The sequence below is a fragment of the Streptomyces sp. NPDC020742 genome (genome assembly GCF_040641675.1).
In the GTDB taxonomy this organism is placed as follows: Bacteria; Actinomycetota; Actinomycetes; order Streptomycetales; family Streptomycetaceae; genus Streptomyces.
The window spans coordinates 1-57671 of sequence record NZ_JBFAEA010000018.1; the positions used below are offsets into that span (position 1 = coordinate 1).

The following is a 57671-nucleotide window of genomic DNA, read 5'->3' on the forward strand; positions in this document are numbered from 1 at the left end:
GTAATCCGCCCCAACGGAGCCAACACCCGCCCCGCCATCGCATACCCGAACGCAAACGCCACCACCGTCAACCCCAACAACGCCAACAACGAACGGTTCAGTAGCGTGCCGAGTGCCGCCGCGCGCTCGTGCTGGACGCATTTGCCGATCGCCGAATTGAGCGCGTCGACCGTGCCGACCAGCGGCAGGTCGGGGCAGTTGATGTTGCTCACCCGGGCGTTGGTGCCGAAGAACCGGAACTCCGGGGTGCTCTCCTTGAGGGCGTTCGCCGCCAGGATGTAGATGATCGCGAGCAGTACCACTCCGGCCATCATGAACATGCCGCCGTACAACAGCGTCAGCCGTATCCGGATGGTCGGCCGCAGCCAGGGCGCCGGACGGGGCCACGTCCCAGAAGACGTGCCGGGCTTCGGAGGGGCGGGGACCGGCGCGGCCGCCCGGGGAACGGTGGTCATGGTGCTCAGCCCTGCTCACCCGGGGAAGCGGGCGCCGCGGCCGATACCGGGACGATGACTGGGCGCACTTCTGGTCCTCCCTCAGATGCCGCAAGATGTACGGCAGTTGTCAAGCCGCATCCATCCTGCACAAACGGGCCGTAAACAGGCAGTAAGCAAACGATCTCGCCCCGGCCTCGCCCCAGGCCCGACCCGAGCCCGCCCCGAGCGCGCGCCGGGCCTGCGCCTGCCCCGCGCCGGTCGGTCCGAACCGTCCCGGTCGACGGGAGGCACCCGCTTCCTTCCGGGGCGGCGGATCCCCCAACGACCGCTCGGCGAGGCGGACTTCGCGTCGTGTGCCGCGCATCCTCCGCGCACCGTGCGCGGTGGAAATGTCCAGCCTTGCTGGGTCGATGCCCGAGGCGGGGTTGATCGGTTTTCGGCCACACAGGGGTGAGGGGTTCCCGGGCGCTGAGTAGGGTCCTGGAGGCCAAAAGTGCCGCATGAGTCACATGGGTCACATCACGAGGGAAACGGACGGCCGACTACCGTGACGGAACAGCCCAATACCCACGCCGGGGAGCCCACCGAGTTGGGGCCGACGCCGGGTGACCGGATCTTTCTGTGCGCGATTCTCCTAGTGGCGGGGGCCGGCCTCGGCTGGCTGGTGGATCTCCTGGCGGACTGGCTGGTCACGTTGCCCTGGGCTCCCCTGCAGGGCCCGGCGAAGCTGATCACCTCGGTCCCGCAGCCGGGCCGCACCATCGGCCTGATCGTGCTGGGCGGGCTGATCGGGGTGGTGGGCGCGCTGCTGATCCAGCACGGCGAGCTGAAGGTGCGCCTCGAGGGCGAGATGATCGAGCTCAAGCGCGGCGACCAGGCGCAGCGGGTCTCCCGCGCACAGGTGGCCTCGGCCTTCCTGGACGAGAAGCACCTGGTCCTCCTCGGCCACCAGGGCGGTGAACTGGCCCGGGAGAAGTGCGACCTGGGCGCCGAGAAATTGGCCCCCGCCTTCACCGGGCACGGCTACCGCTGGGTCGACCAGGACCCGCACCGCACCGCGTTCCGCCCGTGGGTACCAGAGACCCCGGACCTTCCCGCTGGGGCCAACGCGCTGCTCAAAGCGCGCGAAAAGGCCGTGAAGAAGAGTGACACCGGGGAAGAGCAGCGGGAGCTCCGCGCAGAATTGGCCAGACTCGGTGTCGTCGTGCGGGACAGCAAGGGGCGTCAGTACTGGCGCCCCGACAACGCCGCCCCGTAGCCCGGCCGGCACCGTCGCCCCGTAACCCGGCCGGCGCCGTTGGAGAGCCGCCCGCGCCCGGCCCGGACGGGCCCGAGCCGCTCGGCCCACCCGCTACCGCGTCCCGCCGGCCCGACCACTGACGTGGCCGCGGCCTGACGGGGCGCTCGGCACGGGTGCGTCCGGGCGGCCCTAAGGACGAGGCCCGGGGCGTGCGGCTCAGCCCTTGCAGGTGTCCAGCATGGAGCCGAGGGCGCTCTTCTCCTTGTCGGTGGTGGTCAGCTTCCAGACGGACTTGATGTGGGTGTAGTCCTTGGCGTAGGTGCACCAGAAGGAGTGGTTGGTGGGCTTCCAGTCGGCCGGTCCGCTGTCGCTCTTGGAGCTGTTGGAGGACTCGGAGGCCACCAGGAGCTGGGGGTCCTTCAGGTCGTTGCCGAAGGCCTTGCGCTGGTCGGCGCTCCAGGAGGCGGCTCCGGAACGCCAGGCCTCGGCGAGCGGGACCATATGGTCGATGGTGGCCTGGGCCACGTCGGTGACCGTGGTGTCGTCGTAGACGGAGTACCACTTTCCGCTGCTCGGCTGGCACTTGCTGGAGCCGTCGCTGACGTCCTTGCCGTCCCGGGCGAGCACGTCCTGACGGGTGGTGCAGCCGTCCGGCTGCTTGGCCCAGATCTCGAACTTGTCGCGGGAGTAGCCGTCCATGGAACCGGGCGTGGCGACGGTCAGCGCGGCCAGTTCGGAACGCGCCGTGGAGGTGGAGGGCGGCGCGGGCGGCTCGGCGAGGGCGGGGGACGCGGTGAGTGCGACGGCGGCCAGGGAGGCGGCGGACAGGCCGAGGATGGTACGGCGCATAGGGGTCTCCAAGGTGTGGGGGGAGAGACACTTCAGGAAACCGCACCGCACTCCGCAGGCGCTACGCGCGTTGACTGAACATGACAACACCATTCCCTGCCCATTACCTACACTTTGGCCGCCGAGGTTGCGTAACGCCTCGTCAACTGCCATGCGGAGCAGGGAAGATGGTACGAACAACGCAACTGGAAATCAGCCGCACAACTGGGTGTGTATCGCATAAATGGGTACGTACCGTACGGCCGGGGTGCGTACCGCGCAGCCGGCCCCGCACCGTGCAGTCGACGAGATAGGGCCGTACGTGCCGCCCGGAGCGTCCGGCTATCCTGCGCGCATGCTGAGCACCAAGTCCGAGCCCGACGCGCAACCGGCGGTGACAGTGGCCCCGGGCGGGTCTGGACCGACGGTGCGGGCGGTACCCCACCTGCCGAAGTGCCGAACATGCCGCACACGCTGACCGCTGACGCCCTCGCCCGCGTCTCCGCCATCGGCGGCTACTTCGCGGTGTCCTGCGGACCGCGGACCGACGCCGAGGGCTTCCGGCCGCTCACCGACCTGTACGGGGACCCGGCGGCGCTTGCGGAGTACGTCACCTCCATGGGTCGGCGCCTCGGCACCGACCAGCGCCGGGTGGCGGCCTCGACGCTGCACATCGGCACGGCGGCCCGCCTGTGGTCGATCGCGCTGGGCACCGCCGCACTGACCGGTCGGGTCCCCGACCTCGCGCCCGAGCGCCTGTGGTGGCGCGCCCCCGCGTCCGGACCGATCGACCTGTGGATGCCCCGAACGGTCCGGGCGGCGAACGGTGATGAGGTGCCGGACGCGCTGCAGGAGACCGTCGCCGCGCACAACCTGGTGCCGCTGGACGGCGCACTGCAGCGACACTTCGGCCTGTCGCCCCAGGTGATGCGCGGCAATGCCACCTCCGCCCTCATGGGCGCCCTGCGCGTCCTGTTGGCCCAGGCTCCCAATGCTCCGCACCCGCCGCTCCCGTTCGTCACCACCTTGTTGCGCAGGGAGCCCCTGGCGAGTGCGGGAGCGCTCACCCTCAGCCCCCTCGCCTACCGCCGCCGCAGCTGCTGCCTCTACTACCGGGTGCCCGGCGGCGGATACTGCGGCGACTGCGTCCTCACCCGTACGGACATCCGCACGGACATCCGCACGGACCCCGGCACGGCCCCCCGTACGGACCCCCACGCATGACCGCCATCGACGCCACCGACCGCCGCAGACGCCACCAACCGCCACCGACGCCACCAACCGCCACCGACCGCCGCAGACGCCACCAACCGCCACCGCCCTCCTCCAGGGCCGGCGACGACCACGGCCGCCCCAACTGACGCCACTGGGCGCCGTGTTGCTGGCTCACCTGGGCGAGCCCTCAACTCCTCCGGACAACACACACCTAGGCGGCGTCGGTCCGCTTCTCCAGGCGACTGCCGCGCGGCAGGGTGACGGCCATGATGTCGCCGGGGGCGTCCAGCGTCATGCGGTGCCAGCGTCCGCGCGGCACGATGGCCGCGGTCCCCGCCGTCAGCTTGAGCTCCTCCTCCTCGCCTCCCGGCTTCTCCGGACGGAGGACCAGGCGTATTCCGCCGGTGAGGCAGCAGACGAATTCGTCCGCCTCGGGGTGAATCTCCCAGTGGTCGCCGTGCAGGTCGGCATCGGACTCCACATGGAAGGCCATCAACTGCCAGCCGTCCCGCCCGGGCTCGAACACCGGCGGCTCGGCGTGCACCTGGCCGTCCTGGCGAAGGTGGATGAAGGACGCGAAGAGGTCGATCGGGGTGACGGTCATGCTGGGATGTCCTTTCTGCGGTGCTCTTTCTTCGGTGGGTTGTGGCCTGAGGGTGCCGGACCGGCCGGCCACCGTCCCCTCACTCGGCCAGCGCACGGCGCAGGGTTGCGGCGAGTTCGGCGATCTGACGCTGGGACACCTCGGCCGACAGGATCGCCTGCGACCCGTGGAAGGTGCCGGGCCACTGGTGCAGTTCGACCGAGACGCCGGCCTGCAGCAGGCGCTGTGCGTAGGCGATGTCCTCGTCGCGGTTGGGGCAGAGCTCCGCGGTGGCGATGTAGGCGGGAGGCAGGCTGGACAGGTCGGTGGCTCGCGCGGGAGCGGCGTACGCAGTGGCGGGCGTGCCGCCCAGGTAGTGCCGCCACGATGCGGTGACCTTGTCGCGGTTCATCCAGGGCGTCTCGGTGAAGTGCCGCGCCGACCAGGTCTCCTGCCGGTCGTCCAACCCGGGCTGGTTGAGCAGTTGCCAGCGGATCGGCGGCCCCTGTTGGTCACGCGCCCGCAACGCCAGCGCGGCGGCGAGCCCCCCGCCGGCACTGTGACCGCCGACCGCGATCCGCTCCGGGTCGATGCCCAGCTCGGCCGCGTGCTCGGCCGTCCAGGTCAGCACGGCGTAGGCGTCGTCCAGGGCGGCCGGATACGGATGCTCGGGGGCCAGCCGGTAGTTCACCGAGATGACCACCGCGCCGGAGCCATCGGCGATCCGGGCGGCCCACGGGTGCTCGGTGTCCAGATCACCCATGACGAATCCGCCGCCGTGCAACCAGACGATGGCGCCCTGCGCACGGTGCGGGCGGTAGATCCGCACCGCCACGTCCGGATCGCCGGGCACCGTGCGGTCCTCCACGTCCATCCCCGCGGTGTCGGGTGCCGGCACCGCGGCGGCCAAGTCGGCGAGGCTCTTGCGCTCGGAGACCGGGTCGGTCAGGTCTGCCCGGGGGAACAACGGTATGAATGCTTCGAGTTCGGGATCCATGTCGACCATCCTCACGGTCGACGCTCTCCGCGATCATCCGCCAACTGTCGGGCATCCCACCCGAATCGCGCACCGATCGGCGCCTATCCTCTGGCCATGGAGGCATTGGCCGCACGACTGTCACAGTTGGATTCGCAGGTCGAAGGCGCGATCCGCGTCGTCATGTTCTACGACACCCTGATGCGCCGACGGGTGGATCTCCCGGCGCTCGCGCGGGCCTCGGCGAGCCTGGCCGAATGCGTGGCCGGCCTCCGGCTCCACGGTACGGGGCGGGTGATCCGCTTCGCGCCCGACGGCAGGGAAGCACCCGCCCCGCCGTCACCCGCCTCCACCACGACGCCGATCACCCTCGACGAGGAGGAGATCGGAACCGTGTGGTTGGAACGCTCCGGCGCACCCGGCTCGCTCGACCCAGTGCTGCTGGACCGGCTCGCCATCGCCGCAGCGGCGGTCGTCGAGAGGTACGGCCCGGCCCGCACCACCATGGCCGACCCCGCCCTCGTCGAACTGGCGATCAGCTCCGACAGCGACGAGGCGGCCCGGGCCCGGGCGCTACGGCTCCTGGGCTTCGCCGCCGACCTGCCGGTCCGGGTGGTCGCCGTACGGTCGCCGCTCCCGCTGGACCGGGTCGGCACCCTGCTCTGCCCGTCCCGCCCGGTGAAGGCGGCACCGCTCGCCGATGTGGGCATCATCCTGGCCACGACCGTCGATCAGGACCGGATTCCGGCCGGCGTACGCGCGGGCATCGGCGCCGCCGAAAGCCCCGACCGGTCCTGGCGGGAGGCCCGCACCGCCCTCCGCTTCACCACCTCCCGCCGGCCGGTCCTGCACTACGCCGGCCTGGGGGCGTTGGCGCTGCTCGCACAGGTACCCGAGGACGCCGCGCGGGACAACGCCGACGTGGCCGCGATGGCCCGCGTCGCCGGGGACCCGGGAGATCTGGAGACCCTGGAAACCTACTGCGCCGCCGGCTCCCTGCGCCGGGCCGCCGACCTCCTCCACCTGCACCACAGCAGCGTCGCTCGCCGACTCGAACAGATCGGGAAGACCCTGGACCTCGACCTCACCGACCCCACCGGACTGATGCGGGCCAGGCTCGCCCTCACCGCATGGCAGCTGCTCAACGACTGAGGAAGAGCCGATCCACCAGACGGCGCCGTCACATCGGTCCGGTGGGGTCGGTCCGCCACATCGGTCCGCAGCACCGACCGAGCCGCGCTCTGTCCCGAACAAGGGCCACAGATCAGGTCGGTTGTCCCGTCAGCCCCTGGGCTTTAACACCCGCACTGACCCAGCGACGCTGACAGGAGGCCGATAGGGTCACGGTCATGACGGCACCGGAACCGACGATTCTTGCGACCTCCGGCGGCCACCGTGTCGGAGGTCGCACCATGGTGATGTTCGACGCCTTGGTGCACCACGCGGTGGACCTGTCGGGAGCCCACGGCCGACGCCCGCGCGTCATGTACGTCGGCACCGCCATCGGGGACGCCGAGCACTTCACCGCCCGTATGACGGAGGCGGCCCGGGTGGCGGGCTTCGACCTGACGCCGCTGCATCTGTTCCCCATGCCCAATGTGGACGACATCGAGGAGGCGGTTCTCGAGCAGGATGTCGTCTGGGTCATGGGCGGCTCCGTGGCCAATCTGCTGGCCGTATGGAGGGTGCACGGCCTGGACCGCATCATGCGTCGCGCCTGGGAGGCCGGTGTCGTACTCAGCGGGGTGAGCGCGGGATCCCTCTGCTGGTTCCAGGGCGGCGCCACCGATTCGTTCGGACCCGAGCTCCGCCCCCTCACCAACGCTCTTGGCTTCCTGCCCTACGGCAACGGCGTGCACTACGACGTGGACCGGGGCCGCCGCCCGCTGATCCACCAGCTTGTCGCGGACGGCACCTTGCCGACGGCGCACTGCACGGATGACGGGGTCGGCCTGGTCTACCGCGGAACCGAGCTGGTCGAGGCGGTGACAGAGGTCCCGGGCAAAGGCGCCTATGTGGTCAGGCGCGAGGGCGACACGACAGTCGAAGAACGCCTCGAACCAAGGGAGTTGCCCGCCCTCTCGCGGTTGCCCTGAGAGCCCGCCCCGGCTGCCCGACCTGGCGCAGACGCGCGGTCCCGCAGTCCCAGCGACGCCGGCCTGCAGTCCCAGCGAAGTCGGCTGCGGAGATGTCCACCGGCGCGTGCGACTGCCGCACCACCGCTCACGGAAGAACGCCGCCCAGGCTCCAGTCGGCCCCTCGGCCTATCCGAGGCCTATCCGAGTTTCAGGAGGAGCAGCAGGCCGCCCACGACCACAAGAGGCGCCCCCAGCGAGCGCAGGCAGCCCGGCCGGGCGTTGGGCGTCGGTACGTACGGTGTCTCCAGCATGCCGTTCCGCCACAGCATGTCGCGGTGTCGCTCGGCTGCCTTGTGCTGCACGCGCGCACACCGACGACGAATGAAGCCGCCGCAGTCGAAGAGTAAGACGAGACCAAGGGCGAGGTAGAGCAGCGCCAGCGCGATTCCCATACCAAGATCCTATGCGCACCGTGTGGCGGGGAGCGCTCACGCACCGTTGTCGCCCGCAGCCGACGGCACATGGCACAAACGGACCGCAAGAGACCAAGGCAACGGCAAAAGGCGACGGCAAAAGGTAAAGGCAAGGAGGTCACCCGCTCCTTGCCACTCTCAACGTATAGCGCACTGGGGGGCTTGCGGCAAGGCCCCCGTCGTGCCGCAGAATCGCCCGCCGAAGCCGGAATGTGAGGAAGCGGGGGAGCGAAGTGTTCGAGCCGTACTGGGCGGGCCGGGCCGCCGAGTTGGGCATCGGTGCGGCCCACGACGGTCCGACCTCGACCACCGCGTCCCTGCCGCCCACGGCCAAGACCACCTCCGCGGCCAAGACCACCTCCACAGCCACGTCCACGGCGCCACGGGTCCACCTCAGGCGGAGCGTTGCCCGTCCTGGCCCCCAGGTGCGTCACGCCGGTCCAGACGCCTCGCCGCGTGCCATGGGGCGCGCTACCTCAGATCGGAGCCGATACCGTGAAGCCGCTGACCACCAGCGTGTTTGACCTTCCCGACCACCTTTCCCCCAAGGCCGACCCGACGCTGATCGCCGGCGACGAGCAGCACTTCGCGGCCATCGCGGAGAGCCTCGAGCAGACGATCGCCGAACTGTCCGACCGCCTCGACGCCGAGCGCAGGGCGCCCGGCGGCGCGGGTCGGCAGGCGATGGACCGGGACGCGGAGATCCACCGGCTGACCGCCCGCCTGCGCACGCTGCGTCGCTTCGGTGTGGACCTGTGCCTCGGACACATGGTCGGCGCGGACCACCCCGAGCCGGTGTACGTCGGACGCCTCGGCCTCACGGACAGCACGGGGCGCCGGCTGCTGCTCGACTGGCGCTCCCCGGCGGCCGAGCCGTTCTTCGGAGCCACCCACGCCAACCCGATGGGGCTGGCAACCCGCCGCAGGTACCGCTGGACCCACGGTCGGATCAGCGACTACTGGGACGAGGTGTTCACGCCGGACGGGTTCGTCGGGCACGCGGCGCTCGACGACCAGTCCGCCTTCATCGCAAGCCTGGGCAGCAGCAGGTCGGCGCGGATGCGAGACGTGCTCGGCACGCTCCAGGCCGACCAGGACGCCATCATCCGCGCGGGATCCCGCGGCGCTCTCGTCGTCGACGGCGGTCCCGGTACGGGGAAGACCGTCGTCGCCCTGCACCGCTCCGCCTACCTCCTCCACTCCGACCCCCGCCTCGGTCACCGTCGGGGCGGAGTGCTGTTCGTCGGTCCGCACCGGCCCTACCTGTCCTACGTCGCCGACGTCCTCCCCAGCCTCGGCGAGGAGGGCGTGCAGACCTGCACCCTGCGGGACCTCGTCGCCGAGGGGGCGGGGGCAGCGGTCGAGGCCGACCCGACCGTGGCCCTCCTGAAGTCGTCCGCGCAGATGGTGCAGGCGATCGAGACGGCCGTACGGATCTACGAAGAGCCGCCCGCCGAGGGGATGACGGTGACGACCGACTGGGCCGACATCTGGCTGAGCGCCGACGACTGGGCCGAGGCTTTCGGAGCACCGGAACCAGGTACTCCGCACAACGAGGCGCGCGAGCAGATCTGGGAGGAGCTGGTCACGATCCTGCAGGACAAGCACGACGGTGACGTCCCGCCCGACCTGTTCCGGAGATCGCTGCTGCACGACGAGGAACTGGTCACCACCCTGCACCGCGCCTGGCCACTGCTCGAAGCGGCCGACCTCGTCGGAGACCTGTGGTCGGTACCCGCGTACCTACGGATGTGCGCCCCCTGGCTCAGCCCCGATGAGGTGCAAAAGCTGCGGCGCAAGGAGGCCCCCCAGGCCTGGACGGTGTCCGACCTGCCACTGCTGGACGCGGCACGGCAGCGGCTCGGCGACCCGGAGGCGGCACGTCGACAGCGTCGGCACAAGGCGGCCGTCGCCGCCGAACGCGCGCGCATGGCCGACGTCATCGACACCGTACTCGCGGCCGATGACGACGGTGAAGGCGCGGTGACGATGCTGCGCGGACAGGACCTGCAGGACAGCCTGATCGACGAGACCGCCCTCCCGTCTCCCGGCCACCGCCCCTCAACGAGCCGCTCCGCGGCGCACCCACTGGATGGCGCCGACCCGGACCGGCTCGCCGGGCCGTTCGCGCACATCGTCGTGGACGAGGCTCAGGAACTGACCGACGCGGAGTGGCGGATGCTGCTGCTCCGCTGTCCCTCCCGGAGCTTCACCATCGTCGGGGACCGCGCCCAGGCCAGGCACGGGTTCACGGAGTCGTGGCAGGAACGGCTCGAACGGATCGGACTCGACCGGGTCAACCTGGCCTCCCTGAGCATCAACTACCGGACGCCGGAGGAGGTCATGACGGAGGCCGAGCCGGTCATCCGGGCCGCGCTCCCGGACGCCAATGTGCCGGCGTCGATCCGCAGCAGCGGCGTCCCCGTCGTCTACGGATCCGCTGCGGACCTGGACTCGATCCTCGACACCTGGCTGGCCGCCCATGCCGACGGGACCGCCTGCGTCATCAGCGACCCCACCTTCCGGACGACATCCCGCACCTTCGAGCCGACGCCCCGCGTCCGGTCACTGACCCCGCAGCTGTCGAAGGGGCTGGAGTTCGACCTGGTCGTCCTCATCGATCCGGAGGAGTTCGGCAAGGGCATCGAAGGAGCGGTCGACCGCTATGTCGCGATGACCCGAGCGACCCGGCAACTCGTCATCCTCACAAGCTCCTGACGCCGGCCGGACGAACGCCCGCTCCCGGCCGAGTTGGTGGCGTGCCGGGAGGTCAGCCCGCATCGCGACGGACCAATTGGCCCTACCTGTGGACCAGTTGCGATCCGGGAGCCGTCCGGCCCGGCGAGGAAAACGAGGTGCGTGCGGCATCGGGCGCTGTCAGGCTGCGCCGGTGAACCGTGAACAGATCTCCAGGCTCGCCCATGCCGACCACCCGATCAAGGCGCCCCTCGACGACGATGCGGTCGCCCGACTGCTGGCACGCAGCCTCCCACGGGGCAACGAGCGGGTACTCGACCTCGGCTGCGGCGGCGGGGAATGGCTGATGCGCGCCCTGTCCCTGCACCCGCACCTGCATGCGGAGGGCGTCGACATCTCCGAGGAAGCACTGGCGCAGGCCCGTCGGACTGCGACCCGCCTCGATGTCCAGGAACGCCTCGTACTCCATCACCGAGAAGCCGAGGGCTTCTCCTCCCCGCACACGTTCGACCTGGTGCTCAGCGTCGCGGCCACGCACGCCTTCGGCGGCCTGCTGCCCACGCTTGCGGCGGCACGCAAGCACCTCGCTCCTGGAGGATGCGTGCTGATCGGTGACGGCTTCTGGGACCGCGAGCCCTCCCGGGAAGCCATTGAGATGCTCGGGGACTTCACCGATTTGGCGACCACCATGGACCGCGTCGTCGCCGACGGGTGGACCCCGGTCCACGGCCACGTCAGCACCCGCAGCGAGCTGGACGACTACGAGTGGGCCTGCTGGGGCTCACTGGCCTCGTGGGCCCTGGATCATCCTGCCGATCCCGACAGCCCGCAGGTCCTTGAGACGGCCACCGTCCGGCGCTCCGAATGGCTACGTGTCTACCGGGACTCCTGGGGCTTCGTCTGCCTGGTCCTGCGCCGAACAGCGGACTGACCCCGGGCCCCCGGACGTTCGACCCCGCGCCGACGCGCTGCGCACCCGGCAGGGCCGGCGCACTCCCGAAAATCGCACCGACATCGCAGAGGCGAGGAGGCTCAAAGGGCCGGCACACCGGGCCGGCCTGACGGGAACGACTACCTCGCCGCCCGAGCTGCGGCAACATCGGCAGACGCCGTTCACACCCACGACAAGCGCGCGCGATTGCTCTTCGCGCCTGCAGGAGGAGACCGCCATGGCCAAGTCATTCCCGCCCATCGAACCGTACGCGCACGGCCTCTTGGATGTCGGAGACGGCAACCGGATCTACTGGGAGACCAGCGGCAACCCCGACGGGAAAGCGGCCGTGTGCGTACACGGCGGCCCCGGCAGCGGGGGGCGCCGCGCCAGCCGTAGGGATTTCGACCCCGAGGTCTACCGGATCGTGATGTTCGATCAGCGCGGCTGCGGTGAGAGCCTGCCGCACGCCTCCGACCCGGCCGTCAGCCTTGAGCACAACACCACCGAGCACCTGATCGCCGACATGGAGCGGCTCCGCGAGCACCTCGGCATCGAACGCTGGCTCCTCTACGGCGGCTCCTGGGGCTCGACGCTGATTCTCGCCTATGCCGAGCGCTACCCCGAGCGGGTCTCCGAGATCGTCATCTGCGGCGTCACCATGACCAGGCCCGAGGAGACGGAATGGCTCTACCACGGCGTCGGGCGCCTGCTGCCCGGCCCCTGGGAAGCGTTCCGCGACGCACTGCCGGAGGCAGACCGGGACGGCAATCTCGTGGCCGCCTACCACCGGCTCATGCACAGCACGGACGAGGCGGTCCGGGACAGGGCCGCGCGGGACTGGGTTGCGTGGGAGGACGCCGTCATCGCCCACGAAGTACTCGGCAAGCCCGGCGCCTACAGCGACCGGACCGACGCCTCGCTGATGGCCTTCGTCCGGATCTGCACGCACTACTTCGCGAACAACGCCTGGCTCAAGGACGGGCAACTCCTGCGCGGCGCGGACCGGCTGGCCGGGATCCCGGCGGTGCTGATCCACGGCCGGCTCGACCTGGGGAGCCCGCTGAAGACCGCCTGGGAGCTGGCCAAGGCGTGGCCGGACGCGGAGCTGAAGGTGATCGACGACTCGGGTCATACGGGCAGCCCCGCGATGCAGGACGCGATTGTCGAGGCGATCGAGCGGTTCGGCAAGAACGGGCGGTGAACTGGCTCCGCATCGCGGTGATTCCTCTTGGCCTCCCTCGGCTCCCCTCGCCTCCTCCCGCCTTCTCTTGAGTCCTCGACGAGGAAGAGAGCGGAAGAAGAAGGGGAATGACCAGCCGCAGCAGGTCGGTCGCTCCGTCGCGTGGGGCAACCGGACCTGTCGGCGGTGGGTCCCGTCGATCCGACCGAGCTGGTGGTAGGGCGGGGAAATTACGCCACATGGCGTCAGCTTCCGCCCCGATGGAGATCAGGCCGCCCGCTACGCGGCGCACCGCCCGTTACGATTGCGCCGAAATGTCGGCAGTCGCTCCCGTATGAGACACCTGATCGGCCTTCGGGGCACCGGTGACCTGGGCGGTGCCCCGGGGCGGTTTCGGTCCGCTCCCGGAGCGGGGTTCCCGGCCTGCCGGTGCGGTCATGGTGCTCGTGGTACCTCATCGGTTGCCGGGACGGGACGCCCGCGGCCGTCCGGAGCGGGTGCTCCCACCGCGGCGGGCCGGAGCACCCGGAGGGCAGGAGAGGCTACGTGAGCGTGCAACGAGTGGGCACCGTCGTCCACGGAGGGCGCCCCGGTGCCGTGGCCGCCGCCGACGTCGTCCGGCGGTGGTGCGAACGCCAGGGTGTCGGCTGCGTCGCCATCGACGTGTGGAGCCAGGACGAACAACGGCGGGACGCGCGGGAGGAGGTCGAGGCCGCCGGCAGTCCCGACCTGATCGTCACGCTGGGAGGGGACGGCACCTTCCTCCGCGGAGCACGCCTGGCCGCGCAGAACGACGCGCTCGTCCTCGGCGTCGACCTGGGCACCCTGGGTTTCCTGACCGAGGTCCCGGCCCGCGACGTCGAGTGCGCGCTGGACACCGTCCACCAAGGCCAAGGGCACGTCGAGACCCGTCTGATGCTGACGATGCGGGCATCCCGTCCGTTGGAACTTCCCGAGGGGATGGAGGCCCTCCTGTACTACGGCCGGGGGCCCGCGCTGCCGCCTCCGCTGGTGCGCCCCGAGTGTGCCGTCGCCTTGGACTGGGGGATGGCCCTGAACGTAACGGCGCTCAACGACATCGTCCTGGAGAAACTGGCACGCGACCGGCAGGTCTCCCTCGGCGTGTACCTCGCGGGCCGCCTGCTCGCCTCCTACTCCGCCGATGCCGTCCTGGTCGCCACCCCCACCGGATCCACGGCCTACAGCTTCGCCGCCGGCGGCCCCGTCATCTCCCCGGAAGCCGACGCCATCATCTTCACCCCCGTCGCTCCGCATATGACCTTCAACCGCTCGGTGGTGGCCGCACCCGACGAGGCCGTGGCCCTGCGCGTTCTGGAACACTCGGGCCGCGCCGCGGTCAGCGTCGACGGCCAGCTGCGCGGCGTCCTGGACCCAGGGGACTGGATCGGCGTCTACGCGGCCCCCCAGCGCCTGCGCGTCGTGCGACTCGGGCCGACCGACTTCTACGGCCGGCTGCGCGAGCGCATGCGACTGACCGATGCCCCCGCGGCGGACGACGCCGGCCTCACCCCCATGTGGCCCCACACCAGCCCGCCCCCCGATGACCTCGCACACCTGCGTCTGCCACCCCTGCCCGCCGGCACCGACTGATGCCACCGGTGACAAGCTGAACGAGAGCAAGCCCGGTCACTGGACGTCACCCCCGCGCTGGTGCCCGGCCCGGGGAGACCCGCGCGTGCTCGCCGTCACCGGATCGAGTCGTGGCGAAAGCGGGCGCGGCGCACCTGAGGACTTGGCGCCGGGCCGGGATGGCCCCGGGCCTCGAACTGTCCAGAAACCCGATCCATGCCGGTCAGACCCGTCGTAGGTTCCTGCCATGACCACTGCTGACGACTTGGACTACGAGTTCCGCACCGCCCGGCCCGAGGACACCCAGGCCATCGAGGCACTCGACGGATCCTTCACCACCCGCACCATCTTCCACGTGGCCGTCACCGAGGACGGGTTCGCCCTCCAGGAAATCCCGGTAGACCCACCCCTGCACAAAGTCTTCCCAGCGGAGGAATCCGACGACGGCCACGGTGACGATCCCGCGGCCGGGCCGGATCCGAACCGCCGTACCTTCGTCGCCATCGGTACTGACGGTTGTCCGGCGGGCTACGCCGCTGTCTCCTACGCTCCGTGGAACCGGCGGCTGGTCATCGACGACATCGAGGTCGCTCCGGCCCATCGGAGCCAGGGCATCGGCCGCGCTCTGGTGAGCCACGCCGTCGAGTTCGCCCGGGAGCGCGGCGCCGACCACCTCTGGCTGGAGGTCACCAACATCAACGCCCCGGCGATCCACGCCTACCGGCGGATGGGGTTCACCTTCTGCGGCCTGGACACGGCGCTCTACAACGGCACACCCTCATCGGGCGAACAAGCCCTCTACATGAGCATGCCCTGTTCCTGAGCCCGTTGAGAGCGGCCACGAGAATCCTCATGGACGGCCCATTGCGTCGTGCCGGCAGGCGATTGCTCCAGGGGCGTAGCCTCGCTGCAGGGCGTGACGAGCGAGCCCGGGCGGCGCTGGCGGTTGGTGGGTTACCGGCGTCCGGCTTGGGACAGGGCATTCTGTGCCTGGGTGGCCATGGTGGTGACCAGGTCCTCCGCCGAGGGCAGGTCGGTGATGAGGTCGACGGCCTCGCCCGCCCAGACCGGCAGCGGGGGCACGGCGCGTCGTGCCACGTCGTCCTGGTACGCCTGACGGGCTTGGGCATCGGCGGCGAGCTCGGCCTCCCGGCCGCGCCAGCGGTCGAGGTAGGTGTGGCGGAGGGTACGGGCGGGATACTTCGACGGCCACCGAGAGCCGCGTGCAATGTCCAGCACGGTGCTGCGCTCGGTGTCCTGCCCCCGGCCCTCGAGAATCGCCTTGGCTATCGAGGGATCGACCAGGGCCTCGGTGGTGGCCTGGAAGCGGGTGCCGATGAGCGCTCCGGCAGCGCCCAGCACGAGAGCTGCAGCAAGCCCGCGTCCATCGGCGATCCCACCAGCTGCCAGCACCGGCACGGGAGCTACGAGATCCACCACCGCGGGCACGAACGGCAAAGTGGATCGCCCTTGCACGGCGCTGTGACCACCGCTCTCGGTTCCCTGCGCCACGATCACATCGGCGCCCAGGTCCGCGGCCCGCTTGGCTTCCTCCAGATCGGTGACCTGGAGGAACAACAGAGCCCCTGCCCGTCGGACATGCTCGGCGTAGGGCGTCGGATCGCCGAACGACAGCATCACGGCGCTGGGGCCATAGCTCAACGCCAGCTGCACCGCGGCGAGATCGATCCCCCAGGTCAGGAACCCCACACCCCACGGCCCTTCGGTACCCGCGACGATCGGCACCTCACGTGCCAGCCACTCCGGATCCCCGTACGCGCCGCCGAGAATCCCGAACCCGCCGCCGCGGGATACGGCTGCGGCCAGCGCGCCACCGGCCGACCCACCCATCGGTGCCAGCGCGATCGGGTGCTGAACGCCGAGCATCTCCGTGAACGCCGTCGAAAACGCCATACCTGCATCATGCCGCCTCGGGCGACGCGCAGGTACGCCAATGCAGCAACTAGCCTCCGAAGACCGAGACTTGCCAGCGCGCCACGTATCCCCCGGCAGGCAGGAGAAGGGCGCCGAACACGCCAACCGCACAAGACCAAGGCAGCCCGGTGGCGACCTGCTCGATCAGCTCCAGGTCATGTTGATCTCGCGTTCGAAATTGACGTATCCGGCGCGCTGGAAGGCGTTCGCCATCGGTACGTTGCCGACGTCTGTGGACGCACGGATGCGGGGGACGTGCTGCGCGGCGAGGACTCGGGTGCCCTCGGCGAGGAGGTCGTCGATGTAGCCCTTGCCGCGGTGCGAGGGCAGGACCGCGAGGTAGGCGATGATCGCGTTGTAGTCGTTGCGGGCCGGGATGACGAACCCCACTGGCTCCCCATGGGGCAGTGTGGCGATACGCCACCAGTCCCGCGGGCTCGTGTAACGCGCCAGCTCGTCCTCGTAGTGCCGGACGGCCGCTTCGTGCAGGGACATGCGGGTCAGGTCGTCACGGCCATGGGCGTCCAACGTCCCGTCCAGAGCCGAGGCCATCAGAGCCACGAGTTCCCCGCCCTTGTGGACCGGCCGGAAGACGAGGCGCCTGCTGGGCTCGGGGACCGGCGAATCCGGACTCCATTCCAGGCGCAGTCGTTCGACGAAGAGCCGGGCACCGGTCTCTCCAAGTACCGTCATGCGGTCTTCGACGGCTTGTCTCGTCACCGCGTTCTCACGCCAGTCCGGCGGGACGAAACGGCTGTACTCAGGTGGGAGAGACCCGTCCGGGAGAGTAGCGGCCATCGCGGTGTGCAGAAGTCGCACCCCGATGTCCACGCGATCGGAGCCTGAGGTGCTGTCGTCGATGTCGAGGATGTCCAGGAAGAGTGGCGCGTTGCCAGCTGATCGGCTCCACCAAGCCGCCCTGGCCAGCAGGCGGCCATCGCGCAGGGCGACCCACATCCACTCCGGACGTCGACGGCCGCCGGCAAGGTCGTCCCCCAACTCCTCATTGAGGACGTAAGGAAGTTGGGAGAAGAGGTCGAGTTCTTCGCGTCCAGTGATCGGACGCATGGTCAGGTCGTTCGCTTTCACGGTCTAGGCACGCTCCGGTGAGGGCGCCCGTCCGCTCCGGGTTCAGACGAGGTCCGCACCACGGGAGGGCACAAGCGCAGTGATCAAGGGGAACATGGGCTTGTCCCTCCTCTCGCTGTCGTGGCCCTCAACCCTCGTGGTGGGGGTCCAGCAGTAACGTCTATCCAACCGCAACCCTCGTCCGCAAACTCTTTTCGATCCCCCTGCTTCCGACCGCCGCCGCAGGGTCGAGCCTCTCGTCGATGCTGGCGTAGAACGGGCAATTTCAAGTTCGTGCCGCTCTACGCAGTCGATTCGCCCACGCGCTGGCCGCGTCCTCGGCCGACCCGCCCTCGCGGCCGCCGCCTGGCTCCTTCCCGGGGCGGCGCCTCCGCCCCTCTGCTTTCGACGGGAAGGGGCCGGGCGTGGTGTCCAGGGCGCCTCAACGGGTCGATGTGGACGCGTCCTCGGGCCGCTGCCGCGGCTCGTCGTCCCGCCCCTGCCGGTAGGGGGCAAGGAAGTCGGTCAGCGCGGAGAGCACCGCCTTGGGTGCCTCTTCGGCGGGGTAGTGACCGCAGTCGGGGAGGATCAGGCTCTCCACGTCGTCCGCGGCGAGCCGCATGGTGTCACCGACCAGCTCGGCGGAGTTCTCCGCTCCCGCGATCGTCAGCACGGGCAGGGTCAGCCGCCGGGTCCTCCGCCGCTGGTTCTGCTCGATGGTCGTATCGAGCGCGCGGTAGCACGCGAAGCTGGCCCGGAGCGCTGCGGGGTCGGCGGCCAGCGGATCGACGTAGTGCCGGACGGCGTGCTCGGGCAGGGGCCGCACCGCCTTGGTAGCGAACTGGTGGCCGAAGTAGAGGTGCTCGCGCCCCCTGACCAACTCCTCGTTGATGTCGGTGAGCCGGTTGAAGGCGAAGTGCCACAGCCGGTCGTTGGCCCGCGCGCCGCCGAACAGTGGCGGCGACGGCGACAGTCCGGGGATCGCGGCCTCGGCGACGACCAGGCGCGTCAACCGGCCCGGGTGGTCGGCGGCCAGGGCGTATCCGGTCCACATGCCGACGTCGTGGCCGACCATGGCGAACCGCCGGTGACCGAGCGCGGCCATCAACCCCACCAGGTCACGGGCGAGGGTCCCGGTGTCGTACCCGTCCAGGGGCTTGTCGGACAGGCCGACACCGCGGGGGTCCACCGCGACGATCGTGAAGTCCGGGGCCAGCGCAGGCATCACCAGGCGCCAGGCGTACCAGGTCTGGGGCCAGCCGCCCACGAGGAGCAGTGCCGGCCCCTGGCCTCCGGTGACGGCGTGCAGGCGCAACCCGTCGACGTCGACGTACCGGCTGGTGAAGGTGTCGGCGAAACCGGTGGGCAGTTGTGGCGCCCGGCTGACGGAGCCGGGGCCGTCGGGCGTGGACAGGCGGGGCGCGGGCGGGTTCATGCGGTCGGCCTTTCGGTGCGCTCAGGGCGTTCATGGTGTTCGGTGCGCTCGGTGCGCTCGGTGCGCTCGGTGCGCTGGTGTGCTTGAGGCGCTCGGAGCGCTCCGAGCGCTCCGAGCGTTCCCTGGGTTTCGAGCGGTGGGCGGTGGGCGGTGAGCGGTGAGCGGTGGGCGGTGGGCGGTGAACTGAACCTGATCGTGGGGTGGTTGGGCCGGTCGACTCGGCTCCGGCCCCCTGCGGGCCCGGTCGCGTCGACCGGCCCCATGGGGGTGTGCGGGGCGTGCGGACCGGCTGTGCGCCAAGAAGCGGCGGTGCACCGAGGGCGGCGATCCCCGGTGAGGCGTGCGCGCTCGTCAGGCTAGCCATGTTGGATCGATCGGTCAAAGATATTTGGACCGAACGGTCCAAGAAGCGGTAAGGTCGCTACCGCACACGAAGTGGAGGCCCGGTGCGAGACGGAGGCAGGCATGTCAGGGCGTAAGCAGTTCGACGTCGACCAGGCCCTGGACCAGGCGATGCGCGTCTTCTGGCAGCGCGGGTACGCCGATGCGTCGCTGGACGCCCTGGGGTCCGCCACCGGACTCGGCCGCGGGTCCCTCTACGGGACCTTCGGGGGGAAGGACGCCCTGTTCCGCCAGTGCCTCGACCGCTATGCCTCGATGTACGGCGCCCGCTACGAGGAGGCTCTCGCGGCGCACGCCGACGATCCGGTGCGCGCCGTCGAGGCGTTCTTCGAGGTGGTGCTGGCGCGCATCGCCGACCCGGGGGTCCCGGGAGGCTGCCTCGTGGCGCAGTCCGCCGCGCAGTCGCCGACGCTGAAGGAGGAGCGGCGGACCCAGGTGCGTGCGCTGCTCGACACCCAACGCGCCCGCGTGCACGAGGCGCTGGCGAGTTCGTCGGCCCCGCCCCAGGTGCGGGACGAACTGGCCACCTACGTCGTCGCGGTCAGCCAATCCCTCGCCGTACTGAGCCGGGCCGGCACCCCGGACGGCGAACTGCGCTCCGTGGCACGCCTGGCCTGCACGACGGTGTCCGACACCCTGGCTCGTGCCGCAGGCGGCTAGGGAGCCTACGTCCTGGATGCCCGGCGGTCGCCGTTGCGTTGCTCCGGGCCCTGTGACGGTCGCGTCCGCTGCCCGGAGGTCATGGCGAAGGCCCTCGTCGGGCGGTTGCTCAGAGCCAGTCCCGTCGCTTGAAGATGACGTACAGGCCGGTGCACACCGCCGCCATCAGGATGATCGCGAAGGGGTATCCGAACGCCCAGTGCAACTCCGGCATGTTCTGGAAGTTCATGCCGTACACCGTGCCGACCAGCGTCGGCGCGAACAGGATCGCCGCCCAGGAGGAGATCTTCTTGATCTCCTCGTTCTGTTCGAAGCCGGCCTCGGCCAGGGCGCGCATCTCGGCGTTCTGCTGCTGGTTCACCAGGGTTGCGTTGACGGTGAGGATGTCCTGGAGCGCCTGGCGGAAGCCGTCCACCCGGTCGGTCGTGTGCAGCGCGTGGTCGGCCACATCCCGCAGATAGCGGCGCAGTTCCTCGTCGATGGCGTACTTCTCGAAGCCCGCGGTGAGGCTCTCCAGCATGCCGTTGAGCGGGCGGGTGGCGCGCTGGAACTCCACGACCTCGCGGGAGAGTTCATAGATGCGGCGGGAGACCCTGGGGTCACCGCCGAAGACCTCGGTCTCGATCTCGTCGATGTCGGTCTGGACGCCCGCGACGACCGGTGCGTAGCCGTCGACCACGGCGTCGAGGATCGCGTAGAGGACGGCTTCGGGGCCGCGCTTGAGGAGTTCGGGGGCGTCCTCCATGCGGCGGCGCACGGCCGAGAGGTCCGGCGCGGCGCCGTGCCGGACGGTGATCACGAAGTCCCGGCCGACGAAGACGTGCAACTCGCCGAAGTCGACCTCTTCGGCGTCGTCCAGATAGCGGGCGGCACGCAGTACCACGAAGAGGGTGCCGCCGTAGCGCTCCAGTTTGGGCCGCTGATGGGCCTCCATCGCGTCCTCGACGGCGAGCGGGTGGAGGTCGAACTCCGATGCCAGGGAGACCAGTTCGGAGGGGGAGGGGCGGTGCAGGCCGATCCAGGCGAGGGTGTCGGACAGGGCGCGCTGCTGCCGGAAGGTATCGGCGAGGGAGTCGTGGGTACTGATCCGGTGGCCGTCCCGGTAGAGGGCGGCGCTGATGACGCTGCTGGGGTTCCCGTCGGGCTGCTGCGGAGGTTCGGGAGCGTCCGGGGGCGTGGCGGGCGGGGCTTCGGAGGGCCGCTTCTTCGCGGGTTTGCGCAGGCCGCGCAGGCCGCGTGGGCGGCGGCCGGGACGCTCGGGGCTCACGGCGGATCCGACCTCCGTCACATGTGGGGATGAACAGGCACACAGAATCTCGACGCAGGATATCTGCCGCAGAGGTCCACACAGGTCAGGGGGCGTGGTGCAGGATGGATCGGGATGTGCGCGGTGTGTGTCGCGTCCGCCGGGCTTTGTGTGTCTATCTCTAGAATTGTGCGATGCAGATATCGCAGACAGCCAACGCTCCTCTGAGTGAGGTGATTCGGTGAACGGCCCTGATGCCACCGACGAGCAGTGGGAAGGGCTCGCCGAGGTCGTCCCGCTCCGCGGCGGCAGGGAATGGCCTTCCTGGCCCGACCACCGCGCCCTCCCCGAGGAGGAACCGGCCAAGGAGGCGCGGCGGTTCATGGTCATCCGCGTCCAGACCTTCGCGGACGCCCGTGAGGTGGCCGAGTACCTGATGGCGCAGATCCCGGTCCTGCTGGACCTCAGCAGCGCCGACAGTGATGTCGCCAAGCGCATCCTGGACTTCTCCAGCGGTGTCGTCTTCGGGCTGGGCAGCGGCATGCACCGGGTCGACACCAATGTGTTCCTGCTGGCACCGGTGGGCACCGAAGTCGCGGAGGAGGTGGCGGGGGCCGTCCCCCGTTCGTAGGAAGAGCTGTTGGACGTAACGGTTCTCCGTCGTACGGTTGCATAGCGTCCCCGCATGAACACCGACAGTGTGCGACCGGCGGTCACCGAGTTACGGCTCTCCGCCTTCAAGGCCCATCGCGGCGTCGTCCTGCCGCTCGGCCCGCTGACCCTGCTGAGCGGCGGGAGCGGAAGCGGTAAGTCCAGTGCGCTGCAGGCGTACGAGATCCTGGCTCGGCTCGGTAGCGGGGAGCCGCTCGCACGGGTCGTACGGGAGGTGGCGGGCGGGGCGTCGGCCTGTGTGCCCGCGGGCTCCCGCCCCGATGCGCAAGGGCGGCGCGGCTTCCGCATCGGCTGTACGGTCGATGGCCCGGTGGGCCGCGTCGAGCTCGACCTCGCCGTGCAGGCCGAGCCCGAACTCCGCATCGTCGGCGAGCGGTTGATCGGCTGCGGGGAGACCCTGCTGGTCACCGCGTTGACCGATCCCACGCGCCCCGCCGTCCAGGCTGCCTGGCACACCGCGGGCGCGACCCCGGTGACCCGCGCACCGCTACCGGACGACCGGCTGGGGACCTCGTTGCTGCCGCTCCGGGTCGCCGGCAAGACGACCGGCCAACGACTGGTGCTGGCCGCGGCCGAACAGGTCGTGGTGGCGCTGCGGTCGGTCTTCGTCTGCGATCCACGGCCGGAGGTCATGCGCGGTGCGGGCGGGACGGGCGGTGCGAGTGGTGCGAACGGTGTGGGCGGCGTCAGCGAGAGGGGCGGCGCGGGGCGCGGCGGTGCCCACGGCGGGCGGAGCGCGAGCGTCGGGAGCGGTGCGGGGAAGTACCCGGGGGCTGAGGGGGCCGGGCGTCCCACTGCGACGGGCGGGACGGGTGGATCAGCCGGGCCATGGGGTGCGCGGGCACGTCAGGGAGCCGGAGGCGGCAGCGCCGGCGGCTGGAGCCATGATGCGGACCGGGAGCACGACGAGGGGCGATTGCGGTCCGCCTGCGACAACCTGCCGGCGGTGCTGGCGCGGACCGGTCAGGAGTGCACTCGGCGGCATGCGGTGCTGGTCGCGGCGGTACGGGAGGCGTGTGCGGGCCCGGTGGACGGGCTGCGTGCGGTTGCTCGACGGCAGGCCGCCACGGCCGGAGAGGAGGACGCCGCGGAGGTGCCGGCGGCCGCGCGCGGAGGAACGGGCGGAGCGCGGAGAGGTACGGGCGGAGCGCGGAGAGGGGCAGCGGAACGGAAGCCCGCGATGCAGGCGGTGCTCGACCGCGGTGCGCTGGGGGAGATGCCCATCGAGCAGCTCGGCGACGGTGAGCTGCGCTTCCTCGCGCTGGCGTTGGTCCTGCTCACCGGGCCGGGAGTGCTGGCCATGGACCCGGCCGGGGAGATCCCGTCGGCCCATCAGCAGATGACGGTGATGGCGGACGGTATGGACCGCTGCATGGATCACCGGCAGGCGCGCGAACTGATGTCACTGGCCGTACGGATGGCCGAACGCGGACATGTCCGGCTGTTCGGAACGGTTCGGGACGCCTCGGTCGCCGAAGGACTGCCGGAGGTGCAGGTGCTACATCTAGGGGCATGAGTGAGGATCTTCATGCGCTGCAGCGACGGCTGGCCGAGTTCGCGGCCGCGCGGGACTGGCAGCAGTACCACACCCCCAAGAACCTGGCCGCGGCGCTCAGTGTCGAGGCCGCGGAACTCGTCGAGATCTTCCAGTGGCTGACGCCTGAGGAGTCGGCGAAGGTGATGTCCGATGCGCGGTCGGCCGCCCGGGTCGAGGACGAGGTCGCCGATGTGCTGGCGTATCTGCTGCAGTTCTGCGAGGCGCTGGGCATCGATGCCCTGGCGGCACTGGCCGCCAAGATCGACCGCAATGAGAACCGCTTCCCGGCGCGCCGCCAGGCGCCGCCGGACCGCCCGCGGCAGCGGGAGGGCGAGGAGCGGGAGGGGGAGGAACGGGGCCACGGGGAGCGGTAGGGGCGTGGGCGTAGCGGAGAGGGCGGTGGAGGGAGGGCAGTAGGGCGAGTCGGGGGCGGGAGAGTGTGGGGGCGGAGGGCGTCGGCGTCGTCGGGGTGCTGGGGATGCGGGGCGGGGCGTCAGGGGGGCTGGGGTGGATGGGGCGGATGAGGCGGTAGGAAGCTGAGGGGCGGTTCGAGAGGGACCGAGGCATGGTGAAGCCGCTTTGGGGCGTTTCGGCGCGCCGGCTCGGTCGTGCGAGGGCCCTTCGTGGTCTGTGCCGATCGTGCGATGGGTGAGGTTGCTGTGGCGGGTGGGGAACGGGGCGTGTCTCCGCCCTCCCGTTGTCACTCTATGGAGTCATGGATCTTTCCACAGCGCCTTGCTTGTCCACAGATTTGCGAATTCCCCTGGCTTTTTTGGGTGTTCACCCTCACTCTGGGTAGTGAAAGGAGTGCGGAGCACATGCGCACGACCAGGGAAGGGACACGATGACCGAAAGGAGGGGAGCGGATGGACGCGGTGCGGATCATCGCGGCCAGCCAGCGCGGTCTGGCGGAAGCGAGCACGGTCCAGGACGTGATCGTCGAGGCGTGGCAGGCGCACGCCTTGGCGGAGGCGATAGGCAGCCATCTCGCGATATTCGGGCCGTACGAAGTGCGGTCGAGAGCCCGAGTTCTGGGCGACGCGGGCGGGCGGTTCAGCGGGGGACTGCTGTGCCCGGCAACGGCCACCGGTGGGCTGCGAGCGACACAGCTGACGGAAGTGCGCGATGCCAGGGAGGCTCTGACGAGCCTGAGCCGACTGTTACGAGAAGTCTGTGAGGTGCTGGTGGGGGTGGTGCTGCTCGCGGGCGAGGAGGGGATGTACTGGACCTGTATCGAGGCGATGGACACGGTCGATGAAGCCCGAGACCGGGTGGCCGGAATACTGGAGAAACTGGAGGTACGTGACCGGAACCCTGCCTAGGGCAGAGCGGAAGCCCTGCGCGCCTGTCCAGGAGTAGGGCCGATACCGAGACGCCCAAGCAGCACCGTAAGTAAGACACCTGGAAGGCTCGACAGCTCGACAGCTCGACAGCTCGACAGCTCGACGGCTCGACAGCTCGACAGTACGGCGGCTGGACAGCTCGGCGGCTGGACGGCTGGACGGCTGGACAGCGATGCAACGCAAGACACCCTGCGTAGACGGAGTGCGTACCCCCTGCTCACACCTCACGCGTACCCCGTGCTCACGCCTCACAGGTCGGCGTCGCCTTCGCCGGCACCTGAGGGCAGGCCTGCCGATGTGCTTGCCTTCCCCGCCCCTACCGTCTCACCTGCCACCGCCGTCGCTCTTCACGCCCGTGCAGCTCCTGTGTACTGCGAGCTGAGGGACGACCTCCCGACGTGCCTGCCACCGGTGCCGCCGACAGCCGGCCCGTGCGCGGCACCACCGCATCACAGCTGCTGCTTCTTGAGCTACCGCCCGGATACCGCAACTTCGGAATCACGGCTGCGGAGCCGCCGATCAGGAGCCGCTGTCGAAGGCACGCCCCGCGCCCCGCGCCTCGGGGCCCCGCGCGGCCGCAGCGACGATCTCGCGCGACCGCGTCCCGGATCTCGGGGCACTACGAGCGGGTGCATCCAGGTGCCGGGTGGCTGGGCACTGGCCCGACTCGGTGTATCGAGACGCCGCAACGGTTGGTCTGCCGTTCGGTGTGCAGGATGGAGGTATGGAGCTACGCATCTTCACCGAGCCCCAGCAAGGGGCTTCCTACGACACCCTCCTCAAGGTCGCCAAGGCCACAGAGGAGCTCGGCTTCAACGCATTCTTCCGGTCCGATCACTATCTGAGCATGGGCAATGTCGACGGGCTGCCCGGCCCGACGGACGCCTGGATCACCCTGGCCGGGCTGGCTCGGGAGACCTCGCGCATCCGGCTCGGCACGCTCATGACGGCAGGCACCTTCCGGCTGCCGGGTGTGCTGGCCATCCAGGTGGCCCAGGTCGACCAGATGTCGGGTGGCCGGGTCGAACTGGGACTTGGTGCCGGATGGTTCGAGGACGAGCACAAGGCGTACGGGATTCCGTTCCCCAGGGAGAAGTTCGCGCGGCTGGAGGAGCAGCTGGCGATCATCACCGGGCTGTGGTCCACCGAGACCGGAAAGGATTTCAACTATGCGGGAAATTACTACCAGTTGGAGAAGTCGCCGGCTCTTCCCAAGCCTGCTCAGCGCAAGGTGCCGGTGCTGATCGGCGGCCATGGTGCGACGCGTACCCCGCGGCTGGCGGCGCAGTATGCCGATGAGTTCAATATTCCCTTCGCCTCTCTGGAGGACAGTGAGCGCCAGTTCGGACGGGTGCGGGCAGCCGCCGAAGCCGTTGGGCGGAAGGGCGAGGAGCTGGTGTACTCCAACGCCCTCGTGGCCTGCGTGGGCAAGAACGACGCCGAGGTGGCGCGACGGGCCGCGGCCATCGGTCGGGACGTGGAGGAGCTGAAGGCCAACGGGCTCGCGGGCTCCCCGGCCGAGGTCGTCGACAAGATCGGGCGTTACGCGGCCATCGGGGCCTCCCGGGTCTATCTGCAGATCCTGGACCTCGATGACCTGGACCACCTGGAGCTGATCTCGGCGCAGGTGCAGTCGCAGCTGACCTGAGCGGTCACGCATTGCACCGGCGGTGCGCCCGGCGGCGAGGATGAGTACTCCGGCGCAGGGCGGTCCAGGGGAGAGCGGTACACGGCTGGGTGGCACAGGGCTGGGCGGCCGGTGCTGGTCGGGTCGCCGATGGGGCGGTCCGGTCGGCATCGAGCCGGGGGCGGAGCGGACGGGCGGCCGGTCCGGTCGGCACCGGGCCGGGGCTGGTGGCCCGGTGGGAAAACCGGTAGGGACGGCGGCGGGTTTTGGCGATACTCGGGCGTGTGTTCCTGACGATCGCCATCACCGGCAGCGCCGACCGTCCCGCGACCGACCTCGGATTTCTGCTGCACAAGCGTCCTGACAAGTCGCAGCAGTTCTCGACGGCACACGGCACCGCGCACGTCTTCTACCCGGAGGCGCATACGGAACGGTGCTCGGTGGCGCTGTTGTTGGAGGTGGATCCCATCGCCCTGGTCCGCCGCGGCAGGGGGAAGGGCCGCGGCGGGGCGCCGGACTCGGCGCTCGGACAGTATGTGAACGACCGGCCGTACGCGGCCTCATCGCTGCTGGCGGTGGCGCTGCGGAGCGTCTTCGCGAGCGCGATGAAGGGGCAGTGCGCCGCCCGGCCCGATCTGGTGGCGCGGGCGCTGCCGTTGCGCATCGAGGTGCCGGTGCTGCCGGCCCGGGGCGGTGCGGAGCTGGTGCGCAGGCTGTTCCGGCCGTTGGGGTGGACGGTGCTCGCCGAGCCGGTGCCGTTGGACGAGACCTTCCCCGAGTGGGGAGACTCGCGCTATGTGCGGCTCGTCCTGGAAGGGGAGCAGGTCCTCGCCGAGGCGCTGCGGCACCTGTACGTGCTGCTGCCGGTCCTGGACGACGCCAAGCACTACTGGGTGGCCGCGGACGAGGTCGACAAGCTGCTGCGGGCAGGGGAGGGCTGGTTGGAGGGCCACCCCGACCAGCGGATGATCGTCGGCCGCTACCTCGCCCGGAGGTCCTCGCTGACCCGCCAGGCCATGGAGCGGCTGGAGCTGGAACGGCTCGCGGAGTCGGACGACGCCGCAGCCGAGGAGATCGACAACGCGGTGGACGAGGAGATCGACACCGAGGAGCGACCGGTGCCGCTCGCCGTCCAGCGGCGGGAGGCGATCCTTCAGGTGCTGCGCGCGGACGAGGCGGCCCGGGTGCTCGATCTGGGCTGCGGGCAGGGCCAGTTGGTCGGTGCGCTGCTCAAGGAGGGGCAGTTCACCGAGATCGTCGGGGTGGACGTGTCGATGCGCGCCCTGCACGTGGCGCGGCGCCGGCTGCGGCTGGACCGGATGCCCGAGCGGCAGGCGGAGCGGGTACGGCTGGTGCAGGGTTCGCTGGCGTACACCGACGGCCGGCTGAAGGGGTATGACGCGGCGGTGCTGAGCGAGGTCGTCGAGCATGTCGATCCGCCGCGGCTGCCGGCGCTGGAGTACGCCGTGTTCGGGGCGGCCAGGCCGCGGACGGTCGTGGTGACCACGCCGAACGTCGAGTACAACGTGCGCTGGGAGTCGCTGCCGGCCGGACAGGTGCGGCATGCGGACCATCGTTTCGAGTGGACCCGGGAGGAGTTCCGGCGTTGGGCGCAGGAGGTCGCCGAACGGCACGGCTACGGGGTGACCTTCGGCCCGGTGGGGCCCGACGACCCCGAGGTCGGGCCGCCCACCCAGCTAGCGCACTTCCGTCTGCATGGTGAGTCCGGCGACGACCGGAACCGCGCCGCCAGCAGAAGCAGAGATTTCAGCAGTGCAGACCGCAGCCGTACGTGCCCCAGCCAGGCAGAAGCCAGCGGTGCGGACAGCAGCAGCCCGGACATCAGCAGTCCGGGCACCAGCGGTACGGACAGCAGCAGCCTGGACACCAGCGGCTCCAGGGCAGGGAAGGAGGCCGTGGCATGACCGACGTCGAGCGCAGGGATTCTGATGGGGACGGGCAGCGCGCGGGCGGGGCGCCGAAGGAGGTGGCTCGGCGTGCCCTCGGCGTGCCGGACCTCTCGCTGGTGGTGCTGGTCGGAGCCACCGGCTCCGGCAAGTCCAGCTTTGCCGCCCGGCACTTCAAGTCGACCGAGGTGGTCTCCTCCGACTTCTGCCGGGGGCTGGTCAGCGATGACGAGAACGACCAGAGCGCGAGCGGCGATGCCTTCGACCTGCTGCACTACATCGCCGGCAAGCGGCTGGCGGCCGGGCGGCTGACGGTCGTCGATGCCACCAATGTGCAGTCCGAGGCACGCGGCCAGCTGGTGCGGCTGGCCCGGGAGCACGACGTGCTGCCGGTGGCGATCGTGCTGGACGTGCCCGAGCAGGTCTGCGCCGAGCGCAATGCGACGAGGGCCGACCGGGTCGGGCTGCCGCGCCGGGTCATCCAGCGCCATCAGCGTGAACTGCGGCGCTCGCTGCGTCACTTGGAGCGCGAGGGCTTCCGCAAGGTGCACGTCCTGCGCGGTCCGGCGGAGGTGGACTCCGCCGAGGTCATACGGGAGCGGCGGTTCAACGACCTCCGCCATCTCACCGGGCCGTTCGACATCATCGGCGACATCCATGGCTGCCGTTCCGAGCTGGAGACGCTGCTCGGCCGGCTCGGCTATGCGCTGGTCCGCGACGGCCTCGGCCGGGCGGTGGACGCGGTGCACCCTGAGGGCCGTACCGCGGTGTTCGTCGGCGACCTCGTCGACCGGGGCCCGGACAGCCCCGGTGTGCTGCGGCTGGTGATGGGCATGGTCGGCGCCGGGCACGGGCTCTGTGTGCCCGGCAACCACGAGAACAAGCTCGGCCGTCACCTCAAGGGCCGCAAGGTGCAGCACACCCATGGGCTCGCCGAGACCCTCGCCCAGCTGGAGAAGGAGGACGACGCGTTCCGGGCCGAGGTCGCGGCGTTCATCCAGGGGCTGGTCAGCCACTACGTCCTGGACGGCGGAGGGCTGGTGGTGTGCCACGCCGGGCTGCCGGAGAAATACCACGGCCGGACCTCGGGCCGGGTGCGGTCCTTCGCTCTCTACGGCGACACGACCGGCGAGACCGACGAGTTCGGCCTGCCGGTGCGCTACCCGTGGGCCGAGGACTACCGCGGTCGCGCCGCCGTCGTCTACGGACACACGCCCACCCCACGGGCCGGCTGGCTCAACAACACCATCTGTCTGGCCACCGGCTGCGTGTTCGGCGGTGCGATGACCGCGCTGCGCTGGCCGGAGCGTGAACTGGTGGACGTCCCCGCGGAGCAGGTCTGGTACGAGCCCGCGAAGCCGCTCACCACGGAGGCGCCCGGCGGGGCGGACGGCCGACCGCTCGACCTGAACGACGTGGCGGGGCGCCGGACCGTGGAGACCCGGCAGATGGGCCGGCTCGCGGTGCGGGAGGAGAACGCCGCGGCGGCGCTGGAGGTGATCAGCCGCTTCGCGATCGACCCACGGCTGCTGCCGTACCTCCCGCCGACGATGGCGCCGTGTGCCACCTCGAAGGAGGAGGGCTACCTGGAGCACCCGGCGGAGGCGTTCGCCGGCTACCGGGCGGACGGGGTACGGCATGTGGTGTGCGAGGAGAAGCACATGGGGTCCCGGGCCGTGGTCCTGGTGTGCCGCGACGACGCGGTGGCCGCCGGGCGCTTCGGGGTGCCCAAGGGCGTGTCGGGTGCGCTGTACACCCGTACCGGGCGGCCGTTCTTCGACGATCCGGAACTGACCGAACGGGTGGTGCGGCGGGTCCGCGAGTGCGTCGGGGAGGCAGGGCTCTGGGCGGAGTTGGAGACGGACTGGCTGCTGTTGGACGCGGAGTTGATGCCGTGGTCGCTGAAGGCGACGGGGCTGCTGCGCCAGCAGTACGCGGCGGTCGGCGCGGCGTCCCGGGCGGTGTTCCCGGGCGCGCTCAAGGCGCTGGAGGCGGCCGCCGCCCGGGGCGTCGAGGTGGCGCCGCTGCTCGAACGGCAGCGTGAGCGGGCCGTGGACGCCGCGGCGTTCACGGCGGCGTACCGGCGCTACTGCTGGCGGGTCGGGGCGCAGACGGCGGTCGGGGTCGCGGACGGGGGCGCGGACGGGGTCGGGGACGGCCCACCGGAGGGCGGCGAGGTGCCCGACGGCACGGCCTCGGCCACCTTGCCGGAGCGGGCCGCCGCGTCGGGGAAGACCGCCGCGCCGGAGCGGGCGACCGGGCGGACGCCGGAGCGGACGACCCCGCCGGAGCGGGCGGCCGATCCCGGTGGGCTCGACGGCATCCGGCTCGCGCCGTTCCAGATCCTCGCCGTGCAGGGGCGCAGCCTCGCCGCGCTGCCGCACCCCGAGCAGCTGGCGCTGATCGACCGGCTCGTCGCGGCGGACGCGGCGATGGCGTCCCGGGAGGGTGCGCCGGCCGCCGACGGCACGCCGGACCGGCCGGGGCTGCTGACCACGACCCGCCGGATCGCCGTGGACACCGAGGACGAGCAGTCGGTCGCGGCCGGCATCCGTTGGTGGCTGGAGCTGACCGCGGACGGCGGGGAGGGCATGGTGGTCAAGCCGGAGCAGGCGCTGGTCCGGCAGGCCGACGGGCGGCTCGTACAGCCGGGGGTGAAGTGCCGCGGCCGGGAGTACCTGCGGATCGTCTACGGTCCGGAGTACACCCGCCCGGACAACCTCCGGCGCCTGCGCTCCCGCCACCTGGGCCACAAGCGCTCCCTGGCCCTGCGGGAGTACGCGCTCGGGCTGGAGGCGCTCGACCGGCTGGCGGAGGGCGAACCGCTCTGGCGGGTGCACGAGGCGGTCTTCGCGGTGCTCGCGCTGGAGTCGGAGCCGGTGGACCCGCGGCTGTAGCCGGCCCGCGGTTCCACCGCCGCGCGAGCGTGAGCAGGCGGAAGTCCCAGGGCCGGGGGAGGCGCCGACCCCGGGAGACCAGACCGGGAGACCGGCCGGGGAGACCGGCCGGGGAGACCGGCCCGGAGACCGGCCCCGGGAGACCGACTGCCCTCCCGGGCCGGAGGCCTCCGTCCCCCGGTCCACTTGAAGGCCGGGGCCCTGCCCCGGTCCACGGGACTGCCGGCGCCCTCCGGTAGTGGCCGCCCCTGCGTAAGAACTCCCGTGCTCGCGCGCGGCGTTGTTCCCCGGCCCGCTTCCTTCGTCCCCTCCGTCCCCTCCATCACCTCTGGCCGCCGCCCGCACCGGCACCTCCCCTGCGGTGCGCCGGCCGCCACGGCAGCCCCGCGGCTCGGCCGTTCGCCGGCTCGTCGAGGCGCCGGAGGCCGGCCGGCGCCGGCCGGTGAGGGGCGACCCGCTCCACCCGAGATCGCCCGACTCCCTCCGCCGAGCCCGTGAAGCGGCCAAGATGGGGTGATGGGATTCCATGTCGACTCAGAGGCCGGGCGGCTCCGCCGGGTCATCCTGCACCGCCCCGACCTGGAGCTGAAACGGCTCACGCCGTCCAACAAGGACGCCTTGCTCTTCGACGACGTGCTGTGGGTGCGCCGGGCGCGGGCCGAACACGACGGCTTCGCCGATGTGCTCCGGGACCGGGGGGTGGACGTACACCTCTTCGGGGACCTGCTGGCCGAGAGCCTGCAGGTCCCCGAGGCACGCGAGCTGGTCCTGGACCGGGTCTTCGACGAGAAGGAGTACGGGCCGCTGGCCACCGACCATCTGCGGGCCGCCTTCGACGAGATGCCGGTGCCGGAGCTCGTCGAGGCGCTGGTCGGCGGCATGACCAAGCGCGAGTTCCTGGAGCGTCACCTCGAACCGACCTCGGTCCGGTTCCACGTCATGGACCTCGACGACTTCCTGCTCGGCCCGCTGCCCAACCACCTCTTCACCCGCGACACCTCCGCCTGGATCTACGACGGGGTGTCGATCAACTCCATGCGCTGGCCGGCCCGGCAGCGCGAGACCGTGCACTATGAGGCGATCTACCGCTACCACCCGCTCTTCCGCGGCGACGGCTTCCACATCTGGTCGGAGGGGCAGGCCGACTTCCCCTCGACGATCGAGGGCGGCGACGTGCTGGTGCTGGGCAGCGGCGCGGTGCTGATCGGGATGAGCGAGCGGACCACCCCGCAGGCCGTGGAGCTGTTGGCGCGCGGGCTGTTCGCGGCCGGCTCAGCGCGCACGATCGTGGCGCTGGACATGCCCAAGCGGCGAGCGTTCATGCACCTGGACACTGTGATGACCATGATCGACGGGGACACCTTCACCCAGTACGAGGGGCTCGGCATGCTGCGCTCGTACACCGTCGAGCCGGGCTCGGGCGACAAGGACCTCAAGGTCACCGACCACCCGCCGGAGCATATGCACCGCGCCATAGCGGCGTCCCTGGGGCTGCCCGACATCCGGGTGCTGACCGCGACCCAAGATGTGCACTCCGCCGAGCGGGAGCAGTGGGACGACGGCTGCAATGTGCTGGCGGTCGAGCCGGGCGTGGTGGTGGCCTACGAGCGGAACGTCACCACCAACACCTTCCTGCGCAAGCGCGGCATCGAGGTGATCACGATCCCGGGCAGTGAGCTGGGGCGGGGCCGGGGCGGGCCGCGCTGTATGAGCTGTCCGGTGGCGCGGGACGCGGTGCCCGGGGCAGCCTGAGGTCATGGTGCGATGGAGGGGCTCCGGAGTGGTGCGAGGGGCCGAGCTCGTATAGAGATACGGTGCCTCGTATAGACTTCCATTGCGTGCGCCGGTGCGTACGCCGCCGTGCGCCGCACGCACCCCGTCCCGACCGCCGAACCAGGAGCCCACCCATGGCGATAGACCTCAGGGGCCGCCACTTCCTCAAGGAGCTGGACTTCAGCGCCGAGGAGTTCCGCCGACTGATCGACCTGGCGGCCGAGCTGAAAGCGGCCAAGCGCGCCGGCACCGAGGTCCAGCGTCTGCAGGGCCGGAACATCGCCCTGATCTTCGAGAAGACCTCGACCAGGACGCGCTGCTCCTTCGAAGTCGCGGCCGCCGACCAGGGCGCCTCGACCACCTACCTCGACCCGTCCGGCTCCCAGATCGGGCACAAGGAGTCGGTCCGGGACACCGCCCGGGTGCTGGGCCGGATGTTCGACGGCATCGAGTTCCGCGGCAGCCGGCAGGCCGATGTCGAGGAGCTGGCGGCGCACGCCGGGGTGCCGGTCTTCAACGGGCTGACCGATGACTGGCACCCGACGCAGATGCTCGCCGATGTGCTCACCATGATCGAGCACGGCCAGGGGCGCCCCCTGGAGGAGACCGCTTTCGCCTACCTCGGCGATGCCCGCAACAACATGGGCAACTCCTACCTCGTGACCGGTGCCCTGCTCGGGATGGACGTCCGGATCGTGGCGCCCGAGGAGCTGTGGCCCGAGGAGACGGTGATCGCCGCGGCGCACCGCCTCGCCGGGGCCAGCGGAGCCCGGATCACCCTCACCGCCGACGTCGCCGAGGGCGTGCGCAGTGCGGACTTCGTCGCCACCGACGTCTGGGTCTCCATGGGGGAGCCCAAGGAGGTCTGGGACGAGCGGATCGCGCTGCTGGCGCCGTACGCGGTCACGATGGACGTGCTGCGGGCCACCGGGAAGCCGGAGGTGAAGTTCCTGCACTGCCTGCCCGCCTACCACGACCTGGGCACCGCGGTCGGCCGGGAGATCCACGCCCGGCACGGCCTGTCGTCGCTGGAGGTCACCGACGAGGTCTTCGAGTCCGCGCACTCCGTCGTCTTCGACGAGGCGGAGAACCGGATGCACACGATCAAGGCGGTGCTGGTCGGGACGCTCGCCCGCTGAGCTGCCCGCGGTCGCGGACGCGGGTACCGGACGCGGCCGTCCGGTGGCGGTGCGGGTGTCCGGGGGTGTGGCTGTCCGGCGGCGAGCCGCCCGGTGGTGCGGCCGTCCGCGGCATGGCGGTAAGGGCGCCGGCCGCGGACGTGGGGGCTACGCGGACGTGGGGATGGCCGCGGAGGTAGGGATGGCCGCGGAGGTAGGGGCTGCGCGGCCGTGGAACGGCGCCGGCGGGTCCGCCGTAGGAAATATCACACTGCATAGCCATACGCCGCGTCGGGCGAGCATGCGGCCTGCGCGGTTACCATCGAACCGCTTGCGGGGTTCGGGCCCACCGGTCCGGACCCCGCTTTCCGTGTGGCCCACCCCCGCCGCGCGCCTCGCACCACCAGAGAGAGAACCACCCCGCATGCGTCCCTCAGGTCCCCGCGGACTGCGCATCAAGTCCCCCGACGTCCTCATCGCCGAATCGGGCGCGGACCTCGAAGGCCATGGCCTCCGGCGCAGCATGGGGCTCTTCCAGCTCGTGTGCTTCGGCATCGGCGCCATCGTCGGCACCGGCATCTTCGTCGGCCTGTCCGACACCGTGGCCGAGGCCGGCCCGGCCGTCCTGGTGTCCTTTGTGCTCGCGGCCGTCACCTGCGTCTTCACCGCCTTCTCCTTCGCTGAGCTGGGCGGCGCGATACCGGTGTCCGGAAGCTCGTACTCGTACGCCTACGCCGCCCTCGGCGAGCGCACCGCCTTCCTGGTCGGCTGGTGCCTGCTGCTGGAGTACGGCGTCTCGGTCTCGGCGGTCGCGGTCGGCTGGGGCGAGTACCTCAACGAGCTGCTCGGCAGCCTGACCGGCTGGCAGCTGCCGGCCGCGCTCTCCAACCCGCCCGGCGAGGGCGGCATCGTCAACCTCCCGGCCGTCGTGGTGATCCTGCTCGCCGCCCTGCTGCTGGTCCGCGGCGTCCGCGAGAGCGCCCGCGCCACCGCCGCGATGGCGGTGCTCAAGCTCGCGATCCTGGTGCTGTTCTGCGCGGTCGGCTTCAGCGCCTTCCGGGCCGGCAACCTCACGCCGTTCGCCCCGCAGAGCATCGCCGGGATCACCTCGGGCGCCTCGGTCGCCTTCTTCTCCTACATCGGGTTCGATGCGATCACCACCGCCGGTGAAGAGGTGCGGAACCCGCGGCGCAACATCCCCATCGCGATCATGGTCTGCATCGGTGTGGTCACCGTCCTGTACTCCCTGGTCGCCCTCGCCGCCATCGGCGCCCTCTCCGCCGACCAGGTCGCCGACCGGCCGGCCGCGCTGTCGCTGATCGTCGACCACGTCACCCACTCGGCACTCGGCGGCGGGGTGATCGCCTTCGGCGCGGTCGTCGCCATCGCCTCCGTCGTCCTTGCGGTGATGTACGGCCAGACCCGCATCCTGATGTCGATGTCCCGGGACGGGCTGGTCCCGCGGGTCTTCGAGCGGGTCTCGCCGCGTACGGCCACGCCGGTCGCCAACACCTGGATCGTCGCTGCGGTGTTCGCCGTGCCGGCCGCGGTCGTCCCGCTGGACGTGGTGATGAACCTGACCAGCATCGGGACCCTGGCGGTCATGGCCGTGGTCAACGTCAGCGTGCTGGTGCTCCGGCGCACCCGCCCCGACCTGCAGCGCCGCTTCCGCGTCCCGCTCTTCCCGGTCAGCCCGATCCTCGGCATCGGCTTCTGCGGCTACCTGATGTACGGGACGGGCCCGGCGACCTGGCTGCAGTTCGCCGCCTTCCTGGTGGCCGGCGCCCTGGTCTACGCGGCCTACGGGCGGCGCCACTCGCGGCTGGGTGCGGCCGCCCGGCAGCCGGTGGACGGAGCCGGCCCGGACCCGGTCAGCGCCGGCGTACCCGTCGTCGCAGCTCGGGAAGGGTGAACCAGACTGCCTTGCCGTCCGCCGTCCGCCGTCGGGCGGCAGCCGGATCCGGAGCTGAGCGAGCGGACCAGCACCAGGCCACGGCCACGGGCAGCGGCCAACGCGGCCCGGTGGTCCTCGCCCGCGGCGGCGTCGAGCGGCTCGCCGAGCCCCTCGGCGGGCTCCGGATCGCCGTCGTGCACCTCCACCCGGCAGCCGGCCGGCCCGCGTGCCACCACCAGCCCGACGGGGGGCGGGGGCTCGGGTGTGCTTGAGGGCGTTGGCGACGAGAGTGCGCAGCGGCCGGTGCAGGGGCGAGCGGCCGGGGCCGCGGTGACCTGAGTCCCGTCGTGGGCGGGACCTTCGGCAGGGGCCCGGCCCGCACCCGGGCCGTACTCCGGCCCGTGGATCGGCCCGGCACCGCCCGGACCCCGGCCCGTATCCCGCCCCGTGGATCGGCCCGATGTCGCCCCGTAACCCGGCCCCGTACGCCGCCCCGTACCCGCGTCGATCGGGCCCGCACCGCGCATGCACTCAGTCCGTACGAGTCCCGTACCCGCCCGGTACGAGTCCCGTACCCGCCCCGTAAGGCGGACCCGCACATCGCCCCGGCGGACCCGCACATCGCCCAGCTGAGCTATCGCGTCCTCGTGACGACGGTAACGAAGCGGTGATAGCTTCGAAGGGCATCCGGAGAACATCCACCGGCCGACCCGCCAAAGGGGGCAGGCAGCCCGATGAGCCCGTTCACAGGATCCGCCCACCGCACCGACCCCTGGCAGCACATCCGCGTGACCAGGCAGGACGGTGTCGCCACCGTCACCCTGGCGCGCCCCGAGAAGCTCAATGCGCTCACCTTCGAGGCCTACGCCGACCTCCGCGACCTGCTCGCCGAACTCTCCAGGGAGCGCTCGGTACGCGCCCTGGTGCTCGCCGGACAGGGGCGCGGATTCTGCTCCGGCGGCGATGTCGAGGAGATCATCGGCGCCACCCTGGGCATGGACACCGGCCAGCTGCTGGACTTCAACCGGATGACCGGGCAGGTCGTCCGGGCGCTGCGGGAGTGCCCGTTCCCGGTGATCGCGGCGGTGCACGGGGTCGCGGCCGGCGCCGGTGCGGTGCTGGCCCTGGCCGCCGACTTCCGGGTCGCCGACCCCTCCGCCAAATTCGCCTTCCTCTTCACCCGGGTCGGGCTGTCCGGCGGCGACATGGGCGCGGCCTATCTGCTGCCCCGCGTCATCGGCCTCGGTCACGCCACCCGGCTGCTGATGCTCGGCGACGCCGTACGCGCCCCGGAGGCCGAACGCCTCGGCCTGATCAGCGAGTTGGCCGAGGAGGGTCGAACCGACGAGGCGGCCGCCGCGCTCGCCCGCCGGCTGGCCGAGGGGCCGGCGCTGGCCCACGCCCAGACCAAGGCGCTGCTCACCGCCGAACTCGACATGCCGCTCGCCGCCGCCGTCGAGATGGACGCCGCCACCCAGGCGCTGCTGATGAACAGCGCCGACTACGCGGAGTTCCACGCCGCCTTCACGGAGAAGCGGAACCCCAAGTGGCAGGGGAAGTAGCGATGCGGGTCGCCGTCATCGGCGGAGGGCCGGGCGGCCTCTACGCCGCCGCCCTCCTCAAACGCCTCGACCCCACCCGTGAGGTCACCGTCTGGGAGCGCAACGCCCCGGAGGACACCTTCGGCTTCGGTGTGGTGCTCTCCGACGAGACCCTCGGCGGCATCGAACACGCCGACCCGGAGGTCTACCGCGCACTCCAGCAGGAGTTCGTCCGCTGGGACGACATCGACATCGTCCACCGGAGCCGCACCCTCACCTCCGGCGGACACGGCTTCGCGGCGCTCGGCCGGCGCCGGCTGCTGAGCGTCCTGCACCGGCGCTGCCGCGACCTCGGCATCGCGCTGCGCTTCCGCACCGAGGCGCCGCCCGCCGCCGAACTCGCCCGCACCCACGACCTGGTGATCGCCGCGGACGGCGTGCACAGCGCCACCCGCACCGCGCACGCCGACGCCTTCGGCCCCGCGCTCACCACCCACCGCTGCCGCTACATCTGGCTCGCCGCCGACTTCGCCCTGGACGCCTTCCGCTTCGAGATCGCCGAGACCGCCCACGGCGTCGTCCAGCTGCACGCCTACCCCTACGCCGGTCCGTCGCCCGGGCACCTCTCCGCGGACGGGCCCGCCGCCGGGCGGCTCCTCCCGGACGGCGCCAGCACCGTCATCGTCGAGATGCGGGAGGAGGTCTGGCGGGCCGCCGGGCTCGACCGCGCCGACGAGCGCGAGTCCGCCGAATGGTGCGCCAAGACCTTCGCCGACGGGCTGGGCGGCCGGCCCCTGCGCTCCAACAACTCCAGCTGGACCGCCTTTCGCACCGTCGTCAACGACCGCTGGTCGCACGGCAACACCGTGCTGCTCGGCGACGCCGCGCACACCGCGCACTTCTCCATCGGCTCCGGCACCAAGCTCGCCGTCGAGGACGCCCTGGCGCTCGCCGCCTGCCTCCAGGAGCAGCCCGGGATCGACGCCGCACTGGCCGCGTACGAGGCGGAGCGCCGGCCCGTCGTCGCCTCCACCCAGCGCGCCGCCCACGCCAGCCTGGCGTGGTTCGAGGAGCTGGCCACCTACATCGACCAGCCGCCCCGCCAGTTCGCCTTCAACCTCCTCACCCGCAGCCGCCGGGTCACCCATGACAACCTGCGGCTGCGCGACTCCGGGTTCGTCGCCGCGGTCGAGGACGAGGCGGGCACCCCGGACGGCACCCCGCCGATGTTCACCCCCTTCCGGCTGGGCGGACTGACCCTGCGCAACCGGGTGGTCGTCTCCCCCATGGACATGTACTCCGCGACCGACGGCGTCCCCGGCGACTTCCACCTCGTCCACCTGGGCGCCCGGGCGCTGGGCGGGGCGGGTCTGGTCATGACCGAGATGGTCTGCGTCAGCGAACAGGGCCGGATCACCCCGGGCTGCGCCGGCCTGTGGACCGAGGCGCAGGCCGACGCCTGGCGCCGGGTCACCGACTTCGTGCACGCCCAGGCTCCCGGCACCGCGATCGGGCTCCAGCTGGGCCACGCCGGCCGCAAGGGCTCCACCAAGCTGATGTGGGAGGGCATCGACGAACCGCTGGACGACGGCAACTGGCCGCTGGTCGCCGCCTCCCCCCTCCCGTACAAGCCCGGCAGTCAGCGTCCCCAGGAGCTGTCAGCGGACGGACTCGGCGAGATCCGCCGGCAGTTCGGCGACGCCGCGCGCCGCGCCGCCCGAGGTGGCTTCGACCTGCTGGAACTGCACTGCGCCCACGGCTATCTGCTGTCCGGCTTCCTCTCCCCGCTGACCAACCACCGCACCGACGCCTACGGGGGATCCCTCAGCCGCCGCCTCCGCTTCCCCCTGGAGGTCTTCGACACGGTCCGCGAGGCATGGCCGGACGACCGGCCGATGACCGTCCGCATCTCCGCCACCGACTGGGCCGACGGCGGCACCACCGCCGAGGACGCGGTGGCGATCGCAGCGGCCTTCGCCGCGCACGGCGCCGACGCCATCGACGTCTCCACCGGGCAGGTCGTCGCCGACGAGCGCCCGGATTTCGGCCGCTCCTACCAGACGCCGTTCGCCGACCGGATCCGCAACACCCTCGGCATACCGGTCATCGCGGTGGGCGCCATCTCCTCCTGGGACGACGTCAACTCCCTGGTGCTGGCGGGCCGTACGGACCTGTGCGCACTGGCCCGGCCGCACCTGTACGACCCGCACTGGACCCTGCACGCCGCCGCCGATCAGGGGTACCAGGGCCCGGGCGCACCCTGGCCGCTGCCCTACCAGGCGGGCAGCCGCACCCCGCCCACCGGGCGTACGGACGCGCCGAAGCCCCGCCTCACGCTGCGATGACGGGGAGGCGCAGGCAGCGGGGCGGGGCCGTTGAGGGGCGGTGAGCCGAAGGGCGGCTCACCGCGGCGCCGTCAGGGAGCCGGCGCGCTGGTGATGTCGGCGGTGATCACCGGTTTGCCGTGCTGCTCCACGGAGACCCGGAGCCGGCGGCCGTCGTCGGCGACGTCCGGGGCGGCCCCCGCGGGGTAGGTATGCACCCAGCAGGGGGCGTCGAGTTCGGCGTAGCGCTCGAAGCGGCAGTCCATCGACACCGGGAGGGTCGGTGCGGTCATCGCGGCCCGGGCCGCCTGCCGGGCGGCCTCGAGCATCAGCATGCCGGGCGCGTGGTCGACGGGGTGGTCGAAGAGCACCGGGTGGGCGGTGTCCACCCGCAGCTGCCAGCGGTCCGGCCGATCGGTGGGGGAGAGCACCACATCGCGGTCGCGGTCCCGGCCGACCAGATGCGCGGTGACCGGCTCGGGCAGCGGCAGCCGCCGGGAGTTGGCGAGGATCGGATCGCTGTACTTGCCGCGCAGCCGGCGGTAGACCGCCGGGCTGTGAGAGGAGTAGTCGAGGGCCGCCGTGGCCAGGACGGCGCCGTCGCGCAGGATGCGGAACCGCTCGCGAGCGCTGATCAGCCGCCGTCCGCGGTGGACCATGTCGTGGTCGGTGATGTGCAGTTCCACCTCGGCCGGCTCCTCCGCGGCGTACAGCGCCTGCGGGGCGAGGTCGTAGCGGATCCGCTGCCAGATGATGGGGTGGTCGAGGGGGACGCGGTGCGCGACGTGGCTGAGTAATATCCCGGCCTGCCGCATGGTCTCGATCAGTAAGAGGGGGTCGTGCAGCCCGTCCACCGGGCCGTAGAAACTATGGGCGCGCGGCCACTGGGCGCTCACCACCCAGCCGTCGGCGGCGCGCCGCCAGTTGGTCAGGAACACCTCGGACACGGCGGTGCGGTGGACGTACTCCCGGGGCACGGTCGTGGTCAAAGCGGAGGGTCGGTTTCCGTCGGCGAACCGGCCTTTTCCCTCGTGACGCCGATCACGTGAGGACGGCATGAGGGTGGCGCTGGCCATAGGTATTGCCTTTCTGACGTGCGGCTCTCAGCGCCCTGGTCGGCTGAGCCTCGCTGCCGCGGCCCTGCGGCACCAAGATACGGACCATGTGGTTTGTTTTCTAGTGCCCCAGGGGCGTTCCTGCTCGTGGGAAGGGGGGTGAACGCCGTCCGGCGGTTCAGGCGGAGAGCTGCGCGGTGCGGCCGTGCGGATCGAGGTGGCTTATCGCGCCGGGGGAGGCGAGCCCCGGCAGGGTGTGCTTCCACAGGGCCGTGACGCGCTCCGGGAGGTCGGCGCGGTTGGTCGCGGCCCGCGAGAACAACTGGACGCCCATATAGGCGGCGACGAAGAACTCGGCCGCCCGGTCCGGCGCCACGCCCGGCAGCAGCTCGCCGTTGCCCCTGGCCTCGGCGAACAGCGTGCTGATGATGTCGGTCCAGGCCTGATAGGGGACCAGGGGCTCCTCGCTGAAGGTCGTCTCCACCGCGATCCGGGTGCCTGCCTGCAGCATCGGGTCGCTGCGCAGGGCCAGCGCCACCCGGTGGGTGAAGTCGATCGCGTCCTGCAGTCGGGAGTCGCTGACCCGGGGCAGGAACGGATCGGTCTGTTCCGTTATGACCGCACGGGCCAGTGCGTCCTTGGACGTGAAGTGGAAGTACACGGCCCCCTTGGTCACCCCGGCGCGCTGGATGATCTCGGCCATCGTGGCGGCCTGGTAGCCGCGGGTACCGATCACATGAGCAGCAGCTTCGAGGACGGCACGCCGGGTGCGCAGAGCGCGTTCCTGCTTGACCACCGATCATCCTCCATGTGCTTTTTGGAGTTGTTGCACCTGAGTGCGGCCCGCCGTCGTGGCCGCGCAGTCTATTTGCGCATCATGAAGAAGCCAACCATGCGGTATTGACCCTGCGCGTCCCGCGCATTCACGAGTGCGAGGAGCTGCCACCCGATGTCCGTCACCGACGCCCCCGTCCCGCCCGCCGTGCAGCGCGAGGTCCGGCTCGCGGCCCGCCCCGACGGCGAACTGACCGCACGCCACTTCGTCATCGCCGAGGTGCCCGTTCCCCGGCCCGGACCCGGTCAGGTGCTGGTGCGCACCCGGGTGATGGCGGTGACCGCGGCGATGCGGACCCAGATGACCGGGGTCCCGCTGCCGATGCCCTCCTTCGTACCGGGCAAGGCGCTGTGGGGCTCGGCCGTCGGCGAGGTGGTGGAGGCGCCCGACGGCGGCTTCACCCCGGGCGACCTCGTCCACCACCCCTGCGGATGGCGGGAGTTCGCGGCCGTCGAGGTGGAGCGGGTCCGCCGGCTCGCCCCGGACGCGCTGCCCACGCCGGCCGCACACCTCTCTCAGGGGGCGACCGCCTGGGGCGCGCTGCGCCGAGCGGCCGAAGTGCGGCCGGGGGACACGGTGTTCATCACCGGCGCGGCGGGCGGGGTGGGCAGCCTGGCCGGGCAGATCGCCCGGCGGCTGGGCGCCGGCCGCATCGTGGGCAGCACCGGTACGGCGGACAAGGCCGCCCGGCTGCGCGCCGAGCTCGGGTACGACGACACAGTGGTGCGCGGCGCCGGCCCGATCGAGCGGCAGCTGCGCCGGGCCGCCCCCGACGGCATCGACGTCCTGCTGGACACCGTGGGCGGCGAACAGCTCTGCGCGGCACTGGCGGTGGCCCGCCCCGATGCGCGGTTCGCGCTGGTCGGTGCGCTCTCCAGCCAACTGGGCGGCAACGGCGGAGTGGCCGCGCCGGTGGAGCTGGACGCGGGGCTGATCATCACGCGGCGGGTGGCGCTGCGCGGCTTCGGCCTGCATGCGCACCCGGATCTGCCGCAGGAGTGGACGGCGGAGTTCGCCCGGGGCCTGCGGAACGGCTCCCTGGTCTTCCCGCACGCCCTGCTGCAGGGGATTGAGCAGGCGCCGCGGGCGCTGTGCGAACTCACGCAGGGGCGTCACATCGGGGCGGTACTGGTGGCGCTGTGAACCGCCCGCGGCCGTGCGGGGGCCTGCGGCGGGCGGTCAGGTCAGCCGGCGGCGGGCAGCTGCGCCGGTGCCGGGCAGGCGGGGGCCGGGAAGCGCCCGGTGGGCAGCAGCGACCACAGGCCGACCACCGACTCCTGCTCCCACCACGTGTTGTCCTCGCCGCCCAGGTGCAGCAGGCCCACCACGATCGAGGTCAACAGCTGTGCGGTGCGCCGCGGTTCGGTGTCCGGTGCGCCTGCCGCCGGTCCGCCCAGCCCGCCCGTCCCACAGGTCACCGCCTTGTCGAGGAAGAGCGCGTACCAGCGCTGCTCCAGGGCGTAGATGCCCAGGCCCGGCGCGGTCTCCGGACGCAGCCGCAGACCGGCGCGCAGCACCGCGTCCGACCGCACCCGGTCGAACAGCTCCACCGCGAAGTCCTGTACGGCGGTGGCCAGCGGCTTGGGGGAGCGGGTGAAGGCGTCCTCGATCTCCTCCAGTGCGGCGAGCGCGGCGTCCCGCACCGCGAGGGTGAGTTCGTCCTTGGACGCGAAGTGGAAGTAGAGGGCTCCTTTGCTCAGGCGGGCCCGCCGGCTGATCTCGACCATGCCTGCGGCGGGAACCCCCTTCTCCAGGAAGGTCTCTGCGGCCGATCGGATGAGTGCCTGGCGGCTCTGGATGGCGCGATGCTGGGTGGGCACGGTGTCCGTCCCGTCTCTAGTACGGCTGCGAGCTGATTGCAGTTTACATAGAAAACCAACCATGCGGTTCGGTATTCTCGGAAGGAATGACCGGAACCGGTGCGCCCTGGCGTGAAGCCAATGTGGTCACTCGCGCGGGGTGTTCGGTGCCACTGGGGGTGGTGCGCCACCAGTTTCCCTCTGGGGCGAGGTGTTGTCGACCCGTCAGGATGTGACAACGGCACATTGACAAACAGCGCAGGCGGTTTTTAAATCTCGGAAGGCGGTAAACGGGACGCTCCCTTTCGTTGCAGCCGCCGCGACGGTCGCGCGCCGCCCCAGGACGGTGGTGCGCCCTGGCGAGACCGCCTCTGCCTTCCCCATCGCCGACCGCAGGCCGCCCGACCCCGCCGAGCCAGCAACGTCACCCGAAACCGCACCCCCCATCGGAATCCGGAAAGGTCTCCAGCCATGCGCGTAGCAACGGAAGTCGGCGAACGTCCCGTGAGAGGCGCACGGGGCGCCGGAGGCGAGACGATCAGGGCCGCCGTGTTCGACCTGGACGGCACCCTCGCCAACACCCTCCCGGCGATCAGCAAGCTGCTGGTCAAGGTGGCCTCGGAGCAGGGGTGTTCGGTCACCACCCGGCAGGCCGTCGCGGCCATCGGCAAGCCGCCCGGCCCCGCCTTCGGCCGGCTGCTGGGCAAGCCCGAGGACGACGCCCGGGTGCAGACTGCCATCTCCCGTTACCGCGAGCTGTTCTCCTACGAAGTCCTGTGCCAGGGACCGCAGCTGCTGTTCCCCGGGGTGACCGCGGGCCTCTCCGCGCTCCGCGCACACGGCGTCGAGCTGGCCGTCGCCACGTCCAAGAGCACCCGTAGCGCCGAGGCGCTGCTGGATGTGATGGGCATCCGCGACCTGGTCGGCCCGGTCGTCGGCCAGGACATGGTCCGGCGCGGCAAGCCACACCCGGAGATGGTGCTGCGGGCGGCCGGCCGGCTGGGCGTCGCGCCCTGGCAGAGCGCCTATGTGGGGGACACGGTGGGGGACATGCGGATGGCGGTCACCGCGCGCATGGAGCCGGTCGCGGTCACCTACGGCTCCGGCACCTTCGGTGAACTGGCCGCGGTCGCCGGCACCCGGATGTGCGGCTCCTTCAAGGACGTGGTCTCCGTGATCGCCGCCGCCCGGCCGCGCGCCGGGGGCGCCGCGCACCGCCCGCCCGTCGGGCACCGCCCGCCCGTCACCGTGGGCGCCCAGGCCCGCCGCCGCTGAGGGGTGGCCGGGCGGCCTCATGCCCCGGTCGTCAGCTCGTGCACATAACGTGCTCCGGCGTCCCGCAGGGTGCCGTGCAGCCGGCCGAACACCTCCGCCGCGCGCCCTCCCGGCCAGTCCTCGGGCAGGAGGGGAGAGGGCAGCCCGGGATCCGCGTACGGCAGCCGGCGCCAGGCGTCCAGCGCCAGCAGGTAGTCGTGGTAGGCCGCCTCGGGCGGTACGGTGCGCCGCCGTGACCAGCGGCGCAGGACCGGCTCCTGCTCCGCCAGGAAGGCGCGGTGCTGTGCGGCGATGGCCTCCAGGTCCCACCAGCGCGCCACCGCGTCCGCGGTCGGCGCGAACCCGGTGTGCGTACCGGTGAACAGATCGACGTACGGGTCCAGTTGGAGCCGCTCCAGGGTGTGTCGGGTCTCCTCGTACAGCGGTGCGGGGGCGATCCACACGCCCGGTGCCGCGGTGCCGAAGCCGAGCCGGGCCAACCGCGAGCGCAGCAGGTGCCGCTTGTGCCGCTCCTCCTCGGGGACGGAGAAGACGGCCAGTACCCAGCCGTCGGAGAGCCGCGCGGCCGGGCGGGTGAAGATCCGGCGGTCGCCGTCCTCCAGCAACTGGCGGGCGGCGTCGGAGAGTGCGTACGCCGCGGCACCGGCCGCCGTCCGGGCGGGGTCCAGCAGACCGCGCCGCTTGAGCCGGGAGACTGCGGAGCGCACCGACGGCGGGTCCACCCCGAGCACCCCGAGCAGCCGGATCAGGGCGGCCACCGGCACGGGGCCGGCCGCCCCGCCCCCGTCCGTCCCGCCGCGCCCGTAGGCGCCGTAGAAGGTGACGATCAGGGACCGGGGGGTGCGCTGCGTCTGCTGGTCGGTCACCTGGTCACTCTAGATCGGGCGTGCGCAGGCGGAAGCGCTGGAGCTTGCCGGTCGGGGTGCGCGGCAGGGCGGTGTGGAAGACGAACTCGCGCGGGCACTTGTAGGGCGCGATCCGGGTCTTGGTGAAGGCGCGCAGCGCGGCAACGGTGCCGGCTCCCCCGTCGACGCCGGGGCGCAGCACGACATGGGCGACGACCACGTGCCCGCGGTCCTCGTCGGGTCGCCCCACCACCGCCGCCTCGGTCACGTCCGGGTGCCGCAGCAGTGCGTCCTCCACCTCCGGTCCGGCGATGTTGTAGCCGGCCGAGATGATCATGTCGTCCGCGCGGGCGACATAGCGGAAGTAGCCGCCGGGCTCCCGGACGTAGGTGTCCCCGGTGAGGTTCCAGCCGCCCCGGACGTACTGCGTCTGTCGGTCGTCCGCCAGATAACGGCACCCGGTCGGCCCCCGGACGGCCAGCAGTCCCGGCTCGCCGTCCGGCAGCGGCTCCCCGTCCGCGCCCACCACTCGGGCTTGGAAACCCGGCACCGGCAGCCCCGTCGTCCCCGGCCGGATCGCCTCGTCGGCGGCCGCGATGAAGATGTGCAGCAACTCGGTGGCACCTATGCCGTTGATGATCCGCAGGCCGGTCGCGCCGTACCAGGACCGCCAGGTCGCTGCGGGCAGGTTCTCGCCGGCCGAGACGCAGCGGCGCAGGGAGGAGACGTCGTGGCCGGCGAGCTTGGGCAGCATCGCCCGGTACGCGGTCGGCGCGGTGAACAGCACCGAGATCCGGTGGGCGGCGATGTCGCCGAGCAGCCGCTCCGGCCCGCCCCAGTCGGCCAGCAGGGACGAGGCCCCGGCCCGCAGCGGGAAGATCACCAGCCCGCCGAGGCCGAAGGTGAAGCCGAGCGGCGGGCTGCCGGCGAACACATCGTCAGGAGTGGGCCGCAGCACCTGCGCGGAGAAGGTGTCCGCGATGGCGAGCACATCGCGGTGGAAGTGCAGGCAGCCCTTGGGGCGGCCGGTGGTGCCCGAGGTGAAGGCGATCAGTGCGACATCGTCCGCCGCGGTCGGTACCGCGGGGTACGGTGCGCCCCCGGGCCGGGCGAGCTGCCGCAGATCGTCCGGGCCGTCCCCGCCGTACGGGGTGATCCGCAGCCCCGGGACAGCGGCCTCGGCGAGGCCGTCGACCGAGCGGACGTCGCACAGCGCGAACCCCACCCGGGCGATCTCGCAGATCGTGCTCAGCTCCTCGGGCCGCTGGGTGGCCAGGACGGTCACCGCCACCGCACCCGCCTTCATCACGGCCAGCCAGCAGGCGGCGAGCCAGGGCGAGGTGGGGCCGCGCAGCAGGACGCGGTTGCCCGGACACACCCCCAGCCGGCCGGTGAGCGCGTGCGCGATCGCATCGACCTGGTCGCGTAGCTGGGCGTAGGTCCACACCGGCCCGTCCGTGTCGCGCAGCGCGGGCCGGTCCGCGCAGCCGAGCCGGGCGATGGTGCCGTCGAGCAGCTCGGCGCCGCAGTTCAGGTGGTCGGGGTAGCCCAGGTCGGTGAGGTGCGGCCACTGCTCGGGAGGCGGCAGCCGGTCGCGCGCGAAGGTGTCGGTGTGGGCCGAGGACCGTAGCTCCATGGCGGTTGCGCCCCCTAGGGCGGCCGGGTGGCCGGCTCGGTTGGCTGCTCGTACGGCCGGCCGGGACCGGTCGACGGGGTTCGAGGACTGCCGTGTGGATCCGTCGTCAGCGTAACGTGTTCGTGACGGCAGTCAACAGACCGCGATAGAGCAACCGCCACCAGGGAGCCGCCTCGTGACCGTATTCGCGCTGGGACCGAAGGAGCGGGAATGGTGCGCCGAACTGCGCACCATGACGGCCGAACGGCTGCGGCCGCTCGCCGCGCAGGGGGTGGCGGGTCGGATCAACCGCCCGCTGGTCGCCGCGCTCGGCGAACTGGACCTGCTGCGCCGCCTGTTCCCCGCCGAGGGGCCGCTGCGCGCCCTCGATCTGTGCCTGCTGCGGGAGTCGCTGGCCCAGGAGTGCACGGAGGCGGAGACCGCGCTGGCGCTCCAGGGGCTGGGGGCCTACCCGGTCGTGCAGTCGGGGACGCGGGAGCAGCGCGCCCGCTGGCTGCCCGAGGTCGCCGCCGGCCGCGCGGTGGCGGCCTTCGCGCTGAGCGAGCCGGACGCGGGCTCGGACGCCGCCGCGCTCTCCCTGGCCGCCGAACCGGACGGAGCGGACGGCTGGCGGCTGACCGGGGAGAAGTGCTGGATCTCCAACGCCCCGGAGGCCGACTTCGCCACCGTCTTCGCCCGCACCGGCGGTGGGGCCGGCGCCCGGGGCGTCACCGCCTTCCTCGTGCCCACCGGGCGGCCGGGCCAGACCGGCACCCACCTGGATATGCTCAGCCCCCACCCCATCGGCACGCTGGTCTTCGACGGCACGCCCGTGACCAGGGCGGATGTGCTGGGCGAGGTGGACGGCGGGTTCGCCGTCGCGATGGCTACGCTCAACCTCTTCCGGCCCAGCGTGGGCGCCTTCGCGGTGGGAATGGCGCAGGCCGCGCTGGACGCGGCGCTGGCGCACGCGGGCGCGCGCACCGCGTTCGGCGGCCCGCTCAAGGACCTGCAGTCCGTGGGGCACCAGCTCGCCGAGATGGCCACCCGGGTCGAGTCCGCCCGGCTGCTGGTCTATGCGGCGGCCTCCGCGTACGACACCGGGGCCCCGGACATCGCCCGCCGCTCCGCCATGGCCAAGCTGCTGGCGACCGAGACCGCCCAGTACGTCGTCGATGCCGCGGTCCAGATCCACGGCGCCCGTGCGCTGCGCCGGGGCCACCTCCTGGAGCACCTCTACCGGGAAGTCCGCGCGCCGCGCATCTACGAGGGCGCCACCGAGGTCCAGCGCTCGATCATCGCCAAGGAGCTGTACCGGCGCTGAGGCGTCCTGGGCTCCCGTGAGGTTTGGTATTGGACGGGCTCCGACGGGGTTTTCGACGGGGCTGGTTGGTGGCGGCGGGGTGCGACCGTGAGGGCGCGAGTGCGAGCGCGAGGGCGCGAGCACGAGGGCCTACGCGCGGGCGGCTGGGCGCGGGCGGCTGGTGCGTGAACGGCTGGTGCGTGAACGGCTCGTGTGGGCAAGCGGCTTGAACGTGAGCGGGCTTGGTCGTCAGGGGTGGGAGCGCTCAGCGAGGGGACTTCCCGGCCCGGCCCAGCGCGCACCGGCCGGCGGCGGTGCCCCGCCCGTCGGGCGCCTGCCCGTCTGGTTCGTCGGGTTCCCTGACGACGGCGCCGGTGGGCGGTGGGCCGGGTCCGGTCCGCCGGTCCGCCGGTACCTGGAGCGAGGAGAGCTGCCCAGAGCCGAGGCGGGCACCGGACATGTGACGGGAGCTGTGGCTGCACCCTCCGCCAGGCCCGTGCCGGACTCCGGTCAGGGCGACCACCACCAGTGCGCAGACGGTGACCGTGCGGACACAGTGACGTCTCAGGGCGTTCCCCCGAGACGGACGGTCGGTGGCCGCGGGGCGGCCGGGCCGGGGCTTGACGAGCGCGCGTCAGGCCAAGGCGTGTCGGCGGGGGCGGGGAGGGGCCGCCTGGCCGTCGGCGAGAAGGGGAAGCGCAGATACCGCATGCCGTCTGGGCGGTGGCCGACGGGCGAGTGTCAGTGGTGGGTGTCAGGCTGAAACCACGAGGAGCGCGAAGGGACTCGCCATGATCACTACTGACTTCGTACCCGGCTCTCCGTGCTGGCTCGATCTCGGTACCCCCGATGTCGAGGTCGCGGCGGGCTTCTACCGCGCCGTGTTCGGCTGGCAGGCGGAGCCGTACGGCGACCAGGGCGCGGGCGGCTACACCCTCTTCCGGCTCGACGGAAAGGCGGTCGGTGCGGTGGGGCCGCTCCCCGAGGGCGCCGGCGGACGCTCCGCCTGGACGCTGTACTTCCACACCCCGGACGCGGACGCCACGGTCAAGGCGGTGGAGCAGGCGGGCGGCGCGGTCCGCTCGGCGCCGAAGACGGTCGGGGCGAACGACGGCAGGTTCGCCCGTCTCGCCGACCCCCAGGGCGCCGAGTTCGCGGTCTGGCAGCCGGACCGCTACCCGGGGCTGGAGGCTACGGACGGACCGGGCAGCCTGGGCTGGATGGAGCTCTACACCACTGACGCGGCCGCCGCCCTGGCCTTCTACCGAGCGGTGTTCGGCTGGGGTACCCGGGACATACCGCTCCCCGGCGGTGGTGGCACGTACACCCTCCTCCACCCCGCCAACTGCGGTGAGGAACGGATGCACGGCGGCCTCATGGGCGTCCCCGCCGATCTGCTCGGACCCAACGGCACGCCGTACTGGCACCCGGTGTTCGGGGCCCGGGACTGCGATGCCGCCGTCGGCCTGGTGACCGGCAACGGCGGCACCCTGTCGATGGGTCCGGAGACCGCCGAGGGCGTCGGCCGCCTGGCGGTCTGCAACGACCCGGCCGGGGCGGAGTTCGTGGTGCTCACCCCCGAGGGGGCGGAGTGAGCACCAGCACCGTCCGGCGTGCTCACGTATGCGGTGGGCCGTGGCGTCGTCGTTGGTCGGCCGACGGTCGCAGTGCGACGCGCGCAGTACGACAGGCGCAGCAAGACGAGCCGCAGTGCTAACGCGCCGCAGTACTAGGGTCTGTTGCGAAAGTGCTGGTCACAGCCGCTCGTTGAGGACTGCGACTGACGCACGGCAAGTTGCTCGCATCTCATCGAGGCAGCGCCACCGCGCAGGAGCTTCTGACGGTTGCGGACTCGGTCCGCCGGAACCGGGATCGTTGCCTTGATCCCGCCAGAAGTGCGAACGACTCGCGGCTGAACGGAAAGCCATCGCGAAAATGCAGGAGACCCCCGGCGATATCCCCGCATGTTCACCCACTGGCGCTGCACCGTCGCAGCCATGATGATCTGAACCAGTCTTGACCTCAACCGCACTTGAGGTCCTAGCTTAGCGAGCATGACGACCGTAAGTACCCCGCAGAATGGCACCACCACGCTCGGCCAGCGGCCCATCGCCCTGGTCGCCTGGGGCGCCACCGAGGCGATCCTGCGGCACTCACAGGCCGCCCTGGCACGCATCGACATGGCCCAGCCCCAGTGGTGGGCGCTCAACAACATCGTCCGGGCCGAGCACGGCCTCACCAGGGAGGAGATCCGCGCCTTGGCCGTGCCCTACGGCATGGGCACCCAGGTGATGGTCCACGCCGCCGACGCCCTCGTACACCGGGGCTGGCTCGACATCGGCGCGGACGGCCGGCTGACCCTCACGGAGCAGGGCCGCGAGGGCCTGGCGACGGCAAAGGAACACATGGACCGGGTGCGCGCGGAGCTCCTCGGCGACATCACGGAGGAGGAGTACGCGACTGCGGTCTCCGTGCTCCAGCGCGTCACTGACAACCTCGCCCAGGGACTGTTGTGAAGGTGCTGGTCACAGCCATTCGTTGATGGCCGCGACCAACACGGTCGCCTCGTAGCGAACGGCAAGCCTGCCGTATCTCGTTGCCACCGCGCGGTGGCGCTTGAGTCGATTGATCACCAGGCACGTTTCCGGTCGTCACCGGACTCTGGTGATCCACCTCAGGCCGTGCGGTCGACGCGCCCGCGCCGTGCGGCCCCGACGGAGTGTGGCCACGCCGAACCGGACCGCGCGCACCGCACGGCCGGCATCGGGGGAAAAGGGGAGGGCCAACACGCCCACGAGCGTAACCGTCGGTGCGCGGCGCCACCAAGCGCCACCGCGTCCCTTCGCCACTCCTCCCATGCCCCTCCCCCCATGCCCCTCCCACCCGCTGCTCCTCCTGAGCTCTTCGTTCCATTCCTGGCCCGGCTGCCCCCACCGCCGCATAGACTGACCGCTCCAGGTGTGAACAGGGGGCGGGATGAACACCGGTGTCAGCAGGCTGACCCTCGATCTTGCCGGTGCGTCGGACACCGATGCGGAGGAACTCCAGTCACTCGCCGCGCAGTTGCGCCGGGCGCTGCTGGAACTGGACGTCGAGGACGTGCAGTTGGCCCGCGGGGCGGAGGCTCCGCCGGAGGGTGCCAAGCCCGGCGAGGCCGTCGCGGTGGGCGCGCTCGTCGTCACCGCCGCACCGCTGCTCGTCCGCCAGGTCCTCCAACTGGTCGACACCTGGCTGCGCAACCGCCCGCTGCGCAGCGTCAAGGTGGAGTTCGACGGCGGATCCATCGAGTTGGGCCATGCTTCCGCCGAGGACCAGCGGCGGCTGATCGACGCGTTCGTGAGGGCGCGGTCCGCCCCCGCCGGAATTCCACTGTCCGAGGGGACCGCCGGAACTCCACAGTCCGAGGAGTGAGCCGGTGTCCGGTTTCCAGGCCGGCCGCAGGGACGCACTGCTGATCGCCACCGGCACGTACCAGAGCCCGGCACTGAAACCGCTGCGCTCACCACGCCAGGACTGCGAGGGCCTGGCCGCCGTCCTCCGCGATCCGGCCATCGGGGGCTTCCAGGCAGAGCAGTTGGTGGACGCCAGGTCCTATGAGGTCAAGCGCGCGCTGGAGCAGTTCTTCCGCCACCGTGGCCGGGACGATCTGCTGCTGCTCCACCTGTCCTGCCACGGCATCAAGGACGACGAGGGCCTGCTGTACTTCGCCGCGCAGGACACCGACAAGGACCTCCCCGCCTCCACCGCGGTCCCCGCCGTCTTCCTGCACGACCAGATGGCCCGCTGCCGGGCCCGCACCATCGTCGTCCTGCTGGACTGCTGTTACAGCGGTGCCTTCCTCCCCGGTGTCAAGGGTGACGACTACGTCCAGGTGCAGGAGGAGCTGGCCGGTCACGGCCGTGCAATCCTCACCGCCACCAACCGCACGGAGTACGCCTGGGAGGGCGACCACCTGGAGGCCACCGCACCGCAGCCCTCCCGTTTCACCGGCGCGTTGATCGAGGGCCTGCGCAGCGGTGACGCGGACGCCGACGGGGACGGCCGGATCACCGTCACCGAGCTCTACGACTACGTCTACGAGCACCTGCACCGCAGCGGAGCCCGGCAGCGTCCCCTTATGTGGGCCGATCTGGAGTACCGCGTCACCCTGGCCCACGTCGCCCCCGTCCGGGCCGCCCGCACGCCCCGACCGGCTGCCGAACCCCCACCATCGGCTACGGAGGCCCCGCCACCAGCCGCCGGACCCCCGTCACCGTCTGCCGAGGTCCCACCATCGGAGCCGGCGCCGGAGCCGGAGCCGGCGCCCGAGAGCCTGCGCCCGGCCTCACCACCGCCCACCGAACCCGCCTCTGCCCCGCCGCAGGGCCTGTTCACCCGGCTCAAGGACGCGTTCAACGGCGAGGACGGGGGAGCACGCGCCGCAGCGGACGCCCCGGCCGCCCCGCCACGACAGCGCGCCCGGCGGGGCCTGGACGCCATGATCAGAGTGGAGTTCCCGCTGGTCGAGACGGCGCTGGGCACGAGCAGGGACCTCACGCTCGACACCGCTGCGGTCTGCGACCGGTGCCAGGGCGCCGGCGCCACCGCCGTCAGCCGGGTGTCGTGGTGCAGCCAGTGCGACGGCACCGGCACCTCCGGCCCGGCCGCCCCGAACGGCGCCGCGCGGGACTGCCCTCGCTGTCAGGGGAGCGGGGTACGCATCTCTTCGCCCTGCCGCCTCTGCCAGGGCGGCGGCCGGGTGCGCGTCCGGCGCATCCTCACCGTCAAGGTGCCGGGCGGCGTCGAGCACGGCACCCGCATCCAGTTCGCCGGCGAAGGGGAGGTGGGGCCGGGCGGCGGCCCGCCCGCGGACCTCTACCTCGAGGTCATCGAACTCCCGCACCCCGACCTGACCCGTCAGGGCGACGACCTCCATCTCACCCGGCGCATCCCGCGCACCATCGCGCTCCGCGGCGGAGGGATCGAGGTGCCCACCCTCGACGGCCCCAAGTCCGTCCGGATCCCCGCGGGCCTGCGCTCCGGCCAGACCTTGCGGCTCGCCGGGTACGGCACCCGGCACCTCCACGACGAGGGCCGCGGCGACCTGTTCCTCCACCTCGACATCGAGGACGACAACGACGGTTCCAGGAAGGGCCGGTGAACGCCATAACTGGTGAACGCCCTGACCGGTGAACGCCATAACTGGTGAACGTCATGACCGCTGAACCACCGCGCTCCCCGCCAGGTCGCCGCAGGTCACCTACCTCGACCGGCAGCTGAAGGAGGAGGCGGAGCCTCCCCGTATGCGCAGCACATCGGTTGCAGCGACAGAAGACGGACGGTCGGGCCCGGCTACTCACCCGTGTACACCGCGTCGACGGGCCGGGAGCGCAGCGCCGAACGGGTGGCGATGCCGATCGACAGCCGGCCCAGCACCGCGATGAAGCCGGCGACGCCGAGCCAGACCGCCGGGACCAGATGCGGGACGGCCTGCCCGGTCATGGCCAGACTGGTGCCGATGGTGGGCGGTACCGCGATGACCACGCCGGCCACGACGGCCGTGACCACCACCACCCAGGACTCCATGAACATCATCCGCCGCACCTGCCGCTCGCTGGTGCCGATCAGCCGCAGCATGCCGAACTCTCTGCCGCGCGCCCTCGTCGCCATCACCAGCGTGTTCACCACCGCGATCAGGACGTAGAGCAGCAGCATCCCATTCGCGATCAGGTTGATCGTCGACTGTTGGACGAACCCGCCCTGTTGTGCGGCGGCGAACTCGTCCGAGTCCCGCACCTGGAGGGTCGGCGTCCGCCGGGCGAGCGCTTCCAGCGCCGGCCGTACGGGCGTGTCATCGCCGGAGGCCCTGACCAGGAGTGCGGTGTCGAGACGGCTCGTGGTGTGCGCGGAGAGGAGCGGGTAGGGGAGGGTCACATCGCCGAAGCCCAGGCCGTTGCCGTACACCGCAACGACCTTCAGTTTCCTGGGAGTTCCGTCACCGAGGTCCATATCCGCGGTATCGCCGACGCCGAGGCCCGCGGTGCCGGCCGCCATCCAGCTGAGCGCGACGGTGTCACCGCGCAGCGCGTCCAGGCTGCCCTGCCGTACGTCGAGGTCGAGCGTACGGTCGAGGCGGTGCGGGTCGAGGCCCTGGGCGCTGAAGGGCCGGGTGGTCCTCTTGTCGATCTCCAGGTAGTTCAGCATCACCTGGGAGCGCACCACGGGGGTGGCGGTGCCGACACCGTGGACGCCGCGCACCGTGGCGGCCAGTTCGGGGGAGAGCCCGGTCCCGTCGCTGGTGAGGACGTAGTCCGCCACGACCCCCGTCGCGGCCTGCTGCTCGGCGGTGGCCTGCACCGTGGACAGGGTGGAGAGCTGGATCAGCGCCATGGCGGCACCGAGCGCCAGTGGGACGACGGCGGCACTGAGCCGCCGCGCGTTGGCGCGGGAGTTGGCGAGGGCCAGATGGCCGCTCACCCGCGACCACCGCAGCACCGGACTCATCACCCCGATCGTGATCTTCACCAGCTGGGGGCCGAGCAGGGCGCAGCCGACCATCAGGAGCAGCAGGGAACCGGCGGCGCCCGCGAGGGCCGGCTCACCGGGGATCGCCATCGGCAGCGCGACCGCCACCGCGACACCGATCACGATCAGCGCCCGGCCGACGTTCCTCCGCACCCGACCCAGCGCCGGCGGCTCGACCTCAGACTCACGCAGCGCCTCCACCGGCTGGATCCGCGCGGTGCGCCAGGCGGCGATGACGCCGGCGAGCCGAGCACCGAGCACGCACAGCAGGGCCGCGGCAACGGCCGGGGCCGGGTGGTACGACAGCTCGAAGTCGGCGGGCAGGGCGCCGACGGCGGCGAAGGCATCCCGGAGACGGCCGGCCATCAGGTAGCCGGGAGCGGTGCCCAGCACGGCGGCCGTCACCGAGACCAGGAGGACCTCGCCGCCGATCAGCTGGTGGATCTGGCGGGGCGAGGCCGCGATCGCGCGCAGCATGGCGAGTTCGCGGCGCCGCTGGTGGATCGCGAGACCCAGGGTCGAGGAGACCACGAAGATCACGACGGCCAGCGCGGTGCCGCCGAAGGACGCGGACAGCGCGATCAGAAAGCCCCGCGACTGTCCCATGTCGAGGAATTCCAGGTCACCGACGTGCGTGCCGGTGGAGACGGACACCGGGACGCCGGAGCCGGCCAGGGCCTTCTCGATCCGGCCGGCGAGCGCGCCGGCACCGGTGCCGGGCTCGGCGAGTACACCGAGCGCGGTGATCCGGTCCGGACGTCGGGAGAGCTTCGCCGCCTGCGCGTCGGTGAAAAAGGCCGCCGACTGGCGCTTCAGCCCGCCGGGCGGCGGCGCAACCAGACCAGTGACCGTGTAGGTGGTGGACGTCGTCCCCACCACCAGTCGCGCTCGCGAACCCACCGCGAGTCCGGTCCGCCGGGCCAGGTCCCGGTCCAGCACGGTCTCGCGGGCGCCCCGTGGCGCGTGCCCTTCGGCCAGGGCGAACGGCGCCAGTGCGGCGGAGGCCCAACCGTGCCCGTACAGCGGCCGGTCGAGTGCGACCGTACGACCGCGGGCGTCGGCGAGGCTGATGCCCACCGTGCGGTCGCCGACGGCCGTCTTGACGCCGGGCACCTTGGCGACCCTTCCGGCCAGGTCCGCGGGGAGGGTGACCCGCTCGGCGAAGTACGGGTCGAAATCCTCCTTGACCTCCTTGGTCTGGTCGCCGCCGACCATGACGGCCGCGCCCGCGTACCGCTCGGGCGGGACACCGGACAGCAGCCCGGACATCAGCAGTACGCCACACGCCGTGACCAGGGCCGACCCGAAGAAGACGGCGATGAAGGCAGCCACAAAGCCGCCCTTGCGGTTCCTGACCGTGCTCCACGCGAGGTCGAACATGACGGCCCGCCCTACCGGTTGCCGAGGTGCGTCATACGGTCGGCCACCTGCTCCGGGGTCGGCCGGGCCAGCTGCCCCGCCAGCCGGCCGTCCGCCAGGAAGACGGCGGAGTCGGCGTACGAGGCGGCCACCGGGTCATGCGTCACCATCAGGACGGTCTGGCCGGTCCCGTCGACGATGTGCCGGAACAGGCGCAGCACTTCCTGGCCGCTGCGGGTGTCCAGCGCGCCCGTCGGCTCGTCGGCGAGCACCGCGTCCGGCCGGGTGACCAGGGCGCGGGCGATGGCCACGCGCTGCTGCTGACCGCCGGAGAGCTGATTCGGGCGGCGGTCCGCGTACCGGCTCATCCCGACGTGCTCCAGGACCTCCCGCAGCCAGCCCTGGTCAACGGCCTTGCCGGCCAGGCGCGGTACGAGCGTGATGTTCTGCTCCACGGTCAGCGACGAGATCAGGTTGTACGCCTGGAACACATAGCCGATCCGCTCGCGGCGCACGGACGTCAGCGCGGCCTCCTTCAGTGAGCTCAACTCGGTGTCACCGAGGAAGACCTGGCCGGACGTCGGCCGGTCCAGTCCGGCGAGGCAGTGCAGCAAGGTGCTCTTGCCGGAGCCGGACGGCCCCATCACCGCGGTGAACGAACCGCGGGGGACGGTGAAGGAGACATCGTTGAGTGCGGTGACGGCGGCTTCCCCCGAACCGTACGTCTTGGTGACGGACACCAGCCGCATGGCGGCCGCCTCCACCGAACAGTCCGATGCCGCCGCTCCCTGATCCGCGGTGACCGCGGACCGGCGCCCGACCGGTGCCATGCTCCGTCCCCTCCCGTTTGCCAGCGGCATCAACGTAGGGGAACGCGATATGCCGGGCGACCGAGCTGTCTCCCCTATGGAGGGTGGAGCCAGCTCCACCATGACCGGTTCCCAGCTGGGCGAGCAGGCCGCTGACCTGCTCCAACGTCATCCGCGGGAAGGTTCGCCAGGACGCGGACCCCGACTCGCTGAGACGTCGCTCCTCATGACGAGGAGGGAGCATCGGCCGCCCCTGGTGCGGGCCGTTTGGGACGGACTACGACCTCGCTTCCCAGCAGTGACGCGGACACCGGTGCGCAAGGCCCGGGCACGACAGACACGAGGGTGGTCATCGACTTCAAGGCGCTGCGGCAGGCACGGAGGAGCGGACACACCACGCGCGACGAGCACGGCGTCGACACCGTCGATCCAGCCCTCGCGCCCCGCTAGGTACCGCAGAAAGTCGGGAGCCAAGGAGGCTCCATAGCCGTCGAGTCTCTGGGCCTGGATCTCAGAAGCGGGCAAGGCGGTGGCGATGACGGCGTGCCCAGTGAAGGCGACCGAGCACTCCAACCCGCCCGGCAGGGGCGGTAGCACGGTCACCTGGCCCTCTGCGGGCGGGAAATGCCCGTCGGCAGCGTTGAGAAACATCCCCAGCAACG

General features: G+C 71.6%; 45 protein-coding genes and 1 pseudogene. 30 read left to right on the top strand and 16 right to left on the bottom strand.

What is annotated here, in order from left to right:
- Positions 1-455: pseudogene (locus AB0G84_RS26150) on the bottom strand (two-component sensor histidine kinase); the annotation flags it as partial.
- Positions 456-984: 529 nt separating this feature from the next.
- Here AB0G84_RS26150 and AB0G84_RS26155 point away from each other — a divergent pair.
- Complete coding sequence (locus AB0G84_RS26155; protein ID WP_361325474.1) at positions 985-1695, top strand: hypothetical protein; 711 nt, start codon at positions 985-987, stop codon at positions 1693-1695.
- A gap of 198 nt (positions 1696-1893) precedes the next feature.
- Here the strand turns inward: AB0G84_RS26155 and AB0G84_RS26160 are convergent, their stop codons facing one another.
- On the bottom strand, positions 1894-2526 hold the full coding sequence (locus AB0G84_RS26160) for a DUF1524 domain-containing protein (RefSeq protein WP_361325477.1): 633 nt from the start codon (positions 2524-2526) through the stop codon (positions 1894-1896).
- Between the two features lie 441 nt (positions 2527-2967).
- On the opposite strand from AB0G84_RS26160, the gene AB0G84_RS26165 reads away from it, so the two are divergent.
- Positions 2968-3729: a (2Fe-2S)-binding protein gene (locus tag AB0G84_RS26165; RefSeq protein ID WP_361325480.1), complete on the top strand. Its 762-nt coding sequence runs from the start codon at positions 2968-2970 to the stop codon at positions 3727-3729.
- 202 nt (positions 3730-3931) lie between these two features.
- Here the strand turns inward: AB0G84_RS26165 and AB0G84_RS26170 are convergent, their stop codons facing one another.
- On the bottom strand, positions 3932-4324 hold the full coding sequence (locus tag AB0G84_RS26170) for a cupin domain-containing protein (protein WP_361325483.1): 393 nt from the start codon (positions 4322-4324) through the stop codon (positions 3932-3934).
- 79 nt (positions 4325-4403) lie between these two features.
- The gene (locus tag AB0G84_RS26175) at positions 4404-5300 is read right to left on the bottom strand and encodes an alpha/beta hydrolase (RefSeq protein WP_361325486.1); all 897 of its coding nucleotides are present in this window, start codon (positions 5298-5300) and stop codon (positions 4404-4406) included.
- A 96-nt stretch (positions 5301-5396) separates the two neighbouring features.
- Here AB0G84_RS26175 and AB0G84_RS26180 point away from each other — a divergent pair, with 96 nt between their 5' ends.
- Both AB0G84_RS26180 and AB0G84_RS26185 read left to right on the top strand, forming a co-directional pair.
- Positions 5397-6431, top strand: coding sequence for a helix-turn-helix domain-containing protein (locus tag AB0G84_RS26180; RefSeq protein ID WP_361325489.1), 1035 nt, complete (start codon positions 5397-5399; stop codon positions 6429-6431).
- A gap of 197 nt (positions 6432-6628) precedes the next feature.
- A complete protein-coding gene (locus AB0G84_RS26185) occupies positions 6629-7375 on the top strand; it encodes a peptidase E (protein WP_361325492.1) in 747 nt (248 codons plus the stop codon).
- A 179-nt stretch (positions 7376-7554) separates the two neighbouring features.
- On the opposite strand, the gene AB0G84_RS26190 is transcribed toward AB0G84_RS26185, so the two are convergent.
- Positions 7555-7809, bottom strand: coding sequence for a hypothetical protein (locus AB0G84_RS26190; protein WP_361325495.1), 255 nt, complete (start codon positions 7807-7809; stop codon positions 7555-7557).
- Positions 7810-8325: 516 nt separating this feature from the next.
- Here AB0G84_RS26190 and helR point away from each other — a divergent pair.
- The 5 genes from helR (at position 8326) to AB0G84_RS26215 (ending at position 15054) form a co-directional block, all read left to right on the top strand.
- Positions 8326-10548, top strand: coding sequence for an RNA polymerase recycling motor ATPase HelR (gene helR / locus AB0G84_RS26195; RefSeq protein WP_361325498.1), 2223 nt, complete (start codon positions 8326-8328; stop codon positions 10546-10548).
- Between the two features lie 172 nt (positions 10549-10720).
- Positions 10721-11458, top strand: coding sequence for a class I SAM-dependent methyltransferase (locus AB0G84_RS26200; RefSeq protein WP_361325501.1), 738 nt, complete (start codon positions 10721-10723; stop codon positions 11456-11458).
- A gap of 238 nt (positions 11459-11696) precedes the next feature.
- A complete protein-coding gene (pip, locus tag AB0G84_RS26205) occupies positions 11697-12662 on the top strand; it encodes a prolyl aminopeptidase (protein WP_361325504.1) in 966 nt (321 codons plus the stop codon).
- Between the two features lie 525 nt (positions 12663-13187).
- Positions 13188-14252, top strand: coding sequence for an NAD(+)/NADH kinase (locus tag AB0G84_RS26210; RefSeq protein ID WP_361325507.1), 1065 nt, complete (start codon positions 13188-13190; stop codon positions 14250-14252).
- Positions 14253-14478: 226 nt separating this feature from the next.
- Complete coding sequence (locus AB0G84_RS26215) at positions 14479-15054, top strand: GNAT family N-acetyltransferase (protein ID WP_361325509.1); 576 nt, start codon at positions 14479-14481, stop codon at positions 15052-15054.
- Between the two features lie 131 nt (positions 15055-15185).
- Here AB0G84_RS26215 and AB0G84_RS26220 read toward each other — a convergent pair whose 3' ends face one another.
- The 3 genes from AB0G84_RS26220 to AB0G84_RS26230 all read right to left on the bottom strand — a co-directional run bounded on the left by AB0G84_RS26220 (position 15186) and on the right by AB0G84_RS26230 (position 18669).
- Positions 15186-16145 carry a nitronate monooxygenase gene (locus tag AB0G84_RS26220; RefSeq protein WP_361325512.1) on the bottom strand — a complete coding sequence of 320 codons (960 nt, stop codon included), beginning with the start codon at positions 16143-16145 and terminating at the stop codon, positions 15186-15188.
- 165 nt (positions 16146-16310) lie between these two features.
- Positions 16311-17234, bottom strand: coding sequence for a GNAT family N-acetyltransferase (locus AB0G84_RS26225; RefSeq protein ID WP_361325515.1), 924 nt, complete (start codon positions 17232-17234; stop codon positions 16311-16313).
- A 442-nt stretch (positions 17235-17676) separates the two neighbouring features.
- Complete coding sequence (locus AB0G84_RS26230) at positions 17677-18669, bottom strand: alpha/beta hydrolase (RefSeq protein WP_361325518.1); 993 nt, start codon at positions 18667-18669, stop codon at positions 17677-17679.
- A gap of 32 nt (positions 18670-18701) precedes the next feature.
- On the opposite strand from AB0G84_RS26230, the gene AB0G84_RS26235 reads away from it, so the two are divergent.
- Positions 18702-18830 carry a hypothetical protein gene (locus tag AB0G84_RS26235; RefSeq protein WP_361325521.1) on the top strand — a complete coding sequence of 43 codons (129 nt, stop codon included), beginning with the start codon at positions 18702-18704 and terminating at the stop codon, positions 18828-18830.
- 304 nt (positions 18831-19134) lie between these two features.
- Positions 19135-19731, top strand: a complete 597-nt coding sequence (locus AB0G84_RS26240; protein ID WP_361325523.1) for a TetR/AcrR family transcriptional regulator — start codon at positions 19135-19137, stop codon at positions 19729-19731.
- Positions 19732-19840: 109 nt separating this feature from the next.
- Here AB0G84_RS26240 and AB0G84_RS26245 read toward each other — a convergent pair whose 3' ends face one another.
- Positions 19841-20998: a magnesium and cobalt transport protein CorA gene (locus AB0G84_RS26245; RefSeq protein WP_361325526.1), complete on the bottom strand. Its 1158-nt coding sequence runs from the start codon at positions 20996-20998 to the stop codon at positions 19841-19843.
- 220 nt (positions 20999-21218) lie between these two features.
- On the opposite strand from AB0G84_RS26245, the gene AB0G84_RS26250 reads away from it, so the two are divergent.
- The 12 genes from AB0G84_RS26250 (at position 21219) to AB0G84_RS26305 (ending at position 39631) form a co-directional block, all read left to right on the top strand.
- Positions 21219-21608 carry a cell division protein SepF gene (locus AB0G84_RS26250; RefSeq protein WP_361325529.1) on the top strand — a complete coding sequence of 130 codons (390 nt, stop codon included), beginning with the start codon at positions 21219-21221 and terminating at the stop codon, positions 21606-21608.
- A gap of 54 nt (positions 21609-21662) precedes the next feature.
- Complete coding sequence (locus tag AB0G84_RS26255; RefSeq protein WP_361325532.1) at positions 21663-23165, top strand: biotin transporter BioY; 1503 nt, start codon at positions 21663-21665, stop codon at positions 23163-23165.
- Entirely contained in the window at positions 23162-23560 is a 399-nt protein-coding gene (locus AB0G84_RS26260; RefSeq protein ID WP_361325535.1) for a nucleotide pyrophosphohydrolase, read from the top strand. The genes AB0G84_RS26255 and AB0G84_RS26260 overlap by 4 nt, the downstream gene beginning before the upstream one ends.
- A gap of 492 nt (positions 23561-24052) precedes the next feature.
- The gene (locus tag AB0G84_RS26265; protein ID WP_361325538.1) at positions 24053-24508 is read left to right on the top strand and encodes a DUF6099 family protein; all 456 of its coding nucleotides are present in this window, start codon (positions 24053-24055) and stop codon (positions 24506-24508) included.
- A 745-nt stretch (positions 24509-25253) separates the two neighbouring features.
- A complete protein-coding gene (locus AB0G84_RS26270) occupies positions 25254-26177 on the top strand; it encodes an LLM class F420-dependent oxidoreductase (RefSeq protein ID WP_361325541.1) in 924 nt (307 codons plus the stop codon).
- A gap of 263 nt (positions 26178-26440) precedes the next feature.
- Positions 26441-28081, top strand: a complete 1641-nt coding sequence (locus AB0G84_RS26275; protein ID WP_361325543.1) for a 3' terminal RNA ribose 2'-O-methyltransferase Hen1 — start codon at positions 26441-26443, stop codon at positions 28079-28081.
- Positions 28078-30960 carry a polynucleotide kinase-phosphatase gene (locus AB0G84_RS26280; RefSeq protein ID WP_361325546.1) on the top strand — a complete coding sequence of 961 codons (2883 nt, stop codon included), beginning with the start codon at positions 28078-28080 and terminating at the stop codon, positions 30958-30960. The genes AB0G84_RS26275 and AB0G84_RS26280 overlap by 4 nt, the downstream gene beginning before the upstream one ends.
- 516 nt (positions 30961-31476) lie before the next feature.
- Positions 31477-32712, top strand: coding sequence for an arginine deiminase (locus AB0G84_RS26285; protein ID WP_361325549.1), 1236 nt, complete (start codon positions 31477-31479; stop codon positions 32710-32712).
- Positions 32713-32867: 155 nt separating this feature from the next.
- Positions 32868-33872, top strand: a complete 1005-nt coding sequence (gene argF / locus AB0G84_RS26290) for an ornithine carbamoyltransferase (RefSeq protein WP_361325552.1) — start codon at positions 32868-32870, stop codon at positions 33870-33872.
- Between the two features lie 403 nt (positions 33873-34275).
- Positions 34276-35763: an amino acid permease gene (locus AB0G84_RS26295; RefSeq protein WP_361325555.1), complete on the top strand. Its 1488-nt coding sequence runs from the start codon at positions 34276-34278 to the stop codon at positions 35761-35763.
- 716 nt (positions 35764-36479) lie between these two features.
- The gene (locus tag AB0G84_RS26300; RefSeq protein WP_361325558.1) at positions 36480-37307 is read left to right on the top strand and encodes an enoyl-CoA hydratase family protein; all 828 of its coding nucleotides are present in this window, start codon (positions 36480-36482) and stop codon (positions 37305-37307) included.
- A gap of 2 nt (positions 37308-37309) precedes the next feature.
- Positions 37310-39631 (top strand): bifunctional salicylyl-CoA 5-hydroxylase/oxidoreductase, encoded by a 2322-nt coding sequence (locus tag AB0G84_RS26305; protein ID WP_361325792.1) that lies wholly within the window; start codon positions 37310-37312, stop codon positions 39629-39631.
- A 71-nt stretch (positions 39632-39702) separates the two neighbouring features.
- Here the strand turns inward: AB0G84_RS26305 and AB0G84_RS26310 are convergent, their stop codons facing one another.
- Complete coding sequence (locus AB0G84_RS26310) at positions 39703-40599, bottom strand: ScbA/BarX family gamma-butyrolactone biosynthesis protein (RefSeq protein WP_361325561.1); 897 nt, start codon at positions 40597-40599, stop codon at positions 39703-39705.
- A gap of 244 nt (positions 40600-40843) precedes the next feature.
- Positions 40844-41461, bottom strand: coding sequence for a ScbR family autoregulator-binding transcription factor (locus AB0G84_RS26315; protein ID WP_361325564.1), 618 nt, complete (start codon positions 41459-41461; stop codon positions 40844-40846).
- A 153-nt stretch (positions 41462-41614) separates the two neighbouring features.
- Between AB0G84_RS26315 and AB0G84_RS26320 the strand changes: the two genes are divergently transcribed.
- Positions 41615-42643 (top strand): NADP-dependent oxidoreductase, encoded by a 1029-nt coding sequence (locus AB0G84_RS26320; RefSeq protein ID WP_361325567.1) that lies wholly within the window; start codon positions 41615-41617, stop codon positions 42641-42643.
- 41 nt (positions 42644-42684) lie between these two features.
- On the opposite strand, the gene AB0G84_RS26325 is transcribed toward AB0G84_RS26320, so the two are convergent.
- Positions 42685-43320 carry a TetR/AcrR family transcriptional regulator gene (locus AB0G84_RS26325; protein WP_361325570.1) on the bottom strand — a complete coding sequence of 212 codons (636 nt, stop codon included), beginning with the start codon at positions 43318-43320 and terminating at the stop codon, positions 42685-42687.
- A 528-nt stretch (positions 43321-43848) separates the two neighbouring features.
- Here AB0G84_RS26325 and AB0G84_RS26330 point away from each other — a divergent pair.
- Complete coding sequence (locus AB0G84_RS26330) at positions 43849-44574, top strand: HAD family hydrolase (protein WP_361325573.1); 726 nt, start codon at positions 43849-43851, stop codon at positions 44572-44574.
- Between the two features lie 17 nt (positions 44575-44591).
- Here the strand turns inward: AB0G84_RS26330 and AB0G84_RS26335 are convergent, their stop codons facing one another.
- Positions 44592-45440 (bottom strand): PaaX family transcriptional regulator C-terminal domain-containing protein, encoded by an 849-nt coding sequence (locus AB0G84_RS26335; protein ID WP_361325575.1) that lies wholly within the window; start codon positions 45438-45440, stop codon positions 44592-44594.
- 4 nt (positions 45441-45444) lie between these two features.
- The gene (locus AB0G84_RS26340; protein WP_361325578.1) at positions 45445-47055 is read right to left on the bottom strand and encodes an AMP-binding protein; all 1611 of its coding nucleotides are present in this window, start codon (positions 47053-47055) and stop codon (positions 45445-45447) included.
- Positions 47056-47230: 175 nt separating this feature from the next.
- On the opposite strand from AB0G84_RS26340, the gene AB0G84_RS26345 reads away from it, so the two are divergent.
- From AB0G84_RS26345 to AB0G84_RS26365, 5 genes are all read left to right on the top strand, one after another.
- Positions 47231-48358, top strand: coding sequence for an acyl-CoA dehydrogenase family protein (locus AB0G84_RS26345; protein ID WP_361325580.1), 1128 nt, complete (start codon positions 47231-47233; stop codon positions 48356-48358).
- Positions 48359-49128: 770 nt separating this feature from the next.
- Positions 49129-49932, top strand: a complete 804-nt coding sequence (locus AB0G84_RS26350; protein WP_361325583.1) for a VOC family protein — start codon at positions 49129-49131, stop codon at positions 49930-49932.
- Positions 49933-50391: 459 nt separating this feature from the next.
- Positions 50392-50853 carry a MarR family transcriptional regulator gene (locus AB0G84_RS26355; protein ID WP_361325584.1) on the top strand — a complete coding sequence of 154 codons (462 nt, stop codon included), beginning with the start codon at positions 50392-50394 and terminating at the stop codon, positions 50851-50853.
- 460 nt (positions 50854-51313) lie between these two features.
- Entirely contained in the window at positions 51314-51748 is a 435-nt protein-coding gene (locus AB0G84_RS26360) for a hypothetical protein (RefSeq protein WP_361325587.1), read from the top strand.
- A 4-nt stretch (positions 51749-51752) separates the two neighbouring features.
- Positions 51753-53477: a DnaJ C-terminal domain-containing protein gene (locus AB0G84_RS26365; RefSeq protein WP_361325590.1), complete on the top strand. Its 1725-nt coding sequence runs from the start codon at positions 51753-51755 to the stop codon at positions 53475-53477.
- 191 nt (positions 53478-53668) lie between these two features.
- On the opposite strand, the gene AB0G84_RS26370 is transcribed toward AB0G84_RS26365, so the two are convergent.
- Entirely contained in the window at positions 53669-56221 is a 2553-nt protein-coding gene (locus tag AB0G84_RS26370; protein WP_361325593.1) for an FtsX-like permease family protein, read from the bottom strand.
- An 11-nt stretch (positions 56222-56232) separates the two neighbouring features.
- Entirely contained in the window at positions 56233-56949 is a 717-nt protein-coding gene (locus AB0G84_RS26375) for an ABC transporter ATP-binding protein (protein ID WP_361325795.1), read from the bottom strand.
- Positions 56950-57671 lie beyond the last annotated feature (722 nt).

Coding starts and splice junctions, on each gene's coding strand:
- AB0G84_RS26160 (WP_361325477.1), bottom strand. CDS start 2,526: ATGCGCCGTACCATCCTCGGCCTGTCCGCCGCCTCCCTGGCCGCCGTC.
- AB0G84_RS26165 (WP_361325480.1), top strand. CDS start 2,968: ATGCCGCACACGCTGACCGCTGACGCCCTCGCCCGCGTCTCCGCCATC.
- AB0G84_RS26170 (WP_361325483.1), bottom strand. CDS start 4,324: ATGACCGTCACCCCGATCGACCTCTTCGCGTCCTTCATCCACCTTCGC.
- AB0G84_RS26175 (WP_361325486.1), bottom strand. CDS start 5,300: ATGGATCCCGAACTCGAAGCATTCATACCGTTGTTCCCCCGGGCAGAC.
- AB0G84_RS26180 (WP_361325489.1), top strand. CDS start 5,397: ATGGAGGCATTGGCCGCACGACTGTCACAGTTGGATTCGCAGGTCGAA.
- AB0G84_RS26185 (WP_361325492.1), top strand. CDS start 6,629: ATGACGGCACCGGAACCGACGATTCTTGCGACCTCCGGCGGCCACCGT.
- AB0G84_RS26190 (WP_361325495.1), bottom strand. CDS start 7,809: ATGGGAATCGCGCTGGCGCTGCTCTACCTCGCCCTTGGTCTCGTCTTA.
- pip (WP_361325504.1), top strand. CDS start 11,697: ATGGCCAAGTCATTCCCGCCCATCGAACCGTACGCGCACGGCCTCTTG.
- AB0G84_RS26215 (WP_361325509.1), top strand. CDS start 14,479: ATGACCACTGCTGACGACTTGGACTACGAGTTCCGCACCGCCCGGCCC.
- AB0G84_RS26220 (WP_361325512.1), bottom strand. CDS start 16,145: ATGGCGTTTTCGACGGCGTTCACGGAGATGCTCGGCGTTCAGCACCCG.
- AB0G84_RS26225 (WP_361325515.1), bottom strand. CDS start 17,234: ATGCGTCCGATCACTGGACGCGAAGAACTCGACCTCTTCTCCCAACTT.
- AB0G84_RS26230 (WP_361325518.1), bottom strand. CDS start 18,669: ATGAACCCGCCCGCGCCCCGCCTGTCCACGCCCGACGGCCCCGGCTCC.
- AB0G84_RS26235 (WP_361325521.1), top strand. CDS start 18,702: ATGGTGTTCGGTGCGCTCGGTGCGCTCGGTGCGCTCGGTGCGCTGGTG.
- AB0G84_RS26240 (WP_361325523.1), top strand. CDS start 19,135: ATGTCAGGGCGTAAGCAGTTCGACGTCGACCAGGCCCTGGACCAGGCG.
- AB0G84_RS26255 (WP_361325532.1), top strand. CDS start 21,663: ATGAACACCGACAGTGTGCGACCGGCGGTCACCGAGTTACGGCTCTCC.
- AB0G84_RS26260 (WP_361325535.1), top strand. CDS start 23,162: ATGAGTGAGGATCTTCATGCGCTGCAGCGACGGCTGGCCGAGTTCGCG.
- AB0G84_RS26265 (WP_361325538.1), top strand. CDS start 24,053: ATGGACGCGGTGCGGATCATCGCGGCCAGCCAGCGCGGTCTGGCGGAA.
- AB0G84_RS26270 (WP_361325541.1), top strand. CDS start 25,254: ATGGAGCTACGCATCTTCACCGAGCCCCAGCAAGGGGCTTCCTACGAC.
- AB0G84_RS26280 (WP_361325546.1), top strand. CDS start 28,078: ATGACCGACGTCGAGCGCAGGGATTCTGATGGGGACGGGCAGCGCGCG.
- AB0G84_RS26285 (WP_361325549.1), top strand. CDS start 31,477: ATGGGATTCCATGTCGACTCAGAGGCCGGGCGGCTCCGCCGGGTCATC.
- argF (WP_361325552.1), top strand. CDS start 32,868: ATGGCGATAGACCTCAGGGGCCGCCACTTCCTCAAGGAGCTGGACTTC.
- AB0G84_RS26295 (WP_361325555.1), top strand. CDS start 34,276: ATGCGTCCCTCAGGTCCCCGCGGACTGCGCATCAAGTCCCCCGACGTC.
- AB0G84_RS26300 (WP_361325558.1), top strand. CDS start 36,480: ATGAGCCCGTTCACAGGATCCGCCCACCGCACCGACCCCTGGCAGCAC.
- AB0G84_RS26305 (WP_361325792.1), top strand. CDS start 37,310: ATGCGGGTCGCCGTCATCGGCGGAGGGCCGGGCGGCCTCTACGCCGCC.
- AB0G84_RS26320 (WP_361325567.1), top strand. CDS start 41,615: ATGTCCGTCACCGACGCCCCCGTCCCGCCCGCCGTGCAGCGCGAGGTC.
- AB0G84_RS26340 (WP_361325578.1), bottom strand. CDS start 47,055: ATGGAGCTACGGTCCTCGGCCCACACCGACACCTTCGCGCGCGACCGG.
- AB0G84_RS26350 (WP_361325583.1), top strand. CDS start 49,129: ATGATCACTACTGACTTCGTACCCGGCTCTCCGTGCTGGCTCGATCTC.
- AB0G84_RS26355 (WP_361325584.1), top strand. CDS start 50,392: ATGACGACCGTAAGTACCCCGCAGAATGGCACCACCACGCTCGGCCAG.
- AB0G84_RS26360 (WP_361325587.1), top strand. CDS start 51,314: ATGAACACCGGTGTCAGCAGGCTGACCCTCGATCTTGCCGGTGCGTCG.
- AB0G84_RS26370 (WP_361325593.1), bottom strand. CDS start 56,221: ATGTTCGACCTCGCGTGGAGCACGGTCAGGAACCGCAAGGGCGGCTTT.
- AB0G84_RS26375 (WP_361325795.1), bottom strand. CDS start 56,949: ATGCGGCTGGTGTCCGTCACCAAGACGTACGGTTCGGGGGAAGCCGCC.